The sequence below is a fragment of the Aquimarina macrocephali JAMB N27 genome, assembly GCF_000520995.1.
Lineage (GTDB): Bacteria > Bacteroidota > Bacteroidia > Flavobacteriales > Flavobacteriaceae > Aquimarina > Aquimarina macrocephali.
Window position 1 is genome coordinate 230,687 of sequence record NZ_JACA01000003.1, and the last position, 57,671, is coordinate 288,357.

Below are 57,671 nucleotides of genomic sequence, written 5' to 3' on the forward strand. Positions count from 1 at the left end.
TCTCTTTCTCTCAAGATGATCTATCATTAGGGTATTATCTTCCAAAAAATGTTACTTACAATCCTGAGATCCCTACTCCGCAAAGTGTACTTGGTTATGTACCTGGGAAATGGCATGTAACCCATGATAAGCTTGTTAGCTACATGAAAACTCTTGCCAAAGCATCATCCAGAATAACAATTGAAGATAGAGGAAAAACTTTTGAAGATCGCCCTATATTATTACTAACGATAACCTCAGAAAAAAACCACCAGAATCTTCAGGAAATACAAAAAAAACATATAGAACTCACCCAAAATGGTTCTGATGTATTAAATATAGAAAACTTACCCGCAATTGTATATCAAGGATTTTCTATTCATGGTAATGAACCTAGTGGTGCCAATGCATCGTTAGTAGCAGCATACTATCTTGCTGCTGCACAGGGAAAAGAAATAGACGACCTTTTAGACAACGTTGTTATTTTACTTGATCCCTCATTTAATCCTGATGGTTTGCAACGTTTTGCTTATTGGGCAAATACAAATAAAAGCAAAAACATTAGTACAGATCCTCAAGATCGTGAATACAGTGAAGTATGGCCTGGAGGTAGAACAAATCATTATTGGTTTGATATGAATCGCGATTGGTTGCCAGTACAATTACCAGAATCCAGAGCTCGCATCAATACTTTTCATAAATGGTATCCAAATATTCTTACCGATCATCATGAAATGGGATCTAATAGCACTTTCTTTTTTCAACCTGGAATTCAATCACGAACACATCCTTTAACTCCAAAATTAAATCAAAAACTCACTAAAAAGATTGGTAATTATCATGCCAAAGCATTAGATAATATTGGTTCGCTATATTATACCGAAGAGAATTTTGACGATTTTTATTATGGTAAAGGATCTACTTTCCCTGACATTAATGGGAGTATTGGTATTTTATTTGAGCAAGGTAGTTCTCGGGGTCATGCCCAGCAGACTGATAATGGATTACTTACTTTTCCTTTTACCATAAGAAATCAATTTACCGCAGCACTTTCTACATTAGAAGCTGCAAAATCTATGCGTAAAGAGTTATTAGAGTATAAACGAAGTTTTTACAACAACGCAAGAAAAGAATTAACTAAAAATGCTTATGTTTTTGGTAACGAAAAAGATGCAGCTTCATCTTACCATCTTGCTGAAATTCTTAAAAGACATCAAGTCAAATTATATGAACTTAAACAAGATGTAGCTATTCAAGGCAATTTTTTCAAAAAAGAATATAGCTATATTGTTCCTAAGAATCAGCGACAAAAAAGATTATTAAAAGCTATTTTTGAAAAAAGAACAACATTTCAAGATAGTCTCTTTTATGATGTTTCTGCCTGGACATTCCCTTTGGCCTTTAATTTAGATTATTCTGAAAACGCAGCTATTTCTAATATAGGTAATGAAATATCAGACCTCACATATCGAAAGACCAAGCCGGTTAGCAAAAGTAATTATGCATACTTAATACAATGGCATGAGTACTACACTCCAAAAGCTTTATATGAGATTCTAGCGAATGGATTGCGGGCCAAAGTTGGGATGAAACCTTTTTCATTAGAAAATAACGATTATGACTATGGCACAATTTTAATTCCGGTTCAGAATCAAAAATTAAATAAAGAAGAGCTACATAAATTATTACAAAAAATAGCTGCCGAGAATCATATTGATATTACTAGTGTTTCTACAGGTCTTACCAAGGGAATTGACCTTGGAAGTAATCAATTTCGTGCTTTAACACTTCCTAGAATAGGTTTGTTTACCGGTAGCGGAATCACACCTTATGACGCTGGAGAAATCTGGCATTTAATGGATCAACGTTATGATATTCCTATCACAAAATTAGAAACGGGTAGTTTTGGTAGACTTACATTATCAAAATATACACATATTGTATTACCAAATAGCTGGAGACAGTCTTTTGATAAAGAAAAAGCAGAAAAGTTAAAAACGTGGGTTCGCAATGGCGGAACACTAATTGGGTATAGAAATGCCGCCCAATTCTTTAAGAATAATGAATTCATGAAAATCGAATTTGCTACTCCAAAAAATGATGCGAAAAATATATCCTTTGAGCAAAAACAAGATTTTAATGGAGCACAAGTAATTGGTGGGGCAATTTTTGAAGCCGAAATAGATCGTTCTCATCCCATTAATTTTGGATATAAGAATGATAAGATTTCACTATTCAGAAATACAAAATTATTTATTAAACCAGATAAACAGAGTTACAACAACCCAATTCGATATACAAAAAAACCATTGCTAAGTGGATATATTAGTAAAAAGAATTTGGATTCATTATCTGGTACAGTTCCTTTTAGACATAATGATCTAGGAAAAGGAAATATAATCCTGTTTACCGATAACACCAATTTTAGAGCTTTTTGGTATGGAACCAATAAATTACTAATGAATGCTATTTTCTTTAGTGATGAAATGTAAGAAGCATGAAGCGAACTACTCATCTTGATTTTTTTCATACTGTAGCTATACTATTCAAAAAAGGTATCATATGGATTAAAAACTTTGGATTTTGGCAAATAGAAAAAAATCAAGATGAGTTCTAGTGTTTAAAATTGTGAATCACTATTGTAACTAAGGTCTGTTTTTGTAGACTTATATAGTATAATATTGTAATTTCGAAGTTCTCAAAAACAGAAAATCATGGCTCGTACTCCTTCTAATATGTTACCTCTTGGTAATATTGCACCCGATTTTACGCTTGTAGATTCTATTACCAATAATAAGTATTCTCTAAACGATATAAAAGGTGAAAAAGGAACTGTGGTTATGTTTATCTGTAATCATTGCCCTTTTGTGATTCATGTTAACGAAGAAATAGTACGTATTGCTAATGACTACCGGGTTCAGGGGTTTGGTTTTGTTGCTATTAGTAGTAATGATATTGAAAAATATCCTCAGGATGCTCCTAAAGAAATGTGGAGAACCGCTCAAAAAAACAAATATACGTTTCCATATCTATTTGATGAAACTCAGGATATCGCCAAAGTATACGATGCTGCCTGCACCCCTGATTTTTATCTATTTGACTCAGAATCAAAACTCATTTATCGAGGACAACTTGATGATTCCCGACCTGGAAACGGAATTCCAGTAAATGGTCGTGACCTGCGTCAAGCACTTGATGCAGTACTTCGTAATGCCAAAGTTTCTGAAGAACAAAAACCTAGTATAGGTTGCAATATAAAATGGAAAGAATAAATCTAATCTAGAAAAATTACTACAACTATCGTAGCTTTAAAATATGCAAGAAGTAGTTTTTAAAAAATGCTCTGCTAATGACATCAATGAGTTAATAAAAATGAGTCAACAATTCTACCCTGAGCACTATGCTCATATCTGGAAAAATAATGATCCTAGTTATTATGTAAATCTAAGTTTTAATCAAAAAGCTTTTAAAGAAGATTTTGAGACAGCCACCATTACCTATTTTTTGATTCAAAAAGCAAATAAATCTTTGGGGTTGTTAAAAATCAAAAAGCACCAGGCTATTAAGGGTTTTGATGCAGCTATAGTATTACAACTAGAGAAAATATACCTTTTAAAAGCATCTACGGGCTTAGGAATTGGCAAAAAGGGAATTGAGTTCATTAAAAACTATGCAATTAATGTCGGTAAAAAAATAGTTTGGCTAGATGTAATGAGTACTAGTCCAGCACTAAGTTTTTATAAAAAAATGGGATTTAATACGGTTTCTTTTTATGATTTGGATTATCCTGGTCTAAAAGATGAACATAGAGAAATGCAAAGAATGGTATTATCTCTTTAAATTAGAATTGGGCTATACTTTGTAAATGTGCAAAGTGATGATTACCATGCCATGCATAGATACCTATATCTTCTCCTAGTGAAATTGTAATATCTCCTTCTGGGTGTATAAACTCTTTTTTAAGATCATGAGTAGATAAACCTTTTAAGAAATACACCCATTTAGCATGTAAAGCTTGTATCAAGTCTAAAGACAAATGAATTGGCGCTGATTTGGTATCAAATAATTCAGCCCATAATTGCTGATCATACGCCTTTATCATAGGCCTATTTTCTGTTAATGCCCACTTAAATCGAATATATCCATTATGGTGACTATCGTGAATATGATGTATTACTTGCCTGGCGGTCCACCCCCCGTCGCGATACTGTGTTTCTAATTGTTTTTCACTAAAAGTGGAAACTAGATTTGATAATTTCGCAGGTAATTCTTCTACATCAGATATCCATTTTTCGATATGATCCGAAGTTATAATTTTCGGACATTCAAATTTTCCAATAGGATATCTTAAATCCATAGTTTAAAAATCATTCTACTTTAGCATAAACAAACTCTTCTTTAGAAAAAAGATCTGTCAATGTAAGCATATTATCATTTAGGTTATCGATTTTATATCTATAAATACGGTCATCCATAGGGAAAAAACAAACCAATACTCCTCCATCTTCTATTCTGGTTTTCAAACGATTTGCAAATTTACCATTGTAAAAATTAAATCGAATCGTTCCTTCAAAAATCAAATAATCATCTGTATTCTGAATAAAAAGCCATTTTCCTTGCAATGCATCATAAGTACCTCTATTATAGAATTTGTTATCCAATAGAGCTTTCATTTTATATGCATACTTGATAAATTCTTCTTCGGGCTCCATACCATCCAAAGGCTGGCCGATTTCCTTTTTTTCTAATTCTTCATCATTCCTAAAAAAATGCTTCGACTCATATTTGGTAAAAGAACTAGAATAATCCATAATTCGTTGACCACTTTCATTCTTTGTTTCCAAATATGGTCGTTGTTTGTAGTTTACATGAATAAGTTGATCATTCCAAAAGTAAAATGTAGTTACAACATCTGCTGTTCTGGTACCAACTTTTCTAACAATCTTTTTGAGACGTTCATGTTCATAATATCCGTTAAGTTCTGCGCCATGATCAGCCATCTTATCAAGAAACTCTTCTGGGTCTAAGAAAAAAGTTTCAAATTCTATATAACCATCTATCATCTCTATTTGATCATTGATGTTTACCAGAATATCCGCTTTATCTTGACCGAGAGCAAGATGAATATTACACAGAATAAAAAAAGTAATAAGTCCTTGTTTCATATCTAGGGGGTATGCAATTTGGGTTAAAATATAAATAAAAGAGGATTTAAACCTCCTAATATTCTTTTTTAACAAAATGATTTTAAAAAAACCGCAATGTTAAAAATAATAAAAAATAATGTTAAAAAAAAATACAATTCATTAAAAATAAAGCTTTTAATATAAAAAACTACTAAGGATATGATAATTTACATCTATACTATTATCACATTATTATCAAATAATAAATATGGAGAGTCTATTTTTATATACTAGATAAAAACAAGCAATAAAAAAGTCCCTTTGTTAGGGACTTTCTAAATTTTATATGTAATGAAACCAAAGTTATTTCACTTCTACCAACTCAACATCAAAAATAAGTGTTGCGTTAGGTGGAATAACTCCTCCTGCACCTCGATCTCCATATCCAAGGTATGGTGGAATCACAAATCTTGCTTTATCTCCTACTTGTAACAGCGCAATGCCTTCATCCCATCCAGGAATTACTTGTCCCACTCCTAATGGAAAGTCAATAGGCTGATTACGTTTATATGAAGAATCAAATACCGTGCCATCGGTCAAACTCCCTTTGTAATGCACAGAAACAGTCTTTTCTTTTTCTGCCTTTACTCCATCTCCATTTTGAATAATTTTATATCTCAAACCACTATCGGTTTTCTCAAATCCAGCAGCAAGTTCTTCTAATAGATCGTCAGTTTTTTTTCTGGCAGCAGCTTCTCTTTCTGCTTTAGCTCCATTAAAACTTCTAAAAGTTTCAACAGCATTAAAACTTTCGGCTTCTGTTCCTACTCTCTGGATCTCTATAGATTCGATTTCATCGCCTTGTTCTATAGTATTTACAATCTCTAACCCTTCTACTACCTTACCAAAAACAGTATGTTTTCCATCCAACCAAGATGTTTCTACATGAGTAATAAAAAACTGACTTCCGTTTGTTCCCGGGCCAGCATTAGCCATAGATAATACTCCTGGACCATCGTGCTTTAAATCTGAATGAATTTCATCATCAAATTGATATCCTGGTCCACCAGCTCCAGTTCCTTGAGGATCTCCTCCCTGAATCATAAAATCTGCAATCACTCTATGAAATTTTAATCCATCGTAATATGGTTTTCCTTGAGGGATAGCCTGATTTTCTATCGATCCTTCTGCGAGGCCAACAAAATTACCAACAGTTCCTGGTGTTTTTTTATATTCTAGATTTACCAATATACTTCCTTTTGAAGTATTGAATTTTGCGTATAATCCTTCTTGCATAACAGCGTGTTTTTTAGCTTTTTAATTTTAAGTTGCAAAGATAAGTAATTGTTAATGGTTTTAATTTAAAAACAGAACAAAGAAATATTTTTTTTACAGCTCAAAAAAGCCTTTAAAACAAGGCAATCAAACAATTAACAAATAATTAAGGGTAACATTAATCTATAAAAAGATATAAATAAGTAGACATAAAACTTGAATGTCTTTAAACAATCAAGAGAACATAAATTCTTAAAACTAAAACCATGTTAAAAACCATTTTAAAATTAAACGGGGTACAGGCAATGAGTAAAAACAAACAAAGCAAAATTCAAGGAGGTTTGGGACGTCACCGCTGCTTTTGGGATACAGACGCTATCTGCTGCGGAACTGCCAATTGGCAATGTGGAATAGGCCCACACAGCGGTGGATATTGGGTTGGGGGTATATGTAATTGTGCCTAAACTATTGATTAAATCATAAAACAAACCTATCAAAGAATGAGACTGTCTATAGCTTTTATATAGGCAGTCTTTTTATTTAAGTTTAAACAAATTGCAAACACAGGAAATTGTAGGTGGTTTATTATAATATTTTGTGTTCTTAAAAAGAAAATGCATTAAGTTTTAGAAAAACTAATGAATTAGTACGGTTCTAACAATATTCTTAGCTTAAATTTAAATGAATATTTATAATCATAATCTCCGATCATCCTGAATAACATCAATATTTTTGAACACAACAACACATTTAATAAGAATATAACATAAAAACAAGGTAACATTTTACATTATTACTACATTATATAGTAAATACATTTATTAACCATATCTGTATCCCCTATATCTATTAAAAAAAACCAAAAACGGAATATCAAGTTAATAACACGCTCTAAGTCTAAGAACAATTCGAAGTAACAAATCAATAAAAAAACCTTTTCTTTTGACGCAAAACCATATTTTTTTAAAAGAAAGTTCCAGCACCTCCAAAATACTAGTTCATATTGGGAATGAGCATATTGCAGTGGATATAAATGACATTATTAAATGTGAGGCAGATGGCAACTATAGTCTTTTTACAGCATCCAATAAATCAACTTATTTAGTTTCGAAATCTTTAAAATATTATGAAGGCTTATTATCTAAAAAAGGATTCTTTAGAGCAAATAGATCAACATTGATTAATATTAACCAAATTCACTCTATATACAAAAAAGAAGCTATCACTCTGAGCAATAAAGAAAGAATAGTTGTTTCTATACGTAATAAACCAAAGTTAATAGAATTAATAAAAAATCTCTCATAAATTAATGTAGAATAATTTTTTCACATATATAGAGCTCTTTAAGTTATTTTCTAAAACACTTGATGTCGAAAACTTAAGCCAGAATCTTAATCAAGTAACTGAAAATAAAAAGACTGCCTAAGTATTTTTAGACAGCCTCTTATCAAATGATTAATACCTTCTTACTTAATCACTTTCACTATTACAAAATAAAGTAACAGGATAGAGGTTTTATTATGCGCAAGGGTTAACAGACATACAACCTGCAGGAACTCCGGGAATACCTACACAATAAGAAAGTTCTAAAGTAGGAACAGTAGGACGAGAATCTCTACCTCCAATTATTTTTGAACTATTCAATTTAGAGATCGTTTTTTTGTTTAAATTTAAATTAGATAACTTCTTTTTTTTCATGATTAAAAATTTTAATTGTTATTAAATAAATAAGTATTCTTCATAAATATTTTCACTTGCTTTCTACTTATCAAAAATGGTATGGATCTATTTTAAGGCATCAGACATACCATGAGCTAAACTGAGATTATAGCTCTGCGTACCTATGATTTCATCTAATACCCGACAGCTTTTTAATTCCGTTTTCCTCTTTTATTGATAAGTACTGCAGGTGTTTCAATAATTCCAACAAGAAATCCATATAGAGAGATTTTATTTTTTTTTGTATTTTTTAACTGTTTCTCTAATTTATTTATACAATTCAAAATTTAGTATATAGTTAAAAAAAAGTTAATCCCTCAATGCTTTAATTTCTCAGATACAATGGATGATTTAATTTATTTCTCACAAACTAATTACACTTATATCGTATAAAACATAAAATCCTATATAAATATATGGTTAGTAGACAAAAACCAAATTAACATATTGGTGAGTGTAGTAGATTAATTGATAAGCGCTAACAAAATTAGTTTTAACGATTCATTTAAATTTTGAAATAAGTGTTTTTCAGTTAGTCTTCGAGATTTTTTATAAATAAACTGATTTGGAGTAAGGCAGTAAAAAAGGCTTTGGGTAACTCCAAAGCCTTTTTCTATATTGTATATCATATTCTAATTCGCTACATCACTAATAAACTTAATACGATATAGACGTAATTCTTCATCATCATAGTCACCATCAAATTCTTCTATTGCTGTATCTATTTTATCATTTTCGGCTTCAATAAAATACTCATGAATCTCTTCTTGCTGGTCTTCATCAAGAATTTCATCTATCCAATACCCAATATTAAGTTTAGTACCGCTATAAACAATAGCTTCCATCTCTTTTATAAAAGCAGTCATATCCATCCCTTTTGCAGCAGCTATATCATCCAAAGGTAGTTTTCGATCTACATTTTGTATAATATATAGCTTTAGACCACTATTGGCTCCTGTACTTTTAACTACAAAATCATCGGGTCGCATAATATCATTTTCTTCTACATATTCTGCAATAAGAGCTACAAATGCAGGGCCATATTTCTTAGCCTTACCTTCACCTACTCCATGAACATTTGCCAGTTCTTCGACAGTAACAGGATATTTAAGAGCCATATCATCTATAGAAGGATCCTGAAATACTACAAATGGAGGAACTCCGAGTTTTTTGGATACTGTTTTTCTTAAATTACGTAGCATTCCAACTAACTTATCATCACTACCTCCCTTAGCTCCAGACTTTGCTGCAGTTATTATAGAATCATCGGTAGTTTGATTATATATATGATCCTCGGTCATCATAAAACTTATCGGGTTGTCGATAAAATTTTTCCCCTCTGCAGTAATCCTAATCACTCCATAAGTTTCGATATCTTTACGCAAATATCCTTTTACCAACACCTGGCGTGCAAGAGCCATCCAATATTTGTCATCTCTTGCTTTACCACTTCCAAAAAAATCTTGTTGATGTGTTCTATGAGAAATGATCAAGGCATTGCTTTTACCAATAAGTGTATTAACCAGGTCTTTAGATTTATATATCTCTCCTGTTTTACTAACGACTTCAAGCAGTAACTTTACTTCATCTTTGGCTTCGTGCTTCTTCTTTGGATTACGCACATTATCATCCATATCAGCTCCATCACCTTTTACATCATCAAACTCCTCACCAAAATAATGCAATATAAATTTACGTCTGGATATAGAAGTTTCTGCAAATGCCACTATTTCTTGTAACAAAGCGTGACCTATCTCTTGTTCGGCAACAGGTTTGCCGCTCATAAACTTTTCTAGTTTTTCTATATCTTTATATGCATAATATGCCAGGCAATGTCCTTCTCCCCCATCTCGACCGGCACGTCCTGTTTCTTGATAATAACTCTCTATACTTTTGGGCATATCATGATGGATCACAAAACGCACATCTGGTTTATCGATTCCCATTCCGAAAGCAATTGTAGCTACTACTACATCTACATCTTCCATCAAAAACATATCCTGATGTTTAGCTCTGGTCTTGGCATCTAATCCTGCATGATAAGGAACAGCCTTTACTCCATTAACCTCTAATGTCTGCGCCAACTCTTCTACTCTTTTTCTACTAAGACAATATATAATACCACTTTTACCACTATTTTGTTTTACAAAACGAGTAATGTCTGCATCTACATTTTTTGTTTTCGGACGTATTTCATAAAACAGATTAGGGCGATTAAATGATGCTTTAAACGTTTTAGCATCACTCATTCCTAAATTTTTAAGAATATCTTCCTGTACTTTTGGAGTTGCAGTTGCGGTGAGCCCTATAATAGGGATATCTTCTCCTATTCTTCTAATAATATTACGTAGATTTCTATATTCGGGTCTAAAATCATGCCCCCATTCACTAATACAATGCGCTTCATCTACAGCTAAAAAAGAAACCTCCTGAGATTTTAAAAAATCTACATATTCTTCTTTAGTAAGTGATTCTGGAGCAACATATAACAACTTGGTAACCCCGCTAATTATATCTTCTTTTACCCTTTTTACCTCGGATTTATTAAGAGACGAATTAAGCACATGGGCAATACCCTCTACCGAAGAAATACTGCGAATAGCATCCACTTGATTTTTCATTAATGCGATCAGGGGTGAAACCACAATAGCGGTCCCTTTACACATTAAAGCGGGCAGTTGATAACATAGGGATTTACCCCCGCCTGTAGGCATTATTACAAATGTATTTTGTTTTTCCAAAATACAATGTATTACCTTTTCCTGTAGTCCTCTAAATTGACTAAAGCCAAAATGTTTTTTTAAAGCACTTTGCAAGTCAGTTTCATTCAAACTCATTAAATCATTTAACTTTTATATACCAATTAAATAAAGATTCACTAACACTAAATCTATTTCCCCAAATACAGACTTAGTGGATGTTTCGTTTCTAATTTTAGCATGCCAAAGATAAACAAAGCATAAATTAATACGCTTTTTTTTATCACTATTTAAAATTAATAAGGTATTGTATACCTTTGCGTAAATTAAAGATAATAAAATCTTTATTTATAACACGAAAATTTTTTAAATTTTGAATACCCAAGACACTATAATCTCATATGCCAAAAAGACTGTTGCCGAGGAAGCTCGCGCAATTGCATACCTAGAAGAGCTCATTGATAAAGAATTTTCTGATGCCGTAGAAACCATACATAACTCAAAAGGTAGAGTTATTATCACTGGTATAGGCAAAAGTGCTATTATTGCCACCAAAATTGTTGCTACAATGAATTCTACAGGTACACCTGCAGTTTTTATGCATGCTGCCGATGCCATTCATGGTGATTTAGGAAATATTCTCGAAGATGATATCGTTATTTGTATTTCTAAAAGTGGAAATACTCCAGAAATAAAAGTTCTGGTTCCGTTGATTAAAAATTTTAAAAACCCTTTAATTGGTATTACAGCTAATAAGGAGTCTTTTTTAGGTCAGGAAGCTGATTACGTATTGCATGCTTATGTAGAAAAAGAAGCATGTCCTAATAACCTAGCTCCTACTACAAGTACTACTGCACAACTAGTTATAGGAGATGCACTGGCAGTTTGCTTATTACACCTACAAGGATTTTCTAGCAGGGATTTTGCCAAATATCATCCAGGGGGTGCATTGGGAAAAAAATTATACCTTCGAGTAAGTGATATCACATCTCAAAATGAAAAACCCGAAGTATCTCCAGAATCTAATATAAATAGTGTAATTGTTGAAATGACAGAAAAAAGACTAGGAGCCACAGCAGTTACAGAAAATGGAACTATCCTTGGCATTATAACAGATGGGGATTTGCGTAGAATGTTAACAAAAGGAGCTTCTTCTTTTGAAGGCTTGATCGCTAAAGATATTATGTCTCCTAATCCCAAACGTATTGATAATGATGCCATGGCAGTCGATGCTCTTGAGAAATTAGAGGAGAGCTCAATAACTCAATTATTAGCAGAAAAAGATGGTAAATATGTGGGACTGCTACACATTCATGATTTAATGAGAGAAGGTATTTTATAATGGCTGACAACACTACTCAAAAAAACCCTCAGTCTATGTCTTTTCTAGATCATCTAGAAGAGTTACGCTGGCATTTAATTAGAGCTACTGTTGCAGTACTCATTGCCGGAATCATAGCTTTTATATCAAAAGAATTTATCTTTGACGTCTTAATTTTTGGTCCAAAAAAACCAGATTTCCCTACCTATAATGGTCTCTGTAATTTATCAAAACTTTTAGGTTTAGATGAAAGCTTATGCTTTAAAGAATTACCTTTCAGTGTACAGAGCAGAAAAGTAGCCGGTCAGTTCTCTGTTCATATCTGGACCTCTATAACAGCAGGTTTTATTATAGCATTTCCTTATGTACTGTATGAATTCTGGAAATTCATTTCTCCAGCATTGTATGATAAAGAGAAAAAGAATTCTAAAGGATTCATTATTATCTGTTCCTGTCTATTTTTTCTGGGAGTACTTTTTGGATACTACGTGATCACACCATTATCTATTAATTTCTTAGGAGGATATCAAGTGAGTAAAGAGGTTCTTAACGAATTCGATATTGACAGCTATATAGCACTGATAAGGGCTTCAGTAATTGCTTGTGGACTAATATTCGAACTTCCTATTATTATGTTTTTCCTTACTAAGGTAGGATTGGTTACTCCAGAGTTCTTAAAAAAATATAGAAAATTTGCTTTAGTAATTGTATTAATATTATCTGCCGTAATCACACCACCCGATATTGCTAGTCAGGTTATTGTTGCTATTCCGGTTTTAATATTATATGAGGTAAGTATTTTTATATCTAAAACTGTTATAAAAAAAGAAAAGAAAAAATTACAAAAACAATCTAAATGAGTGATATAGTTGACGAATTCAACAGCTACAGAGAGAAAATGAATTCTCGTATTCTGGAGGATAATAATAAAATAATCAAGAGAATCTTTAATCTGGATACCAATGCCTACATGGAAGGTGCTCTAAATGTAAAAACCAAAGAATTATTAGGGCTAGTGGCATCTATTGTGTTGCGCTGTGACGACTGTGTACGCTATCATCTTGAAACCTGTCATAAAGAAGGGTTAACAAAAGAAGAAGTAGTTGAATCCCTTAGCATTGCTACACTAGTAGGAGGCACTATTGTTATTCCTCATTTGCGTCGTGCTTATGAGTTTTGGGACGCACTTGAAGCAAAAGCTTCATAAGTTTATAGTGGTTAAAAAGAATAGTGTAAATTTACGACCTTATTTTAGCAACACCCACTATATAAAGAAGTCATTCTGATATGAAGTTAAAAGCAGATAATCTTGTAAAATCATATAAAGGTAGAAAAGTAGTAAAAGGAATTTCTCTGGAAGTTAATCAAGGAGAAATTGTTGGACTTCTAGGGCCTAATGGTGCCGGTAAAACAACTTCGTTTTATATGATTGTTGGTTTAGTAAAACCTAACGGAGGGAAAATTACATTAGAAAACACAGATATAACCAAATATCCAATGTATAAACGTGCACAAAATGGTATTGGTTATTTGGCTCAGGAAGCTTCTGTATTTAGAAAATTAAGTATTGAAGATAATATATTAAGTGTACTTCAACTTACTAAACTTTCTAAGAAAGAGCAATTACATAAAATGGAAGCACTTATCGAAGAATTTGGTTTAGGACATATCCGTAAAAACCGTGGTGATTTGCTAAGTGGTGGTGAACGTCGTCGTACAGAGATAGCACGAGCACTGGCAACAGACCCTAATTTTATACTTTTGGATGAACCTTTTGCCGGGGTAGATCCAGTAGCCGTTGAAGATATACAACGTATCGTTGCTCAATTAAAAAATAAGAACATCGGTATTCTGATTACAGATCACAATGTACAGGAGACCCTTGCAATAACAGATAGAACGTATCTGATGTTTGAAGGAAGTATCCTAAAAGCAGGTATCCCCGAAGAATTGGCCGAGGATGAAATGGTACGTAAAGTATATCTGGGACAAAATTTTGAACTTAGAAAAAAGAAGTTAGACTTCAATTAAACTAACTTATTCTTTAAGAAAACCGACATCAAAATATAAAGTAGTATCACACATGGTATTGCTATGAATTTCAAGAGTACAATCAATATAACGGTAAGTATTATAAAAATATAACGAACTTTATTTTCTGCAAATCCCCAGCTTTTAAACTTTAAAGCAAATAGAGGAATCTCTGCATTGAGCAAATAACAACTTAGCAAGGTTAAACCAATCAAAAACCATTTATTAAGGATAATCTCTAAAACCCAAGGTTCTTGCTGAAACTTAAGTATTAATGGTAAACTAATAATTAATAATGTATTTGCTGGTGTTGGCAAACCAATAAATGAATTGGTTTGGCGAGTGTCTATATTAAATTTAGCCAATCGATATGCAGAAGCCAAAGTTATCAACAAGCCAAGCAAAGACATGTAAGACATATCAAAACTCGCTAAAACCTGTTCTGCATCCCAAGAACCGGGAGTTGCATAAAAGGGTTTCCCAAAAACTTGTGATAATAATTGGTACATCACAATACCAGGGGCAACCCCACTGGTAACCATATCTGCCAAAGAATCAAGCTGTAAACCCAGCTCACTCTTAACATCTAATACTCTAGCTGCAAAACCATCAAAAAAGTCAAATCCTATACCCAACATTACAAATAATGCCGTAAACTCTAGTTGCCCCAAAACAGCAAAAATAACAGCAATACATCCACAAAAAAGATTAAGAAGCGTTATGAAGTTTGGAATTTGTCTTTTAATAAGCATGAAGTTTGATTTTGTGCAAAAATAGTAAACTATTTTCTCTAATGAACACTTAAAAATATGCTTTTTAGCCCTAAAGAGTAATTCCCCGAGGCTCTGCCTCGGGGAATTCTATAGTAAATTTAAAATTTGGAATTATCACCAAGAACCATCTACCTATAGTACATGACATACATTTCCATAAATTATACACGAATCTGGTTCATCAATTGGTGGACAAATTGCATGATGGTAACAATTAACTGGTCTTCCTCCACTAATTTGCTTTTGTTGAGTTTTGGTTAAAACTGTACCCAAGTTCAAAATGTGATTTTTCATAATATAAGTTTTAAGATTATTTTTTACGACAAACATTTTAAGACACTCATCGTTTGTGTCTATTACCAAGTATATCTATTTCGGCATAGAACTTTACATATAAGAATTGTACTATTCTATTTTTGAAGATTGCATTCACCAGATATAAGATTTTCTGTATTAATTATTTTTTGTTCCGCTTTATCTAAACTTTTCTTAAGTTTAAATTTGATTTTTCACACTCCAGTAATTAAAGTGGACCTGGATTAAGTCCGCAATTTCCATTAATACACGCATATGCGTCTTCTGGTCCAAAAAAATTTGCTGCCTCCCAGCATTGAAATGCATTTTGACATCTACCGCCACTAATCTGTTTTTGTTGAGTTTTGGTTAAAATTTTACCCAAGTTTAAAATGTGATTTTTCATGATGTAAGTTTTAAGATTATTTTTTACGACAACCGTTTTAAGACACTCATCGTTTTCTATAAGTAAAGGAAAATGATTTGCCTAAACACAACAAAAATCGTTTTGTAAAGTGCCCAGACATCTACCTCCTGGAAAAGGAGCCCCCCAAGATGTCCCACTTGCCGAATATGAACATGAACCGTCAGAATATAATTCATATTCAGAGCTACAAGGACAAGGGTTAAAATCGCCTCCATTAATCTGTTTTTGTTGGGTTTTGGTTAAAATTTTACCCAAGTTTAAAATGTGATTTTTCATGATATAGGTTTTAAGATTAATTTTTACGACAACTGTTTTAAGACACTCATCGTTTGTGTCTATGCTTTTCGAAAAGAATATTATCTATAATACAAAAGCCATAAAAAACATTTTATACTTTCATATATAGAATGAAGTAGTAATAACGGGTTGTTTTCTTTCAAACTCATAATAAAAAAAGAGTAAATCCACTATTAACAACACTATACCAAAATGGATTTCAGCCTTTGGTTTATTCTGAATTAAGTTGAGGGGTTGGGGTAACACAACGAATATAACATATCTAATTGAAAAACAGTAATTTATATTCGATTTTGATTTTTTATTACGTATTTAGAAAAACTTTAGTAAGTTCTTGAAAAAAAGCTGAGTTGCTTTTTACTAAAAAGCAACTGCAGCCAAGTTATCAATAACCTACAGTAATATGAACTTAAAACAATGATTGTTTACTTTTAAACATATAAGTTGTAGAATTAATTTTACGTTCTACCTCCCTCCAGGATCATGCATACATACATCTGTACATATTGGTCCCATAAAAATATAGCATGGGTCTCCTAGTGTGCATAAATATGGGGCTATACCTCCATTAATTGATTTTTGTTCTGCTTTACTTAAAGCTTTTCCTAAATTCAAAATTGATTTTTTCATTTTAGAATGATTTAATTTTTAACAACATTTAAGGTAATTGATATCAGAAGCCGATGATCCATATTTACAAGTTGATTCGTTCCATCCTAATTCTTCGCAAGAGGCTTCCATACCTCCACCATTAATCGTTTTTTGTTTAGCTTTATTTATAACTTTTCCTAAATTTAAAATTGATTTTTTCATAATTTAAATATTCAATATTTACATTTGTGATGAACATTTTAAGACACTCACCATATGTGTCTATTCTTCGCGAGAGAATATGTTTACATTCAAAGCTCATTTTTGAGCTTTGTTTTTTTATACTACTACTTATATTTCTTTTACAGAAGTCATTGGTTGGTATGCTTTTTCTTCTAAATCTTCTATAAAGAAAATCAAATTTGACAGGTCATAATTTTTTGGATATGATTGCCCATTTACTAATATTTATAAGATAAAATTGATCGTGTTTTTACACATCAGATATATTGCTTCTCTAATTGAAACGTGTACTTTTCTTTTCCCTAACAATCACTCGATTGTATAAAAAAAGGTATTAGCAACGGAATCAAATATAGAACAAAGGCTAGTAGAGATACAAGGAAAATAGCTCTATATTCCTGAAAATGAGGTATAAATTTATAAATTTTGACTACTACTATATTTCACAAATACTAAACCACCAAAACATAAAAAACCTAAAAGAGATATCAGAAGAGCAACGCTATATTCCTTAAAATGAAATACAAATTTTAAGTAATAAACTTATAAATATCATATTGCGTGGAATTTTATCGAACCACCAGTTTAAACACTTAAAAGACTACCTATTGCTAAACGTCACAAAAAAGAAACATTCAATTATATTATTTGTAACTAAATAAGTTTAATTTCGTTATTAATAAGGAAGCTTTTTTTATGAGAAACATCATTCTGTCTATTATTTCGGGTCTCCTGCTTGCCATTAGCTGGCCAACTTATGGTTTTCCTTTATTTTTATTCTTTGGGTTTGTCCCTCTTTTGATTGCAGAATATAACATTCGAAAAAACAAATACAGCAAAAGTCAGGTTTTTGGTCTTGCTTTTCTTACTTTTTTCATTTGGAATATGATTACCACCTGGTGGATTTATAATTCTACTCCTTTTGGTATGTGGTTTGCAGAAATTGTAAATAGCCTAGTGATGACTTTGGTGTTTTTAATCTACCATATTGTTGCTAAAAGAACCACATTTACAATTAGTAGTATATTTCTCGTTTGTTTTTGGATGTCTTTTGAATATATGCATCTACAATGGGAGTTTTCCTGGCCCTGGCTTAATCTGGGTAATGGATTTTCGAGTTTTACCTCTTGGATACAATGGTATGAATATACAGGAACTTTTGGTGGTACACTTTGGATCTGGATCATCAATATTAGCGTTTTTAAAAGTGTACTACTTTTTACAGAACACAAAGATAAAACTATTCTATACAGATCTGCCATTCGCAATGGATTGATCATTCTAATTCCAATTATAGTATCATTTATTATTCTAAAAACTTATGAAGAAGAAGGAAGTGATATCGAAGTGGTTATTCTACAGCCAAACATAAATCCATATACCGAAAAATACAACACCACAGATAATCGAATAGGTAAATTATTAGACTCGTTAACGAATACCGTTGCTACTTCAAAAACAGATTTTATTATTGCCCCAGAAACTGTTTTTGCAGATAATAACAGACTTACTAAGTTCTCTAGTTCTATTGCTAAAAAAACTGCACATCGAATACTTAACCAATACCCTAACGCAAATGTATTATCAGGGATATCATTAATTGATGTATTTAATGATCCAAGTAAAATTCGCAGGCAAACGAATACTTATAAAGAAGGTATTTATTATGATGACTATAATTCTGCATTTTTTGTTCGCCCCGATGGTACTGGTGATTTATATCACAAAAGCAAACTCGTTGTTGGTGTAGAAAATTTCCCGTACCAAAGTGTCTTAAAACCTATTTTTGGAGATGCCATGATTGATCTTGGAGGAACGGTCGCTAAAAAAACTACCCAAGAAGATCGAGAAGTATTCTTCTCTAAAGATAGTATTGGAGTAGGAACTTTAATCTGTTATGAGAGTATATATGGAGAATTTGCTACAGGGTATATTAGAAATAAGGCAAACTTTCTGGCAATTATTACCAATGATGCCTGGTGGGGCAATACTCAAGGACATAGACAACATCTATCTTATGCTAGACTAAGAGCCATCGAAACCCGAAGAAGCATTGCACGAAGCGCTAATACAGGAATTTCTGCTATTATTAACCAAACAGGAGATATCGTAGCAAAATTAGATTATGAAAAACAAGGAGCACTAAAAGGAACTCTTATCGCAAATAACAAGACCACATTTTATGTAAAAGCAGGGAATTACCTGGCTAGAGTTTCTATATTTCTTTCGATTTTTATATTCCTTTTTTCTGTGACCCGACGGAAAAGAAAAATGACAACCTGAAAATCAATACCTAAATATAATATAATACTTCTGTACTTTATAACTATGTTAGTACACATCTTTGTACCTTTGCAGCTTTATAAAAAATTGTGAATTACGTATCAGTAGAAAATATAGCTAAAGGATTTGGAGAACGTATCCTTTTTAAAAACATTTCTTTTGGAATCAACGAAGGGCAGAAAATTGGTTTTGTTGCCAAAAACGGAACTGGAAAAACCTCTCTCCTTGATATTGTTGCCGGTGATGAAGAGCCAGACGAAGGGCAAGTTGTATACCGCAAAAATCTAAAAGTAGCCTTTTTACCTCAGGAACCTAATCTGGATCCTACTCTTACTATTGAACAAACTATTTTTGCTTCAGACAATGATATTCTTCAAGTGATTAACACTTATGAAAAAGCATTGTTAAATCCTGATGATGTAGAGGGCTATCAGCTAGCATTTGAAAAAATGGATGCTATTAATGCCTGGGATTTTGAAACGCAGTATAAACAAATACTTTTTAAACTTAAACTAGACGACCTCAACAAAAAAGTAAGTGAATTATCTGGTGGGCAAAAGAAACGATTAGCTCTGGCAAATATATTATTAAGCAAGCCCAATCTATTATATCTCGATGAGCCTACCAACCATCTGGATTTAGAAATGATAGAATGGCTAGAAGAGTATTTCGCCAAAGAGAATTTTACGCTATTCATGGTAACTCATGATCGTTATTTTCTAGAAAATGTATGTAATGAGATTATAGAATTAGAAAATGGTCAACTCTATAGCTACAAAGGTAATTATGCATATTACCTGGCAAATAAAGAAGCTAGAGTTGTAAATGAGCAAATTACAACAGATAAAGCCAAGCAACTTTACAAAAAAGAATTAGACTGGATGCGTCGTCAACCAAAGGCACGTACTACCAAATCCAAATCTAGAATTGATGATTTCTTTGAAATCAAAGAACGTGCTCACAAACGTCGTAATGATCATGAAGTTCAACTCGAGATTAATATGGAGCGCATGGGGAGTAAGGTTCTCGAGCTTCATAAAGTCTCTAAACGTTTTGATAAACTTATCTTGTTAGACCAATTTGAATATGTTTTCAAAAAAGGAGAACGTATTGGTGTCATTGGTAAAAATGGAACAGGTAAATCTACTTTTCTAAACATGATTACAGGTTCGATCACTCCTGATCATGGGAAAATTGTGATAGGCGACACTATAAAATTTGGATATTATACACAAAGCGGTATAACAATCAAAGAAGGGCAAAAAGTTATCGAGGTAATTCGAGAATTTGGAGATTACATTCCTTTAAAAAAAGGACGACAAATTTCTGCACAACAATTGCTCGAACGTTTTTTGTTTGACCGCAAAAAACAATATGATTTTGTAGAAAAATTAAGTGGAGGTGAACGTAAAAGGTTATACCTATGTACCGTTTTAATTCAAAATCCTAATTTTTTGATTCTCGATGAACCAACCAATGATTTAGATATTGTAACACTTAATGTACTCGAAAATTTCTTGTTAGATTTCCCTGGATGTTTGATTGTAGTATCCCATGATCGTTATTTTATGGATAAGATCGTAGATCATTTATTCGTGTTTAGAGGCAATGGTGTTATTCAGGATTTTCCCGGTAATTATACCGATTATCGTATTTATGAAGACAGTAAAGAAGTCGAGGTAAAAACATCGGATATTACTGCAGATACAAAAGCCAAAAACACCTGGAAAAAGGATAATAAAGTTGCTCTTTCTTATAATGAGCAAAAAGAATTTAGTAAAATTGAACGAGAGCTTAAAAAATTAGAGCTGCAAAAGAAAGAAATCGAAAGTCTTTTTGCCGAAGGTAACCTAGATGAAGAAAAAATAAATACTGAATCTCAAAAACTCCAGAAAATCATTCAGCAGATTGAAGAAAACGAAATGCGGTGGTTTGAGCTTTCTGAAAAAATGGAAGAATGACATGATTAATAGTGTCGGATTTTTGATTTAGACTAAAAAATGTACTTCAAAATAAAAGCATACCTCAGATTTCTTTTTAAATCTACCAATCAACATGGTGTGCATTCACCTTTTGTATATAATTTGATCACCAGATGTTTTTATAACACAGAAAAACGAAAAGCATACCTATCTATAAAATCAGTATATAAAAAAGCAGATAAAAAAATTCCTGTTAGATATCGCACTGCTAAACTTCTAAATCGTATAGTCCCATATTTTGATCTTAAAAACGTTCTTATTTTGACAGATTTGGGTTTTATATCAGAGGTTTTATCAATAGAGAATTTGGTTTCGATTGATCATGTTATACAATCCAAGAAAGATTACGACATGATTTATCTCGATATAAACCAGTTACAATGTCAATTAAATACAGAATTATTACTATCTAAGGTTCATAACGACAGTGTTATCATACTCAATTCTATATATGAATCTGAAGCTAATGTCATTTTATGGGAAATAATAAAAAAACACCCGAAAATCACCGTAACTATTGATACTTTTCATCTTGGTTTTGTGTTTATCAGGAATGAACAAGCAAAAGAACACTTTATAATCAGAGCATAAAAAAACATAAACTAAATCACATGAGTTTTACAACTCACACAAAATTTTAAAAAAGTAATTATTGTATCATAAATATCATTATACATTATCTAAACATTCTTGAAAATATCGTTCTTCGTTTATGATATTGTAAATCTTTTGGATCATAGGGTTTTGTCTCTCCAGACAAACAAATTTCCTCAACAAACTCATCATAGCTCATTCTTTTTTCTTCTAGAAATCCAATTAGGTATTTTTCTGCAGTATCTACACCACTAGCCTCTTCAATAGCCAAAAGTTTCTTATAAAGATTATCAATTTTTTCAATTGTCTTTCTAGGCGGAGCCTTTCTTCTCGCAAAGAAAGAAGTGATCTGTCCATCATCATCTAGTTTTACATCAAAATCTGTAATTACCCAATAATACCTACCGTCTTTTGCCAGATTCTTAACCAAGGCATGTATATTTTTCTTTGCCAGCAAATGTTCCCACAACCACTTAAAAATAACTTTAGGCATATCGGGGTGACGAATCACATTATGAGGTTGACCTATTAATTCTTGTTCTTCATATCCACAAACTTGCATAAAATAATCATTCGCATATTCTATTATTCCTTTAGGATCAGTTTTACTCATGATTGTTTCTTTAGGATCTAAGACAATCTCTACATTGATGGGTTCGGGGCGTTTTAGTGCTTTCATATTTATTATTGTTAGTTAAATTCCGAGGCAAAATTAACCGTAACATGAAATGCAAAAAATGACAAAAATCATAGTATTATTAAGAGGGTTAGAGGGATTTATTTTTTAACTTACTTTTAACCACCAGCCCATACTATAGCAATACATAGAGTTGATAAAAGAACATTTTACAATTAGAGTGTAACAACTTTTTATCTGCTGCGTCATATAGTCTAAAATTGTATCTTAACAATCTGTAAAGATTACTATATGGGAAATGTTATAGAAATTAGAGGAATTATCAGAAACTTTCAATTAGGACAGGAAACTGTATATGTACTTAAGGGTATTGATCTTGATATTGCTCGTGGAGAATATCTGGCAATAATGGGCCCTTCTGGTTCTGGTAAATCTACTCTAATGAATCTTCTGGGATGTCTTGACACACCAACTGGTGGGACTTATAATCTAAACGGAAACGATGTTAGTAAAATGACCGATAATGAATTAGCTGATATTCGAAATCGCGAAATTGGTTTTGTATTTCAAACTTTTAATTTATTGCCTAGAACTACTGCATTAGATAACGTTGCATTACCCATGGTCTATGCGGGTGCTTCTAAAAAGGACAGAGCAATTAGAGCAGAAGAAGTACTCACAGATGTTGGTTTATCTGATCGAATGGATCACAAACCTAATCAACTCTCTGGAGGTCAGCGACAGCGTGTAGCTGTTGGTCGAGCCTTAGTAAATAAACCTTCGATAATATTGGCTGATGAGCCTACCGGAAATCTGGATTCCAAAACGTCATTAGAAATTATGCAGCTTTTTGATGAAATTCATGCTGCAGGAAATACGGTTATTCTTGTTACTCACGAAGAAGAAGTTGCCACGCATGCACATCGTGTTATCCGTCTTCGTGATGGGATAGTCGAAAGCGATGTAAGGAACAAATAGTTTTGATTTTTGGTTTACCATTACTGGTTAATTTGTATTTTGGGGATTCATTTTTAACCGAAATTCATGCAACCATTACATATCCTACTCCTTATTGCGGCTTATTTTGGAATTCTTCTTCTCATCTCTTATTTCACAGGTAAAAACTCAGGAAATGATGCTTTTTTTAAAGCTAATCGACAATCCCCATGGTATATCGTAGCTTTTGGAATGATTGGAGCATCATTAAGTGGTGTAACCTTTATTTCTGTACCAGGATGGATTGAAGCTTCACAATTTAGTTATATGCAAGTAGTATTAGGGTATATTTTGGGATATACTGTTATTGGTACAGTACTGCTTCCTCTTTACTACAAACTTAATTTAACTTCAATTTATACCTATCTGGATCAACGTTTTGGTAATTACTCATATAAAACCGGAGCTTCGTTTTTCTTACTATCACGAGTAGTTGGGGCAAGTTTTAGATTGTTTTTGGTTGCTAATGTTTTACAATCTATTCTTTTTGATGCTTTGGGGGTGCCTTTCTGGGTTACTGTTATCATAACTATATTATTAATCTGGCTATACACTTTTAAATCAGGAATTAAAACGATTGTATGGACCGATACTCTACAAACATTATTCATGCTTATTGCAGTAGGCGTAGCTATATATTATGTATCAGATGATTTAGGGATTCAAGGATCAAACCTACTGGGTTATGTATTAGAAAGTGATCTCTCGAAAATGTTCTTTTTTGATGATTTTAAAAGTGCTAATTATTTTTGGAAACAATTTTTATCAGGTGCATTTATTGCAATTGTTATGACGGGGTTAGATCAGGATATGATGCAAAAAAATCTTACCTGCCGAAGTTTGAAAGATGCACAAAAAAATATGTTCTGGTTTACTATTGTATTAACTATTGTAAACTTTATATTTTTAGGTCTTGGATTACTACTTACCCAATACGCATCACAAAATGGAATTGATGCTCATAAGGATCAGCTTTTTCCTGTAATTGCTACACAAAGCGGATTAGGTTTTGGTATCGCTATCTTTTTTGTACTTGGTCTTATCGCAGCGGCATATAGTAGTGCTGATAGTGCATTGACCTCATTAACCACATCATTTAGTATAGACATACTCGATATTGAAAAGAAATATAATCCAACAGATCAGGTTAAGACCAGAAAAAAGATTCATATTCTATTTTCTTTTATATTGGTATTGGTCATAATTGCTTTTAAGTATCTTATAAAAGATGAAAGTGTAATCGCCAAACTATTTGTCTTTGCAGGATACACATACGGTCCTCTATTAGGTTTATATGCATTTGGATTATTTACAAAACTAAAAGTGAAAGATAATTTAGTGCCAATTATTGCAATCTTATCTCCAATTTTATCCTATATCATTAGCGAAAATAGTGATCTATGGTTCGGTTTTAAATTTGGTTTCTTTATCCTAATTCTTAATGGGTTTTTGACCTTTTTAGGATTATTATTGTCTGCTATTTTAATATTGATTCGTAGAAAGTAACACTAGCGTACAAGCAACCTCGACTTCTATGTTTGCCGCTTTAAGTTTTTGATAAAACTCAAGGTTTTCTGTTCCAGGATTAAAAATTACTCTTCTGGGGTTTAGTCGTATGATATCATCATAATAAGGTTGTTGCCTAAGAGGATTTAAATACAAAGTAATTGTATCCATATTTTCTGCATTATGTATAGCTGTCACAATTTTTATCCCTGCAACTTCTCCTTTTTTTAATCCAACAGCTGCAACCTCATGACCATGGGTTACCAACTTATGAATAGCAAAGTTAGAATATCTATTTGTCTTTAAGGATGCTCCCAGAACTAATGTTTTTTTATCCATAAATATTATTTGAATTTAAAATAAGAAAAATAGGTTTATTAGGACACCAAATAAAGGCTTAAACGTTAAAAATAACCAGAAAAATGTTAAAAATAAACGATGAATGTAACACAAATCAAAGCACTTCGTCTTACATATAAAAGGATATGAATTTTCATAAATTTAGTTAGTTAGTTACTTTATAATAATCAAATTTTATTCATAGTTGATGGTTAGTGTTACTATTTGGTTATTATAGAAAACCGCCTCTATTATTAGAGGCGGTTTTTAATTATCTAATATTTTGTTAAAGTCAAAATAAGGTGTAACAGAATGGTTTTACCGTCGTCTTACACTTACAACACGATTAATCACAGTGTCAATTTTGAAAACAATCACGTATTTGTATTAGGCAATACAAAGTACAATGCATAACAATTATCAATCAAATAAACGTTCAGATGAAAACAATTAATCAAAGAGTTATTTTATTTTTTCTCTCATTTTGGTGTCTATTTCTAACAGCGCAACCAAGTAATGAAGCTGTAGTGGGTACCATACAAGGAAAAGTAATAGACAAAAACTTACAGCAACCCATACCCTATGCTACTGTAGCAATTCATGATGGAGCAGATAAAATTATAAGCGGAGGTATTAGTACCGATGATGGTAACTTCTTAATTTCTGATATCCCGAAAGGAAGTTATACTTTAAAAGTACAATTTATAGGATACAAAACGTATTCTCAACCTATCGAGATCTCTAGAAAAAATAAGGATATCAATGTTGGCACTGTATCATTAGAAGAAGAAGCCGAATCTCTAGACGATGTAACTATAATTGCCGAACGAACTACAATAGAACAAAAAATTGACCGTAAAGTTATAAATGTTGGAAAAGATCTTACCACAACTGGAGGTACTGCAGCAGAAATCATGAACAATATCCCCTCTGTTAATGTAGATCAGGATGGTAATATTGCTTTACGCGGAAATCAAAATGTACGTATCCTCATAGACGGTAAACCTACCAATATTGATGCTACACAATTATTGAAACAAATCCCTTCTACTTCTATTAAGAAAATAGAATTGATTACTAATCCTTCTGCTAAATATAATCCTGAAGGAATGAGTGGTATCATTAATATCGTATTACATAAGAATAGTAATATAGGTTTTAATGGTAATCTCAACCTAGGGCTTAATTTTGATAAAAACGCCCGTTTCAATAGTTCTATAGATTTAAATTACAGAACAGGAAAAGTGAACTTTTATGGTAATTATGGTAACAATATTACCAAACGACAAAATGCAGGAGGTGTATTTAGACAAGATCAAAATTATCAAACAGATTTTAAATTCATAGATAATAATAAGTCTCACCTATTCAAAATAGGCTTAGATTATTTTATTGATGACCATAATACCATCTCTGTATATACTAATCAAAACTTGTTTGACGGACTTACAGATGGAACTACAGATATTACTTTTTTCAATAATGATCAGAATAATTTATCCCAAAAACTATTAAGTGATAGTGATAATCAAGGTTCTACATATAATTTTGATTATAAACATGATTTTAAAAAAGAAGGACATAATATTGAATTAGAAGTTGATTATAATGTTTTTGAAAGTGATAGTGATGATCGTTTTAATTTTGTTGGAGGAGACGGATCGTTCACAAATTATAACGACCTTATTAATAATGAGCGAATAAACACCACAATAAACCTCGATTATGTAAACCCATTATCAGAAAAAACTAAATTAGAATTAGGATATGAAACTCGTTTAAGAAGAACAGACAATGACTATCGTTCTACACTTTTCGCAAATTCAAAATATAATTATGACCGAAACATACATTCTTTTTATGGTACATATGGTCAAAATTTTGAAAAATGGGCATATCAGCTAGGTGCACGTCTCGAAAACTATGAAGTTGAAGCTGTTTTTGATGGAGAAAAAATATTTGAAGATGATATCTTTACTGTATACCCTTCTGGTTTTATTAGTTATACTCCGGGAGAGAAAAACAGCTATCAATTAAGTTATAGTCGACGAATTGATCGACCTGGATTAAATCAGGTAAACCCCATACGTGAATGGAGTACACCAAGAATAGTTTCTATTGGAAACCCTGAGTTGAATCCTCAATTTACTAATTCTATAGAAGCTAATTACACACGAAAATTAGGAAAAGGATCAATAACCGGAGGAGTATTTTACCGAATTATCAATGATGAAATAAGTCAGGCACTTATAGAAAATCCAGATGTTGAGGAAGGCCAGATACTAACATTCAAAAATTTTGATAATAATTCTTCTTATGGAGTTGAGATATCTAGCAACTATAAAGCTACAAAATGGTGGAGTTTTAATGCTAGCTTTGATCTGTATTCGCAAACGCAAAAAGGTGTGGTCGATAATATCAATAGAGAAGTAGATGCAGTAGTTTACAATTTTAGACTCAATAATAGTTTCAAAGCGACAAAAAACTTGACTTTTCAGGTATTTGGATTTTATAGAGGAGAACAGGAAGGCATATTATTTAAAACCAAACCATTCTATTTCGTAAATACTGGAGCTCGTTATAATTTCTTAAAAGGTAAAGGTACCTTTAGTATTAACTTTAACGATATTTTTAACACAATGCGTTTCAGATTTTCTGCAAACAATCCATATCCGCAAAACGGAGAGTTTCAAGGTGAAACACAAACTGTTTTCCTAGGTCTATCCTACCGATTCGGAGGTGGAAAAAACAGAAAAGCTTCAAGAAAACGAAGAGATAACAATGAAAAATCTGGCGGAGGAATACTATAATTAGGTTTTCTTTAAAAAAAATGTTAATATCATAACTAATAACTCAGATATTTGTTAAATTTAATACGGTTTTCTTAAAAACCTTATTAAAGTTAAATAAATGCAAAAAAATAACAAATTCTGTAACACTTTACAATTTACAACGTTTAATATAGTATAGTCATGGTTATGATTTATTTGAATTAGCCTTTAAAAAATTAATAACCGAGTTATTAGATAAAAAAACGCGAAGCTTAATTGCTTCGCGTTTTTCATTTTTTTACTTTACTAGGTTACCATCTAATAATAGCACTACCCCAGGTAAACCCGCTTCCAAAGGCCGCTAAGACTACTAAATCTCCTTCTTTAATTTTACCTTGCTCCCAAGCTTCTGTCAATGCAATAGGAATAGATGCAGCTGTAGTATTACCATATTTCTGAATATTATTATAGACCTGATCATCAGATAATTTAAATTGTCGTTGCACAAATTGAGAAATTCTCAGGTTTGCTTGATGTGGTATTAACATATTTATATCTGTAGCCGATAAATTATTGGCCTGTAATCCTTCATTAATTACTTCAGAAAAACGTACTACTGCATTTTTGAACACAAATTGACCGTTCATATATGGATAGTAAGGAATATTTTCTTGAGGGTTCTCTGAAATAATTTCTGGCACCCAATGTTCTGTACTAGGACCTTCTAGAGATAGTTCTTTGGCATGTGCACCTTCACTATGCAAATGTGTAGACAAAATCCCTCTACCCTCTTCTTCACTTCTCGTTAATACAGCGGCTCCTGCTCCATCGCCAAAAATTACAGAAACTCCTCTTCCTCGAGTTGTCATATCCAAACCACCGCTATGGTTTTCACTTCCAATTACCAATACATTTTTATACATACCTGTCTTGATGAACTGATCTGCTACCGATATAGCATATACAAACCCGCTACATTGATTACGAACATCCAATGCCGGAATAGTTCTCATGTTCATCATTTCCTGAACTCTTACTCCACCTCCAGGAAAATACATATCAGGACTAAGAGTTGCAAAAATGATAAGTTCTATATCATCTGTAGTAAGTTTAGCTCTTTCTAAAGCAATTTTAGCAGCTTTAACCCCCATAATAGAAGTACTATTACCATCTCCCTTTTTGATGTGACGTCTTTCTTTTATACCGGTACGTTCCTGAATCCATTCATCATTCGTATCCATCACCTTAGATAGATCATCATTAGTTACGACATTTTCGGGGACATAAGACCCTAAACCTGATATTTTTGAAGTATACATGTTGTTAATTTATTGTGTGTGTTGTGAGTTATTTTATACTTAACTAAAAGTTATCACACAATATATGTATTCTTAACATTTTGATAAAAGAAACCCTAATCATATTATATGCACGCATAATAAAAAAATCTTAAACAACTGTATTGCAAACCCCTAAGCTAATCCAAAATACAGACTCTCCATATTTTCAACTTAATATCTCGAATAGGGAATAGAAAAACACGCCAAAAACGTCTATAAAAAAGAGACTACTAATTAAAATTAGTAGTCCCCATTCCCCAATCTTCCTAAAACTAGAGTTTTAGAAATTTCTTTATCACTACCTCATTATCATCACGTACCTTAATGGTATACATTCCTGATGGAAAGGAGGTAAATGAAATTGTATTTTTAATCGACAAATTTTTGTTCCCTACAATTAAATGCCCTTTTAGGTCGAAAACTTCACAACTAGCATTAGGTATTTCAGTTTTACAATCAATATAAACCTCCCCTTTTAAGGGATTTGGATAAACCGAAAATGAACTACCTCTAGAACTATTTATTTCAGTAATAATATCCTGCATCGACTTTATTTCTTTTCTATTGTCAAAATCAAAAAGATTTCTATTCAACTATTATATGGACAAATATATAGATATTCATCTCCTCAAAACATACGTAGCCCCACGTAATTAGGCAACAATAGCAAGTACATTAAAGTTAGAGTAGTAATTGTTTATTTTTCTGAGACCAGATAAGCAAAGCATTTGGTTTTTGCTCAAGAGTAAGTTTTCGGATTATATTTGCTCTATGTTTTTCGACTGTTCTCACAGAAATACTCAAAAGATCTGCAATCTCTGTGCTTGTCATCTCTTCTGCAATGCGTTTTAGGATTTTAACTTCGGAAGGAGTCAGTTTTTCTATGTCCGGATTACGCTCTGAAACATTCGTAAAACGTTTGTATATTTTTTCGCTAAAATATGGCTCTCCTCTACTAACGCTTGCTATACACGCTTCAATCTCTGTTAAAGCAAATTCTTTTAACAGGTAGCCATGAATATTATATTTTACGGCATCTTCAAAAAACTTCTTTTCTTTATGAAGAGTAATCAAAATGATTTTGGTATCGATATGATGTCTCTTACAATTTTTAGCGATATCTATACCGGTTAGATTAGGCATTTCGATATCTAAAATAGCGATATCCGGTTTATCTTTAATGATTGCATTATATGCAGAAAGCCCATCAGAATGAGTATTTATGATGTTATATTTTCGTTCTTTCAAAAATTCCTCTAGCCCTCTTAATAATAAAGGGTGATCATCTGCAATAAGTATATTAGGTTTAAGCATGTTTCGGAATATTAAATATCAGCGTAGTCCCCCGATCAATTTCAGACAGTATATTGAAAGTAGCTTTCAAAAATTTTGAACGCTCATTTAATGTTTTAAGACCTATTTTAGAAATTGATATTTTTTCTTTAGAAACATCAAATCCCCTACCATTATCTTTAATAATTATTTCAACATCATTTTCTTTATTAATCACTTTAATTTCTGCAGATCTTGCTTTAGAATGTTTAATAATATTATTAAAACTTTCTTGCACCAATCTATAGATATTAACTTCTTTTTCTTGATCAAACACTTGGTCAATATTATCTATTTCTGCCGAAACAAAAATATCATAATTTTCATCGATCATCTCCACACTACTTTGTATGGTTACCGTAAGACCTAGTTCTTCTAACTTAAATGGATGTAGACTTCTTGATATTGCACGTACTTCATCAATTACACCATCTACCACAGTAGCTGTCTTTGTATCTTTATTCTGTAAAATTCTATTCTTAATGAGTAACAAACTTTGACCAACACTATCATGAAGATCTTTAGATATACGTTTACCAACGCGCTCCTGAGTTTGTAAAAGTTCTTGTAAAAATGATTGTTGTAGTTTTTTATTTCGAATCAGAAATATTCTATTTCTATATAAATAGATCAATAAAAACAAAAGACTTAGACCTATACCGCCAAATATCAATAGGTTTTTCTTTGCTTTATCCTTTGCTTCAAGCATCTCAATATTAGCTTTCTGAATTGCAATTTTACTATCTCTTTTTTCGGCCTCATAGAGCGTTTGATAATAAATAACACTATTAGATCTGGTTAAATTATAGATAGAATCCTTCAATAATTGATACCTATCCAAATGGATTATAGCCTCTGGTAGTTTATTTAGATTTTTATTTGCTTCATAAAGTTCTTTTTCTAAATGTACCTGACCACGAATGTCATTCGAATTCTTAAAAATCTTGATCTCTTCTTCAAAAATTGGAATTGCTTCTTTATACTTACCCTCTGCAACTTTATATCTGCTTAGTGCTTTTAAATAAAATATTCTATCATACGGGCTATTTATCAAATCAGTAGAAAGCTCGAGAGTATCCAAATACTTTTTGGCAATATCGGGCTTGCCTTGCTTAGAATAAAACTCTGAAGCATATGCCCTTAATCTAAACATATTGGCATAACGTCCCTTCTCTTTTCTCAACAATTTAAGTGCAGTAAGATAGGCTTCCTCTTCTTTTTTGTATTCTTTTTTCTTTACAAAATCACGAGCATCATTTACGCTTAACTCAGATAATGCTTGAAAATCTTTATTTTTTTGGCTATTCAATAATACCCTAATCTTCTGTCTTTCTTCAAAAGACTTTTCCAAAAGATAAAGCTGACTAAAAATTCCGGATACTGCCAATCCGCTATATGCTATATAAGCAGTGTCCTTCATTTTAGTGTATAATAGATTAGCTTCCTGAAATTTTAAAATTGCTTTAGAAAGTTTACCTAATCGCTCATATGTTTGGCCATTAAAATAAATTGCATCAGCCTCAAAAATAGAATCTTTGGTCTGATGATATATTTTCTCTGCATTAGAATAATCTACAATTGCTTTTTCTAAATTATCAATTTGATAATTCGCTCCTGCTCTCTTAATATAAAGATGCCCCAGATTAATTCTTTTTTTAATTTTGAGGCTATCTTTAATACTATTATTTACAATAACCAATGCAGAATCTGGTTTACCAACTACTTGAAGATAGTGAAACGTAAGTCGCGAAGTCTTAAAAGCTGCCAGATCAAAACTATCCAACTGTTTAGCCAAATCGATATATTGGAGTGTATATTTCGGATAGTTTTGTTTATAAAACTCAAAATCCGAATTCCTCCTTTCGTTTAATACACTCGATAGCGAATCTAATAAATAAAGCTTTTCTTCTTTATTTGTTACATTTTCTACTTTATCAATTAATTCTAAAACAGTCTCTTTCTGCTGCGAAAAAGCATAAAAATGAAATGCAGCAACAACAATAAATATGTATATTTTGCTTCTTAACATTCTAGGGATTCTAATTGTGAAGATACATATAATTGTATTTTCAAATTGCATGATAGCTCTCTATTTTTTTGTATCAAAACCTCTTTCTTATTCAGAATTTAAAAAAACAATAGATAGGCACATACCAAATCTCTTTCAAAACATCTCATTAAAGCCTAAAAATCAACAACATAGAATAATATCAAAATCCCTATTGTATTCCAAAAAAATGATTTCAATTCCTTGATTTACCAAATTTACTACACCAGAAAATCCCTACAAAACCTTAATCAAATGCTGCCATAAAACAGTAATAATTCGATCAGTTGTTTTTACTTCGCTTTATATATCAAGAAACATCATACCTGATATAAGTAGATTTTACTATACACTTAATTTCATCATTATTTATAGCTTTTCGCTTAAAACGATAAGAATCTAAAACGAGAAAGATGCGCCAACCACAGCGCATCTTTCTAACAACCTAACCAATAAATAAACAAACCAAGCCAGTCGGGTGACTGACTATAGTACTCTTCAAAATCTCTACTTTTAAATCAAGTAACAGATCATGTTTTCAAAAAATATATGATTGATATATTTTTAAATATTTTATTCTTCAGTCTTTTTTTTAAACTAATCATCCTGATGGCGATAGTAAAAACCATCGCCAAATCAGAATTTATATTGTTTATAACTCAAGGGTATTTATTCTCATAGCAAAGTTTCTCCCTTCTAAATTGGCTATGTATATCCGACCAATACTCATAGCACTTATATATTGAGTTGTAAACAAATTATATACTTCAAAAAACTTATTTATATCCTTAGTCCATTGTGTCAACAAATCATTACAATAGATATAAAAAAAACTTACTTCAATGCCAGTTTGGCAGATACATACTATTGGTATTTTTTTTGAATACATCACACCATAAGATGACAATTAAACTAAAAACAATATAAAATGGCAACAGGAAGTATTAATGTATCTGTAGAGAACATTTTTCCATTAATTAAAAAATTCTTGTATTCTGATCATGAGATTTTTTTACGAGAACTTATTTCGAATGCAACAGATGCAACTTTAAAGCTAAAACATTTAACAAGTATTGGTGAAGTTAAAGTAGAATATGGCAACCCTCTTATCGAGATTAAAGTCGATAAAGACAAAAAGCAACTACATATTATCGATCAGGGAATTGGTATGACTGCAGAAGAAGTTGAGAAATATATTAATCAAGTAGCTTTTTCTGGTGCTGAAGAATTTCTAGAAAAATATAAGGATAGTGCTAAAGATTCTGGAATAATAGGACACTTTGGTCTTGGGTTCTATTCGGCCTTTATGGTGGCAGACAAAGTAGAAATTATTACAAAATCCTATAAAGATGAGCCCGCAGCACATTGGATTTGTGATGGATCTCCAACCTATAGTATAGAGGAACATGATAAAACAGAAAGAGGAACAGAAATCATTCTACATATTGGCGAAGATGATACCGAGTTTCTTGAAGATGGTAGAATAAATGAATTATTGGTGAAATACAATAAATTCATGCCAGTATCTATAAAATTTGGTACTAAAACAGAAACGTTACCAAAACCAGAGGATGCTAAAGAAGAAGATCCTGCACCAACTCAAGAAGTTGATAACATTATCAATAATCCTAATCCTGCATGGACAAAACAACCTGCTGATCTAAAAGATGAGGATTATAAAGGCTTCTACCGCGAATTGTATCCTATGCAATTTGAAGAGCCTCTTTTTAATATCCACCTTAATGTAGATTATCCTTTTAACCTAACCGGGATTCTGTATTTCCCAAAACTGGGTCAGGATATGAATATGCAAAAGGATAAAATCCAATTATATCAAAATCAAGTATTTGTTACTGATAATGTAGAAGGTATTGTTCCAGAATTCCTTACCATGCTTCGTGGTGTGATTGATTCTCCCGATATCCCTCTTAATGTATCCCGATCTTATTTACAAGCTGATGGTAATGTAAAGAAAATATCAAGTTACATTACTCGTAAAGTAGCCGATAAACTAAGCTCTATGTTTAAAAACAATAGAGAAGATTTGGAGCAAAAATGGAATGATATTAAAATTGTGATCGAATACGGAATGCTTTCTGAAGAAAAATTCTTCGAAAAAGCTGACAAATTTGCATTATATCCAACAGTGGATGGTTCTTTCTTTACGTTTGAAGAATTACAAGAAAAAATTAAAGATTCTCAAACTGACAAAGATGGTAAGCTCGTTCTTCTTTATGCTTCTAATAAAGATGAACAACACTCGTACATCTCTGCTGCAAAAGATAAAGGATATGAAGTACTCCTTTTAGACTCTCCTATTGTTTCTCATTTGATCCAAAAATTGGAAACTAGTAAAGAAAATATTTCTTTTGCACGTGTAGATGGAGATCACATTGACAATCTTATCAAAAAAGATGAAGAAACTATCTCTAAGCTATCAGATGAAGAGAAAGAAACTCTTAAAACTGATCTTGAAAAAGTAGTTCCAAAAGAGACATATACTGTACAATTAGAAGCAATGGATAGCAATGCCTCTCCATTCATGATTACTCAACCAGAATTTATGCGTCGTATGAAAGAGATGCAACAAACTGGTGGTGGAGGAATGAACATGTTTGGTAATATGCCAGAAATGTATAATTTGATTATTAATACAAATCATGAACTTATTGGGCAAATTGCTGCTACCAAAACAGATAAGAAAAAAGAACGCTTAATAAAACAATCTCTGGATTTGGCCAGACTCTCTCAAAACCTATTAAAAGGAGAAGAATTAACAGATTTTATTAAACGTAGTTACGATATGATAAAGTAGTAGTTAAGACTACTAGTACATATAAATATTGGACCGCTTCATTGTTAAACACATTGAAGCGGTTTTTTATTTTTGTTTATAACATTTAGTTCAATCCTCAATCAATTTTATAGTAAGCTTGCCATATCGCTGGGCAGAGTCGTTAGCTCCTATTGCATAAGTATACTTCCCCGGAGCCAATTTAGCTTCTCCTACATAATCAATAGGTTGGATTGTAAATATCTGTCCATTGATTTTTAACTCTACAAATGCATATCTGTATGCAAAATCAAAACCTCCATACTTCGTGGTCTTACTGGCAGAAATACTTCCATAATTGTTTTCTCCTCCATTAGTATTTACCAGAATACCCGAATAATTATATTGACTTGTATTCTTTATTCTAATTTGAACCGCACCTGTAGTTCTGATTTGTACTTCATCAGAAGTTGAAGAATCGTCATCCTGTGAGCAATTAAATAACAAAAACTGAAACCCAGTTATAGTAATAACCAAAATAATTCTTCTCACATCCATAACATAATCAGTTGATTTTCTACCTAATAGATATATCATTTTACTATAAGCTGCGTGCATCAATGAGCTTTAACGTCGATTCTTCATTTTTTTTCAGATTTTAAGCAGTTTATATTTTATTACCTTTGTGATATATAAAAGTATAGCAGCGGTTTCATGTTTATAGCATCAAAAAATGAGAACTAAAAATTACATTTTAATCATTTTACTATTTTTTTATGCAACCATACATAGTCAAGATGGTGTTTCGGGATATGTGCATATTGAAGATCCAGAAAAATGGGAGCAAAAAGTTTATTTAAGTCAAATTCAACTCGAAGAAAACACGAATACCTATAATACAACAGCCATTGCATCGACTCTCTTAACAGAGGATGGTTTCTTTGCTTTTAATAAAAATTTATTTACTTCAAAAGATCATATTTATAAGGTGCAACTTAACCCTATATCTGGCGAAGAGAAAAATAAAATTTCAAACAAAATAAAGAATTTTCAACTATTTATACTATCTAAAAAAGATACTGTTCACTTTACTAAAGGAGAAAGAATGTTTGGGGAGTATACCACAAATAATACAGCAGATTTAGAATGGCAAAAATTAAAAAAATTTGAAGCTAAATATGAAAATCTAACCGATGATTTTGATCCTAAACAATACCTCATAGAGACCAAAGGGTATGTAAAAGATTCTCTGCAGATACTTTTGGTGAAACTTATTGGTATTAAAAAACTAGATGACCAGAATCTATTAGAAAAAGATGCTAAAGCCAATCCTGAATATTACCTGAGCTTTCTAGAAGAATTGAAATCCAGCGAACTTGACCCCTCTACCTATGCTTATCTTGAAAATAAGCTCAACTTTATTACTCAAGAAATCGTTAATCATAAATACAAAGTAAGTTTATGGGTTAATGGTGCAGCTTCTTTGGTTATTATTTTATTAATCGGGTTTATTCTAAAATCTAGAAGAACCATAAAAGTCCTCGCTCCTATTCCTTTAAGTAAGCAAGAAAAAGCGGTAAAAAACCTTATCATATCAGGAAAAAGTAATAAAGAAATTGCAAATGAATTATTTATCAGCTTAAGTACCGTAAAAACACATATCACCAATATTTACAGTAAGTTAAACATCTCTAGTAGACAAGATTTATTACTCAAAAAATAAAATCATACCGGTACTAGCACCTTATTCAGCTTGGTATAATTACTCTTTTTCTCGATTTCAATAGTTATTTGTTTCAAAAAACAATGAAGCGAATTATATATTTCTCATTCCTGTTACTCTCTTATATTGGATATGGGCAATCAGAATATTCATTATCCGGAGCCGTTTTAGATCAAAATAATACCCCGGTAGAAGCTGGAGATGTCATTCTTTATGACAAAAATTCAAATCTTGTAAAATATACTTTTATAAAAAATGGGAAATTTATTTTTGACAGATTAAAAGCTAATGAATATACTTTATCTATAATTGCGATAGGATATACAGAAAAATCAGAAGTAATTCTACTAGACAGTAACAAAACCATTACTATTGAACTCAAAGAAAACACAGTTATATTAGACGAAGTAACCGTTAAAACTATTAAAAACAATATAATAGTGGGAAATGGTAATTTGAAAATAAATATTGAAAACTCTGTTTTAGAGTCATTACCATCAACAGTAGATATATTATCTAAGCTTCCAGGAATTCAAATCAGCCCCAATCGAGAATCTATTTCTGTTGTAGGAAGAGGGGCTCCTCTAATTTATATAGATAACCAAAAGGCTGACTTAGATCAACTTAAATCGTTATCTGTAGAAAACATAAAAGATATAGAACTTATCGATAATCCATCTGCAAAATATGAAGCAGAAGGAAGAAGCCTCATCCTAATCACTAGAAAACATAATTCTGTAGATGGTTACAAGATTCAATTATCAGAAATTATTTCTTTTAAAAAGCGATTTAATAATTATTTAGGAATACACTCAAACTATAAAAACAATAAATTAGAATTACGAGGTAATTTTAATTACAATCAACTTGGTCCATGGGAAGGTGTAGACTCCAGACTTAACGTTTTAGATCAAGGTATTAAATCTCAATATCAAGTAAGAGCAACCGGTCCCAGGCCACAATTTATCACTGGAGGTGGTTTCTTTTATCAACTCGACAAAAATGATTATATCTCGGGACAAGTAAATCTGAGAGCTCAAACTGACAAGTTTCCAATCAAAACAAATACACTTCTGCAAGATCAATTTAAAGAAGACCATATTATCAGTGAAGGACAAAATGATGAGAATAGAAATTTTTTAAGTAGTAATATAAATTTCAATAAAAAAATCACTCGTACCTCGAATTTGTTTTTTGGGCTTCAGTATTCAAATTATATCAGACACCTTAAAAGTCATATTTTTAATAATATAAATGAAACCGGGTTAGAATTATCACAAAACAGAAATCAGAAATACGAAATTAGTGTCTTTGCCAGTAAAATTGACATTGACAAAAACTTTAATGATCATATAAAATTAGAAGTTGGTGGTAGTCTTTCTAATGCCAATGGTCTTGCATTTTCAGATTTCGAATTCATAAATCCTATAGACAAAAAGGTTTCAAAATACGATTACCGAGAATCTATTTATGCATCTTATGTACAGCTATCAGGAAATCTAAACAAAATAGAATATTCTACTGGCATAAGATCCGAAACAAATATTATAAAAGGTGGTTTTAGAAATGCCAGTGAACTATTAGTAGATAGAAAACAAACACGTCTTTTTCCTAAAATAAGGATAAATATCCCCATAGATAGTACCAAAAGTATTGCTTTAAATTATGGTACAATTATAAATCGACCTAATTATCTTAATGCCAGTTCTATTAGTACATTTATCAATCCATTTGTAGAATTTTCAAGAAATGTTAACTTAAAATCTACTACAATTGAAGAAATATCAACTACTCTTCAATACAAAAAATACACTTGTAACATCAGCTATTATGAGGAAAATGATCCCGTTTTTTATAACGTAGCATATGATAGTATTGAAAACAGAGTTATATCTTCTCCTCAAAACTTTGAAAAGGAATCCGGATATCAAATCCGATTTACTAACACTGCTACTTATAGGTTTTGGAATACTACAAATTCACTAACAGTAGTTCACAATAGAATTAAAAATCCAACAGCAGTTATTAGAGAAAGTAAACCATATCTCTATTATTATTCAAATAATGAATTTAAACTTGCCTCAAAAACTACTCTTGGACTAAATTTTTGGGGATTCACCGAACGAAACCAAGGTGTTTTTAAAAGAAATGCGCTTTTTATTATGAGTGCTTCCTTTTCAAAAACATATTTTAAAAATTTACAAATTGCTGTAAATTTTAATGACATTTTTAAGAACATGACTTATAAAGACAAGTATACTTCTAATAATATTGATGTTCAGAATACTTTTTATGTAGATGGAAACGAAATTTCATTTTCTATCAAATACGCTTTCGGTAAAGTCAAAAAGCTATCCTTCAAAAATAAAGATGTAGATGATAACCTGGATCGAATACGGTAATAAATCACTGATTTCTTATTCGTTATCGTACAACTTTTATAGTGTAGATACATGAATAAACCACTTTTTTTGTATAAAAACAGTAAAAATCTTTTTTTAGTTAGGATTCCTTACTATATTTGCATTGCAATTTTGCATAACCTTAAAATATATACAAATGAGTAAATCAATTTTTTATCATGCTGGATGCCCAGTATGCATTAGTGCAGAACATGATATTGTTAATCTAATCGGATCAGACAATGTAGAGATTGTTCATTTAGGAGAAGATCGTTCTCAAATCAAGAATGCCGAAACGGCAGGAGTTCAATCTGTTCCTGCGCTACTAACATCTAATGGGAATGTGCTACATATCAACTTTGGGGCTTCTATGGCAGATGTAAAAGGGTAATTTTTTTAATCTGAATAGTTAGGATTCCTAATTACTTAGATCAACTCTAAAATGAGTCAATTATTGATAATTATTGGCTCATTTTAACTAACAATACAACACAAAAAGATGAAAAACACAATTATAACTATAGTATTCATGGTACTTAGCAGTACTCTAACTGCCTGCGATGAATGTAAAAAATATAATAATGATGATTTACAGATAGTAAAAGCTTCTGTTATACATAATACCGATATTAATAGTACCATTTGGGAAATTAATGTCAAAGGAAACGCAGGAAAAACAACTCCGGTTCCAGCAGGACAATTACATGGCGCTCCTGTATTGGGTTATGTTTTTCCTACTACTCTAAAACCAACCGATGTAGGGTTTAATGATACTCAGGGTATTGTAGCATTGGCTTTAACGTCTCACCCCGACTTTGATGATACCCCACTATGGGATGAGAACAATGATTTTATCTATGATAACGACGGAATTATATGGCATCCACATTGGGTAGTTCTTCATAAAGATGACCGGGTTGATGGTGGATTATCTGTAAAGCAATTCAAAAAAACAGATACATCTGTAAAATTACCTCCCACTAATCCAGGAATGCCAATGTATATGGATTCTCCAGGATTTCAGGTCATTACCAATAAGACCAGCATTAAAGTAGTAATACCAGATTATAGAATAAACAACAAAACCGATTTTAAGTTCGATGCTGTTTCTGCCTATATGCAGGTAAATACCGAAATAAAAGATAAACCTATGCTTGGTGTTTATAAGGTATATAGTGTTTTAAGCAACGATTTATCTCTTCCATATACTGTACAATTAAAATAATATTATAATGACAAAAATAGCCGTTTGGGATACTTACGTACAACGAGATGATGGGGTCATAATGCATTTTGACATACTCGTCCCCGATTCTATAACAGATCAGAATATTGTGTTTAAATTCGGAGAAAACTATCTAGAAACTAAACCTTTTAAAACAGAGAAAATTACCACTAATGAATGTAAACTCTGTCATATCGAACAAGCGACTCTAGAAATGAGTAATGATATCGAAACCAAAGGATATTCGATTATCGAAATGGAAAATTGCTAAAAACGACAAATAAATAATTAGGATTACTAACTTTGCTTAAGAGAAGGTGGTACTTTCTCTTAAGCATTTTATATGAGCAAGAGCATTTTTGACATATCATTTCAACATAAAGATATCAATAGCAAAATTGTAATTGGCCTGGAGCGTATTTCTGAGGTCTTTAGAACTTTGTTATGGGAACATGCAAAAACTGTAGGTTTAAGTCCTATACAGATACAGATTATAATTTTTATAGCATATCATAAAGAAGATTTATGTACAGTTAGCCATCTTGCAAAAGAATTTAATGTAACTAAACCTACGATTAGTGATGCTGTTAAAGCATTAGAAAAAAAAGAAATCATCTTCAAAAATAAGACTTCGACAGATAATAGAAGTTATTATATAAGCTTAACTCCAAAAGGTCAAAAAAATGTCTCTGAGGCTGAAAATTTTGCAGACCCCATTAAAAAACAACTTTTAAGTTTTAATACAGAGGAACAAGAGTCTTTGTTAAAGACCATAAACATCTTAATTTACCAACTAAACAGATCAGGAATATTATCTGTACAAAGAACTTGTTATGCTTGTAAGTTCTATAAAAAAAATAAAAACAATCATTATTGTAATTTTATACAAACAGAGCTTAAAGATGTAGATATTAGATTAGATTGCGCTGACTTTGAAGAAAAACCATAAAAAAAACCTCCTAAATCAAGTTTCAGGAGGTTTTTATGTACAATTAGAGAATCTAATTTATCCTTTTACAGGTTTTGTTGTTTTTTTATTATTTAAATGTTTTGCATAAAATCCCATCATAGCTTTATACATCTCTATAGAGTTTTCTTCTTTACCAAAACCATGACCTTCATCATATTTTACCATATAAGGTACATCAAACCCCTTATCTCTTAAAGCTTTAACGATCTGATCTGATTCATCTATATTTACTCTGGGGTCATTTGCTCCTTGCACTACAAATAGTGGTTTTTTAATTTTATCTATTTGATATACAGGAGACACTTCTTCCATGATAGCTTTTTCTTCGGCCACATCTTCATCATACCATATTTCTTTTATGATCTTTAAATAAGGTTTCCAATAAGGAGGAATGGTTTTCATAAAAGTAAACAAATTAGAAACTCCAACGTAATCTACACCACAAGTATACAAATCAGGAGTTTTAGTTAGTCCTCTCAACACAGCATATCCGCCATGACTCCCTCCATAGATAGCTACTTTATCTTTATTTACCCAACCTTGATCGATTACATACTTTAATCCATCCTCTACATCGTCCATGGCTTTTCTTCCAATTTCTTTAAATCCTGACTCTAAGAACTCTCTTCCGTAACCCCCAGATATTCTAAAATTCACTTGCAAAGTTGCATATCCTCTACTAGCAAACAATTGAGCTTCTGGATTAAATCCCCATGAATCACGAATACCTTGTGGTCCGCCATGTGGATTTACAATCAATGGAACTTTCTTTCCTTGTAATGCTTCTTTTGGTAAAGTGATATATCCATTTATAGTTAAGCCATCTCTACTTGTAAAAGTAATTGGACGCATTTCGGCCATATCTTTTTCCTTCAACTGTGGCATTAAGTTGTATAACAACTTAAATTCGCCAGTCTTGGTGTCGTAAGAATAATATACTCCATATAATTTATCACTTTGTAAGAAAATTAAATATTTATCTTCTTCATCCGTTTTATCTGCAATAGAGTATTGATGATCTGGAAACTTCGTTGTAATTTTTGCGTGTAATTTCTTATAATAATCACTGACGGGTACAATTATACTCTTTTCTCCCTCATAAGAAAAGTAGTCTAACTCATACCCTCTTTTTTTTGACACCGAAAGGCTAGACACATCATATTCATCGTTCGAGAAAATTTTCTTAATCACTTTATCTGCCTTAAGATCGTATAAATAAATTTGAGATTTATCAGATTTCAGATTAGAAACCACATATGCATCATGAGGATTATCTGTAGCATAATCAAATCTCAGAATAGAAAATGTATCTTTCCAATTTAACTGTTTAATGATTTCATATTTTCCTTCTTCCTTGGCATAATATAAATCAAAGTTTACTCCATCTCTTATTTTGGCATATCCTTTAAGGTTACCATCTTTATCAAAACTATATCCTGCAATTGGATTTGCGGCATCTTCATTTTTGAATAATTGTTTAATCTCACCAGTAACTATATTGATTTTATAAGGCTCAAAAATTTGTTTGTTATTCTTGTTCATAGAAATGATCATATGATCTTCATCTTCTTTTAAACCTTCAAGAATATTTACCTGAACACCTTCAAAAGGAGTTAATTCTTTTTGATCTGATCCATCAATATTTGCAGCAAAGAGATGATAATCTTCATTTCCTCCTTTATCCATTACATAAACCAAACGGTTATTATTTGCCCAACCATACCCTCGAATCAATTCTTCTTTTTCTTCAATAACACGAGTAACTTTGTTTGTGGCAATTTCTTTTACATATACATGATTCTTTTTATTATCATCTTTTTCTCTATAAGAAAGATATTTCCCGTTGGGAGAAAAGCGAAAAGTTCTGGCTTTAGGTTTGGCAAAATAATCTTCAACTGAATATTTATAATCCCCTTTATCCAAATTACTTAATTCTACAAGAGCAGAATCTGTAGTAACCAATTCTGGGTTACCTGGTATAGTTTTTTCTGATTTTTCCATTTCTAGTGGTAGTTCCATTCCGCCTTGATAAAAAGTTCCTGTAAGTTTTTTTGCATCGACAGTTGCTACATATTTAACTCCTGCTTGTTTTAATGCTAAAGTTAATTGATTGTTTTCAAAAAGTGCTGTATCCATAGGGATTCCTGTTGCTCCTTGAGATGGGCTATCCATTGTTGCTGCTAATGCCTCATTCGTTTTTTCTATATGAAATGCTAAAGGAATTTCTGCCCCCTGAACCGATAATTTCCCTTTCCAAGTTCCTGTAACTTCTTGTCCATACGACTGAGTAAAAGACATGCACAGTAACACGATAAAGGTGGTCCATACTTTTAATGATTTTGTTTTCATTATGTGTTAGATTTTATTGATTAATTAAGAGTGTTTGTAAATAGTAAGTAACCTAATTCTACTTTTTGTTACATCATTCATCATAAATTAGTCAAGTAGTTATTCATTTTTTCTGTAACCATTAATGTATTAGAGCGTCATATGGATAAATCAATCAAAACAAGTATTATGATAACTACAAAACATAGACCAGGGATTATATTTTTGTTACTACTATTATGCATTGCTATACCACTAACTTCTTTTTCACAAAGTCTCGAAGAAAAATTTGATACTCTTCTACAAGAAAGATATAAACCAGATGGACCAGGAGCTACTGTTTTGGTAGCCAAACAGGGAAAAATCATTTACCATAAAGCTTTTGGGCTTGCTAATATAGAACTCCAAGTTCCTATGAAACCCAATAACGTTTTCGAAATAGGTTCTATCACAAAACAGTTTACTTCTGTTGCTATCCTAATGCTTATGGAACAGGGTAAGCTTACCATCCAAGATGAAATTACCAAATTCATCCCAGACTATCCTACACATGGAAAAAAAATAACAATACATCACCTCTTAAATCATACTTCGGGGATTAAGAGCTATACCTCTATGAATTTATCAGAGATAGCTGCAAAAGATATGACTCCTACCGAGTTGATTAATTATTTTAAAAACGAACCTATGGATTTTGATCCTGGTGAGAAATGGCTATATAATAACTCTGGATATATTATCCTGGGTTTTATAATCGAAAAAATTTCGGGGCAATCTTATGAAGATTTTGTAGAGCAAAATATTTTTACTCCTTTAGCGATGAATAATTCATATTACGGCAGTAAAAGAGAGGTAATCAAAAACAGAGCTTCGGGATATCAAACTCGAGAAGGATATGTTAATTCTGCATACCTAAGCATGACATTACCCTATGCCGCTGGTTCATTGATGAGTACCGTAGAAGATCTACATAAATGGCAAAATGCAGTTAACACCAATGTCTTGGTTAAAGCAGAGACAATTAAAAAAGCATTTCAGAACACAACTCTAAACAACGGAAAACCTACTTATTATGGATATGGATGGAGTGTGAACGAGATCAAAGGAATACCCACAATTGAACATGGTGGAGGAATCTTTGGATATACATCTTATCAGATTTATATTCCCGAAGAAGATGTGCATGCAGCAATATTAACCAACTGCAACTGCAATAGTCCTACAGATATTACAATTCGTATTGCGGCAATAGCAATAGACAAACCATATGGTAAAGAGAAAATAGCAGATGTTTCTGCCTCAGCATTAAAAAAATTAACTGGTGTATATGAATTCGAAGATGGTGCGGTAAGAAGTATTAGCTTAAAGGATGGTCAATTATACAGTCAAAGAGATGCTGGTAAAAAGTTTAAAATTTTTCCTAAAACAGAAAACACATTTTTCTTTGAGGATAGTTTTTCTGAAATCTTGTTTAATACAGATGGTAAAAAACCAGAAGCTATTTTTAAAAACAGAGCTAAAGAATCTAAAGGTTTCAAAACAAACGCACCTATCCCTGCAGACAAAAAGGCAATTACTGTATCAGAAAACATACTTAGCCAATATGTAGGTGTTTACCAGATTAAAGAAGGATTTAACCTTGCAATATCTTTAGAAAACGGACAGCTAATTTCACAAGCAACGGGTCAAAAAAGCTTTAAAATATACCCAGAAAGCGAAACTGTATTTTTTGTAAAAGAATTCTCTGCTTCTCTGGAGTTTATAAAAGAAAATAATAAGGTTGTTAGAGCTGTCCTTGAACAAGGAGGCAAAAAAACTCCTGCCAAACGTATGGATTAGTTTTATATAAAGTTAGCATATCTTCTGTTACATTTTTCATAAAAACTGTTTTTTGAAGTATTGGTTTTAGTAATTTTAATACTTGTAACACAAATTATTATTTATGAAAAACCTATGGATTTTTATTATGGCTATTATCATTTCAAGCTGTGGCAACAATAAAAAGCAAGAAAATCAAACTACAGATGCTACAGATAACAAAACTGAAAAGATTCCAGTAGAACCAGGTGGTGGTATGGGGGATGGTGCTGTATCCATTATGGATCATCATATTAAAAACATTGAGAAAGCGCATAAAAAAGCTGACTTCCTAAAACATAAAGCAGTAAGCTTTAGCATTGCTATTTCCTTTGGCGGTAAATTACGTCTGGATGGTAAAATTACCATGTTAACCAATTCAACAAAAATTAGAATCGACAAAAAAGACGAGAGTAAATTGATCTATACTGGCGAAAAAGTTTTTTTGTATCCAGAAGATGCAAACGATAAAGGAGCTCGTTTCGATATCTTTACCTGGACTTATTTCTTCGGAATGCCATATAAGCTAAATGATCCTGGCAGCAAATTAGAGCTTGAAAATATGAGAGCTTTAAACGAAGTAGAATATCAAACAGCTAGGCTTACTTTTGAAAAAAATATTGGTGATTCACCCGATGATTGGTATATTATTTATACAGATCCCAAAGACCACACCTTACAAGCGACGGTCTATATTGTTACATTTGGAAGCAAAGGCGATATTACTAAGGCAGAAGATGATCCACATATTATACAATATCAGGATTTTAAAACTGTAGAAGGAATCCCATTTGCTACTAAGTGGAAGTTTTATGGTTGGACCGAAGAAAAAGGAATAACCAATGAATTGGGAGAAGCGATTATTACAGATATTACTTTTCTAGAAGACGAAGGTTCTATTTTTGAGACTCCCGATAATGCTAAAGAGATAAAGTTTTAATATAGCTTGAATATTAAAAATTCCTCCAGAACAAGTTCTGGAGGAATTTACTTTTATACTACTCTTTTATAAAAATGCAGTTTAATTTTTTGCTACATCATTAAGATGTGGCACATCTTGAGTACTTGATGATTTTGATGAACTACATTGTCCTATTCGAGTCCAACTACTAGAAGTTCTTTCATACAAATATCCTCTATATGTTACACGATCTCCTACCTGGTAATTTTGCGAACTAGACCAAGGAGCCACTCCATCACAAATATCATTTCCGCCACCACCAGGGTACATCGTTTTTATTCCAGCGATATCTCCGCTAGAAAGCCCATTCCTTTGTGCATTATATGTAGATCCATTTTTTTTCACAATAGTAGGTTGCCCATTTGCAGAAAAAGCATAAGAACCGTATAACATGATCGAATTAAAATCTAACGAATTAGTATACTCATCACCATCATATCCTTGTTGAGAATACGTCTTAAAATTGAAGTCTCTATTAGCTTGTATATTCTGAAAATTGATTGTGATATACTGATCTCTGTCTTTTCTGCTTTGCTCATGCCATAACCCAACAGCATGACCTATTTCATGAATTGTATTCCCTGTAGAGCATCCATTTGCCAGATTGATATTTTGTCTTCTTCCTGTGCGACCTACAGAAGATGAACAACCACCACCTGTTCTAAAATAGATATAAGCAGTCTGGTTTGTTCTTTTTACAAATTTAAGACTGGTATTTGCTTCCCAATGCGCAATCGCATTAGTTACCCTTGCTTGATTTGGTAAACTACTTTGTATTTCATAATACACTGTATTGTTTGGCCACCTACTCCCGGTACGCCCTGTACTTTTACCATTTTTTGATGATATCATATCATCAGGAATAACATGCATATCACCCCCCATAATAAATTCACCATTAATTTTTTCGACTTCAACAGATTGCCCATTGAGTTGAATAGTGACGACTTCTCCTTTTTGACCAGGATAAGCTTGTTCCTGTAAGAGTCTTTTTTCGACTGTTGTCTGGTTTTCTAATTGTTCGTGAGAATTGTCCTGATCATTCTCGCATGACGTGAAAGTTGTGCACGCAGCGAATGCTAAAGCACCTAGTAAGGTGCTCTTAAAAACTGTTTTCATAATTAATATTTTTAAGTTTGTGTTATAAGTTTAACTATGATTTTCTCGTTTTTATTGTTCTGTAATAAATAATAATTATAAGTAATTAAATCTACATAAAGAACTGATGTTTATCAACTTCCAAAACATCTTACATATAAAATGACAGGTTTTTTTTGTATCTTTAAAAGACACAAGTTTTGTTCTAAAATTTATTCTCATGACACCACTCTTCAAAAAATTACAATTACCGTTCTCACTAGATGAGATATTGATTCTTAATGAACCCGAAGGGTTTTGTGAAGACCTTGATTGCCTTAAAGGTGTAAATGTTAAAGAATCCTTGATTCAGGTATCAGAAGTTGATTTTGCCGTTATATTTGTTACCGAAAAGAAGCAAATAGAAAATCGTATAGAAACCGTATATCCAAAACTAGTAGGAGATGCAATACTTTGGTTTGCATACCCCAAAAAAAGTTCTAAAAAATATACTTCAGAAATTAATAGAGATTACGGTTGGGGAGTTCTTGGAGATTATAACCTCGAGGTCGTAAATCAAGTTTCTATTAATACCGATTGGAATGCTCTTCGTTTTAGAAAGATAAGTTTTATTAGAATGATGGGTGGCAACAAAAATCATGCACTAAGCAAAGCTGGAAAAGAGAAAACTACTGAGATTTAATGAGTTGGCATTTATATATTTTATCATTCATTTTTGGTATTGCAGGAGTTTTTCATCTAATCCGTCCTAAGGCATTCATGAGAATAATGCCATTGTATATTCCTTACCATAAGCTATTGGTATATTTAAGCGGTATTGCAGAAATTTTTGTAAGTCTTGGTCTGTTATTTACCCCAACCAGAACATTTTCTGCATGGAGTATAATTTTTATGCTTATTCTATTTTTCCCGGTTCATATACATATGCTTGTACATGAAAAAGCTAGTTTAAATTTTCCGAAATTTGTTTTAGTTACTAGATTATTACTCCAATTCGGTTTGATCTATTGGACATATCTTTACCTTTAATTTTTTTGTTCACTTCAAAATGTTATCTATACTTCATCAAAAAAACCCTTACATTACTGTAAGGGCGCTTTTAACATCAAACAAAATTAACTTATGAAAAAAACCTCTCTGCAAAGAGGCAGCTATTTTTTATATCTTATGATATGACTTGGTATGAATCTTCATCATAGTTTATAGAGTTCATGTCATAATTATCTTTCTTTAATAGTACTATAGCAATACCACAAAAAACAAGATGAGCAAATGCAAAAAGTAGGCAATCTGCATCAACTAAAAACAAAGTGAAAAAAGTAAATAGTATGATGACAGTGATTAAAGCTTTTCTGATGAAAATCCCTAAAATCAAGAACATTCCTATTACAAATTCCTCAAAAGGTACTAATGGAGCAAGGGTTTCTATAAATGCTATATTAAATACTGTAACATTACCAAAATATATATCTAGCCTTTCTAAAAACTCAGAATACCTAATTACATTATAAGTACCGCTCAACACCAGCAATACTCCAAATACCACTCTAGTGAGATGATATAAATAAATTCTAATTTTCATGATAGATTTGTGTGTAATTTTGAGCGGCAAATTTAAATCTTACCATGATTCTGATTCTTGTATAATTTTGTATATAACTTGTATAAAAATCGATGTAATCGATTAATTATCAACACAATCAAATGTATTTAACCAAAAATACTTGTGCAAAAGAATTCCTGTTTTATTGATTTTATTTTTGTAACTTTAAAATGTTAAAGAATTGTTTATGAACCGTTATACCTTGAATGAGACTTTTGTAGTACATCAATATGCTATTGATGAATGGGAAGCGGAACCTCATAATCATAATTATTTTGAAATAATTTTTATTGAAAAAGGAAATGGGTATCACACCATTAATGATATACGTTTTCCTTATAAAGAAAACAATATCTTTTTACTTGCACCAGAAGATACTCATCACTTCGAAATTGAAAAACGCACTAATTTTACTTATTTCAAGTTCACAGAACTTTTATTTTCTAGTAAAGTCAATCTTCCTGACAGGAAATATTGGCTACAACGTATTGAGCAATTATTACACCAACCCAATATTATACCAGGAGATGTAATTTCTCATGAAGAAGATCGAAGTATTATTTGGGATATTCATAATGTTGTCTTAGAAGAATTTAAAAATGAGAAAGTATATTATCAAGAAATCATTTCTAATGCGATAAGTACTATCCTAAGTATAATAGTTCGTAATATCTCTGAAAAATATAATTCACATCAAAAAAAGATGCTTGTTTCTCACAATAAAATAGATTCGATCTTGAGTCATATTAGACAACATGTTTATGACAATGATCTGACCAAGATTAATTTTTTGGCAAATAAATTTAATATGTCTCAGAGTTCAATTAGCACATATTTTAAGAGAAAAACGGGAGAATCTATACATCAGTACGTTACAAAGTACAAAATGAAATTGGTAGAGTATCGCTTACAACACACCGAATTTACTATTGCAGAAATTGCATATCAATTGGGATATACAGATGAGAGTCACCTCACCAAAACTTTTAAAAAGCATTTTTCGATGTCTCCCAAACAATACCGTAACGAGATTTCTATTAGTTAATAGTAGTATTATCCAAAAATTTCATTTAATATTTTGGCCAGTCGTATTCCTCCTTTTTGCAATTGAGAGCGTACTATAGGAAAATAATCATACATATATTTATAGCCAAGTTTTTCACCTACATTTGCTGATCCATAAACCTGTTGTGCAAGCTTTTGAGATTCGTGTATCCAGTCTACTACACCACCGTTTTGAATCGTTTTAACCTCATCATTAGATAAATTTGTCTTGTTTATAGATAACTCTGTATAACTCATCCCATAATAATCTATCATATCACTATCCCAAACTCTATGCAAATTAGATCCATCTCTAAACCAACGTACTTGGATATCATTTCCTCCTTTATCCTCTCCCCTTCCTACATGAAGTGGTTGATGTAAATCACCAACAAAATGCACTAGCATTTTAAGATGAAATATAATATCTTCTTTAGATGATTTTTCATCTTTTAATACCGATACACATGTATTTATTCCTTTTACCAAGTCACCATATTCACTAGGTTTTTCTTCTCCATATTTCTTATCAAATGGAAAATTAACATAATGCCAAGGGCTATAACTTCTATATTTTTCGTCACTTTTAATTTCATCAGCAAATGTTGAAATCAAGGCAAGACTCTGACCGTTAAGAAGTTTTGCTATATTACGCTTTGCTTTCTTAGTTAGATATGAATCTGCGATCTGACCTGTAGCTCTATGTCCCGTTTTTCCCCAATCATAATCTGCAGAAAATCCAGATAAAGAAATTATGAATAAAACAAGTAGCAATTTATATTGAAGTTTCATTTATATATATTTTGAAGCAAAGATAAAAAAGGGTATGTTAGTGATTCGTTAAAAATGATTAATTGCGCATAAATAATATTAAAAATAACAAATAGTAATTGTCTCAAATCAAAATATGCTTTCAGATTTGTCGTTTTAGCTGTTTATGTATGTAGTGTTTACTTATCAAACACAATTCAATTCATATTAAACATTTAGCCAATATCAATTTGATTATTATTCATTTTTTATTTGCTATACAAAAAAACCCTACGCTACTATGAAGAGTAAACTTTATTTATTTATGATCTTGATTTCTGCATTAAATTTTGCTCAAAAAAAAGAATTTAACTCTGCAGTGGTTAAAATCAATAGATATATAGAGGGTTCTCTGGTAACGCCTTATTCTGAAGATAATGTTCCTTTAGTTATTTTTATAATGGATGCAGGAGCGATTAATAGAGATGGCAATGATAGAATGTCTAAAAATGATACTTTTAAGCAGCTATCCTACGAACTTGCAAAAGAAGGTATTGCAACCTATCGTTATGACAAAAGGCTTTTTAAGATGGATGGTTTAGGGATTAAGGAACATGAAATTTCTTTAGATCACTATATTGAAGATGCGATATCAATAATAGATTATTTCAATAAAAACGAAAAATACAAAAAAGTCATTATTGCTGGTCATGGTCAAGGTTCTCTAGTTGGTATGATTGCTGCCAAAGGGAGAGCAGATGGTTTTATTTCTATTACAGGAAATGCCGTATCAATAGATCGGGTAATTATAGAACAAATTGCGAAGCAAGCTCCTGGTTTGGATAAAAGTGCTTCTGTTGCTTTTAAACAATTAAAAGAAAATGGTAGAGCTACCGATTATGATCCAGCACTAGAATCTATTTTTAGATATAATTTACAACCATTTATGAGTTCCTGGGTAAAATATAACCCTTCTGAGGAAATTTTAAAATTAGAAATGCCAGTTCTTATAATTTACGGTGATAAAGATATCCAGGTAGAATTGGTACAAGCAGAAAAATTTAAAGAGATTATACCACAAGCCGAATATCTATTTGTTATGGATATGAATCATATTTTAAAAGAAATTAAAGGAGGTCGACTAGAAAATCACAAATCATATAATGAACCCCATAGAAAAATAATGCCAGAAGTTCTGACCGGGATTACTAACTTTGTGAATCAATAGTTTATTTAAAAAATTATATAACCCTAATCCAAAACACCTAATGCCACATCGCATTATATTCTCTGATATTGATGGAACGCTGTTAAATTCTGAAAGAGAGCTTTCTGAACTTACGATTTCAGAAATTAGAAGAGTTAAGAACACTATACCTGTAGTTTTAATATCTTCCAGAATGCCAGATGCTATGAATCATTTGCAGGAAGAGTTAGATATAAAAGACCAACCTATGATATGTTATAATGGAGGGTTAATTTTGATAGATCAAAAACCTGTTCATTCTACTTTTATACCTCCTGATATTATAGAAGAATTAAATAATTTTAATAAAGATCAAAAATTTCATATAAGTTTATATCACAATAATGATTGGTTTGTTCCCGAGATGGATTTTTGGGCAAATCGAGAAGCAAGTAACACCAAAGTAAATCCGGTGGTAAAACCAACTCAACATGTGATACAAGAATGGAAAGCCGATAACAAAGGAGCCCATAAGATTATGTGTATGGGTGAAGAATCCTATATAGATCAAGCTTATGCTTTTTTAGAAGATAGTTTCAAAGACACTCTTCATTTATACCGTTCTAAACCAACATATATAGAGATTGCCCATAAAAGTATTTCAAAGTTAACAGCTATAGAAATTCTGCTTGACTCTTATTTTAAAATTCCAATTTCTGAAGCAGTTGCATTTGGAGATAATTATAATGATATTGCAATGCTCCAAGCAGTAGGAACTGGTGTAGCTGTAGCAAATGCAAAACCAGAAACGTTACAAGTAGCAAATGTTATTACGCTTTCAGGAAAAGAAAACGGAGTAGCAACGTATATTCAAAAAAACATTTTATAACTGTGCAAAGAACGATTCATACCATAAAAAACCTAGTATTTGCATTTGCTATATTTAATCTAGCTACTGGTTGCAAAACCACACAACAACCGGTTACATCTAAAAACGTATCTACTATACGCGCTTCTATTGATCTTGTTAATGTAACAGATGATAAAGTTAAGGTAGAAATCCAAATCGATAACTTAAGCCTGGATACAATAAGTTACTACTTACCAAAAATTGTACCTGGTACTTATCAAAATAACAACTTTGGAAAATATATTGATGATCTTAAAGCATTTGATCACGAGGGTAATTCTATTTATGTTCAAAAAGATGGTGACAATCGTTGGAAAATAACCAATGCCAAACAATTAGATAAAATTACATATTGGGTAAATGACACTTTTGATTCTGAAAGTTCTCACGATGTTTTCTCCCCAACAGGGTCTAATATTATAAAAGATAAAAATTACATTCTAAATCTATACGCGTTTGTAGGTTATTTTGGTGGGATGGAAGAAAATAAATACAAATTATTTATTAAACATCCTTCTTTTCTGGAAGCTTCGGCTTCTATCGAGGAAATACTTTTTGACAACGCAACAAATACTTCTAAAAACGATATCGATTACTTTTCATTTAAAAGATATGCCGATGTAGTAGATAATCCAATTATGTACTCTAGTCCGGATAAAGCAAGCTTTAAAGTCAATGACATAGAAGTACTTCTAAGTGTTTATTCTAAAAACAAAACTCACAAAGCAGCAAGAATAATGCCTCAGATGGAACGCATGATTAGAGCGCAAAAGGATTTTCTGGGTGATATTAATTCTACAAAAAAATATAGCATATTACTTTACCTTTCTTCTGCAAAATCGGATGACGCACATGGTTTTGGAGCCTTAGAGCATAATACCTCTACGGTAGTGGTATTGCCAGAATCACTATCTCATGAAAAACTTAATGAAGCACTTATCGATGTTGTTTCTCATGAGTTTTTTCATATTGTAACACCACTAACCATCCATTCTAAAGAAATTCACAATTTTGATTATAACAGTCCAAAAATGTCTGAGCATTTGTGGTTATACGAAGGTACTACAGAGTATTTCTCAATGCTATTTCAAATTACACAAGGACTTATCACTAAAGATGAATTTTTTGAACGAATCGTTGGTAAGATTGAAGCCTCTTCCTCGTTTGATGATTCTATAGCTTTTACAACTATGAGTAAAAACATTTTGGTTGATCCTTATCGTAATAGCTACAGAAATGTTTATGAAAAAGGAGCATTAATCTCTATGTGTCTGGATATTATAATGCGCGAAAAAAGTGACGGAGTTTATGGATTACTTGATCTTATCAAAAACTTATCGGTTCGATATGGTATTGATGTCCCTTTTGATGATAAAGAACTTATTAATGCAATAGAAGAAGATTCATATCCAGAGGTGAGTGCATTTTTACAAACACATGTTATGAACAACACTCCTATTGATTATGAATTTTACCTTAATAAAGCCGGAGTACTTTATGGAATAAAGAATGCGCCTTCTTCTTATTTTATTTTTAAACAAGACCCTTTTGTAACAGGTTCTGAAGCTACCAAAGAAGTTATTTTTACATCAGACATCCCATTTAATAGCTTTCTAAAAGAACTTGGAATTTTAGAAGGAGATGTTTTACTAAGTATTAACAAAAAAGAATATAATCTTAATAATATATATGATCTGTTTGGTGATTCTAATAAATGGAAAATAGGAGATGAAATTACATTTAGAATTAAGCGTAATAACGAGATTATGACGCTCAAATCCAATGTAACCAAGCCTACTATAGAGAAAATAATTTTAGAACAAGATCCAAAGATTTCAGAACAACAAAAGATGTTATTAAAAAAATGGATTAATGACTAGAAACTTCTATTTTAATATCATTTTTGGCTTCTTCAAATTAAATGTATTTTGCGAGGTATCTTTTTTAAAACTAAATAATTAATAATGGAGAACGTTCCTTTTTTTACAGATGACACAATAGTTTTTGGGATTTTAATGCTTTGTTTAGGGTTTGTTTTTTATACATCTTCTATTCGTAATAACTTCTGGAAAACCTTCTATAAATTTGTTCCTGCATTACTACTTTGTTATTTATTACCTGCAATATTCAACTCGTTAGGAATCATTTCTCCAGAATGGAAAGAACTAGATGCAGAAGGGGTATTAGTAAAGAAATCTTCTAATGTATACTATGTTGCCAGTAGATTTTTACTTCCTGCTTCTTTGGTATTAATGACATTAAGCATCGATCTCAAAAGTATTTTTAATTTAGGTCCAAAGGCGTTAATTATGTTTTTAACAGGAACTCTTGGTGTCATTATTGGTGGTCCTATTGCAATCCTACTTATTTCTCTTGTTTCACCAGAAACTGTTGGCGGAGCTGGATTTGATGCTATTTGGAGAGGTTTATCTACGTTAGCGGGTAGTTGGATTGGCGGAGGAGCAAATCAAGCTGCTATGCTAGAAATTTATCAATATAACCCCGAGAAATATGGGGGAATGGTATTGGTAGATATTGTTGTTGCCAATATATGGATGGCCATATTATTATTGGGTATTGGTAAGAGTGATAAAATCGATCGTTGGTTGAAAGCTGATAATAGCGCTATCGAAGCCTTAAAACAAAAAGTATCCAGTTATGCAGAAAGCATAACCCGAACCCCTTCTCTATCGGATTATATCATTATGCTTTCTATTGCATTCACCGTAGTAGGGATTGCACATTGGGGAGCAGCAGGGATTTCTAGTCTATTATCTGATAATTTTGAAATCTTTAACGATAAGAGTTCTGCCTTATCATCGTTTACTTCTAAGTTTTTCTGGATGATTACCATTGCTACTGCAATTGGAATTCTGTTATCATATACCAAAGTCAAGCAATATGAAGGAGCTGGAGCTAGTAAGTTAGGAAGTGTTTTTATCTATATTCTGGTAGCTACCATAGGGATGAAAATGGATATCGGTAAGATTTTTGAAAACCCGGGACTTATCGCCATCGGACTTGTTTGGATGGCCATACATGTTTTGCTTCTTATAGGAGTCGCAAAATTGATCAAAGCTCCCTACTTTTTTCTTGCCGTAGGCAGTAAAGCTAATATCGGAGGAGCAGCATCTGCACCAGTAGTTGCAGCAGCATTTCATCCTTCACTGGCAACAGTAGGTGTGCTTCTTGCCGTTTTTGGATATGTTGTAGGAACATATGGAGCCCTTTTATGTACTATTCTTATGCAAATAGCTTCTGGAAGCTAATAAAAAAAAGAGAGCACGTTTTTAACCATTAGATTCTATTTTTTTGTTTCATTTAAAATAAAACTCGCATCTTTGTGGCCCTACTAAAAAACAAAAATCAGTACATGAAGTATTTTTCTATTCTATTATTTTTAACTGTATTATTAACAAATTGCAGTTCACCTACTAAGAAAGGGAATGTAACAGTAATAGGTAACATCAAAGGATTAAAAAAAGGAAAAGTATACTTACAAAGAATACAGGATACTCTATTGGTGAATGTGGATTCTGTAAGTATTGATGGTAATTCTGAATTTGTACTTACATCTGAGGTTAAAGAACCTGAAATTCATTACCTATACCTTGACAAAAACGACGGAAAACAATATAATGATCGTATCGATTTTTTTGTAGAACCAGGAGAAATTACTATAACCACTAATTTACTTGATTTTGAAAATGATGTAAAAATAAAGGGTGGAAAAAATCAAGAGAAGTATACTGAATACAAAAAAATGCTTAAACGATTCAATGAAAGAAATCTTAGAATCATTAAAGAAGATTTTGAAGCCAGTAAGCAAAAAGATGACGAAAAACTCATTGAAAATGATAAAGCGTACAAAAATTTAATGCGCCAAAAATATCTATATACTATTAATTTTGCTGTAACAAATAGAAAGCTAGAAGTCGCTCCTTATATCACACTTAATGAAGTTTTTGATGCTAACATAAAATTTTTGGATACCGTTGCCAGATCTTTAAGTCCTAAAGTAAAAAAATCTTTATACGGAAAACAATTGATTAAGTATATTGATGATCGCAAAGCCAAAGAAGCAGAAGCAAAGGCTAACGCTAATATTGAAGAGTAACTACCTAACGTCTCATTGATTTTCAAAATATCTTAAAAGTGTCTTTTGATTCCTAAAACCATAAGTTTTCGGTACAAGAACTACTAAGCAAATTCTTGTCTAAATTCTATAAAAAATTTGAA

General features: G+C 31.8%; 53 protein-coding genes (1 of these 53 cut by a window edge). 31 read left to right on the forward strand and 22 right to left on the reverse strand.

All coding sequences use genetic code 11. From position 1 onward, the window contains the following. The 3 genes from Z054_RS0104055 to Z054_RS0104070 all read left to right on the forward strand — a co-directional run. On the forward strand, nucleotides 1-2,471 hold the 3' portion of the coding sequence (locus tag Z054_RS0104055) for a M14 family zinc carboxypeptidase (protein WP_024768817.1). The gene continues 43 nt to the left of window position 1, outside the view; only the last 2,471 of its 2,514 coding nucleotides appear in the window; its start codon lies off the left edge, out of view; its stop codon occupies nucleotides 2,469-2,471. Between the two features lie 222 nt (nucleotides 2,472-2,693). Then, on the forward strand, nucleotides 2,694-3,251 hold the full coding sequence (locus Z054_RS0104065) for a thioredoxin family protein (RefSeq protein ID WP_024768818.1): 558 nt from the start codon (nucleotides 2,694-2,696) through the stop codon (nucleotides 3,249-3,251). Nucleotides 3,252-3,294: 43 nt separating this feature from the next. Further along, nucleotides 3,295-3,819, forward strand: coding sequence for a GNAT family N-acetyltransferase (locus Z054_RS0104070; RefSeq protein ID WP_024768819.1), 525 nt, complete (start codon nucleotides 3,295-3,297; stop codon nucleotides 3,817-3,819). A 1-nt stretch (nucleotide 3,820) separates the two neighbouring features. Here Z054_RS0104070 and Z054_RS0104075 read toward each other — a convergent pair whose 3' ends face one another. The 3 genes from Z054_RS0104075 to Z054_RS0104085 form a co-directional block, all read right to left on the reverse strand. After that, nucleotides 3,821-4,336, reverse strand: a complete 516-nt coding sequence (locus Z054_RS0104075; RefSeq protein WP_024768820.1) for a YfiT family bacillithiol transferase — start codon at nucleotides 4,334-4,336, stop codon at nucleotides 3,821-3,823. A 10-nt stretch (nucleotides 4,337-4,346) separates the two neighbouring features. Beyond that, complete coding sequence (locus Z054_RS0104080) at nucleotides 4,347-5,144, reverse strand: hypothetical protein (RefSeq protein ID WP_024768821.1); 798 nt, start codon at nucleotides 5,142-5,144, stop codon at nucleotides 4,347-4,349. Between the two features lie 324 nt (nucleotides 5,145-5,468). Then, nucleotides 5,469-6,401, reverse strand: coding sequence for a peptidylprolyl isomerase (locus Z054_RS0104085; RefSeq protein ID WP_024768822.1), 933 nt, complete (start codon nucleotides 6,399-6,401; stop codon nucleotides 5,469-5,471). Nucleotides 6,402-7,322: 921 nt separating this feature from the next. Here Z054_RS0104085 and Z054_RS0104095 point away from each other — a divergent pair. After that, nucleotides 7,323-7,685, forward strand: a complete 363-nt coding sequence (locus tag Z054_RS0104095) for a LytR/AlgR family response regulator transcription factor (RefSeq protein WP_024768824.1) — start codon at nucleotides 7,323-7,325, stop codon at nucleotides 7,683-7,685. 213 nt (nucleotides 7,686-7,898) lie between these two features. On the opposite strand, the gene Z054_RS0104100 is transcribed toward Z054_RS0104095, so the two are convergent. Continuing rightward, a complete protein-coding gene (locus Z054_RS0104100) occupies nucleotides 7,899-8,078 on the reverse strand; it encodes a class I lanthipeptide (protein WP_024768825.1) in 180 nt (59 codons plus the stop codon). A 653-nt stretch (nucleotides 8,079-8,731) separates the two neighbouring features. Continuing rightward, nucleotides 8,732-10,936 carry a RecQ family ATP-dependent DNA helicase gene (locus Z054_RS0104110; RefSeq protein ID WP_024768826.1) on the reverse strand — a complete coding sequence of 735 codons (2,205 nt, stop codon included), beginning with the start codon at nucleotides 10,934-10,936 and terminating at the stop codon, nucleotides 8,732-8,734. A gap of 235 nt (nucleotides 10,937-11,171) precedes the next feature. On the opposite strand from Z054_RS0104110, the gene Z054_RS0104115 reads away from it, so the two are divergent. The 4 genes from Z054_RS0104115 (at nucleotide 11,172) to lptB (ending at nucleotide 14,150) form a co-directional block, all read left to right on the forward strand. Continuing rightward, nucleotides 11,172-12,140 (forward strand): KpsF/GutQ family sugar-phosphate isomerase, encoded by a 969-nt coding sequence (locus Z054_RS0104115; RefSeq protein ID WP_024768827.1) that lies wholly within the window; start codon nucleotides 11,172-11,174, stop codon nucleotides 12,138-12,140. Nucleotides 12,141-12,175: 35 nt separating this feature from the next. Then, nucleotides 12,176-12,979: a twin-arginine translocase subunit TatC gene (gene tatC / locus Z054_RS0104120; RefSeq protein WP_394331053.1), complete on the forward strand. Its 804-nt coding sequence runs from the start codon at nucleotides 12,176-12,178 to the stop codon at nucleotides 12,977-12,979. After that, nucleotides 12,976-13,326: a carboxymuconolactone decarboxylase family protein gene (locus tag Z054_RS0104125; RefSeq protein ID WP_024768829.1), complete on the forward strand. Its 351-nt coding sequence runs from the start codon at nucleotides 12,976-12,978 to the stop codon at nucleotides 13,324-13,326. The genes tatC and Z054_RS0104125 overlap by 4 nt, the downstream gene beginning before the upstream one ends. A gap of 80 nt (nucleotides 13,327-13,406) precedes the next feature. Continuing rightward, the gene (gene lptB, locus Z054_RS0104130; RefSeq protein ID WP_024768830.1) at nucleotides 13,407-14,150 is read left to right on the forward strand and encodes an LPS export ABC transporter ATP-binding protein; all 744 of its coding nucleotides are present in this window, start codon (nucleotides 13,407-13,409) and stop codon (nucleotides 14,148-14,150) included. Here lptB and Z054_RS0104135 read toward each other — a convergent pair. The 6 genes from Z054_RS0104135 to Z054_RS31560 all read right to left on the reverse strand — a co-directional run bounded on the left by Z054_RS0104135 (nucleotide 14,147) and on the right by Z054_RS31560 (nucleotide 16,754). Further along, the gene (locus Z054_RS0104135) at nucleotides 14,147-14,902 is read right to left on the reverse strand and encodes a CDP-alcohol phosphatidyltransferase family protein (RefSeq protein WP_024768831.1); all 756 of its coding nucleotides are present in this window, start codon (nucleotides 14,900-14,902) and stop codon (nucleotides 14,147-14,149) included. The two genes, lptB and Z054_RS0104135, sit on opposite strands and share 4 nt — an antisense overlap. Nucleotides 14,903-15,055: 153 nt before the next feature. Further along, nucleotides 15,056-15,217, reverse strand: coding sequence for a hypothetical protein (locus Z054_RS31545; RefSeq protein ID WP_159025746.1), 162 nt, complete (start codon nucleotides 15,215-15,217; stop codon nucleotides 15,056-15,058). Between the two features lie 229 nt (nucleotides 15,218-15,446). Beyond that, nucleotides 15,447-15,623 carry a hypothetical protein gene (locus Z054_RS31550; protein WP_158237218.1) on the reverse strand — a complete coding sequence of 59 codons (177 nt, stop codon included), beginning with the start codon at nucleotides 15,621-15,623 and terminating at the stop codon, nucleotides 15,447-15,449. Nucleotides 15,624-15,704: 81 nt separating this feature from the next. Continuing rightward, nucleotides 15,705-15,920: a hypothetical protein gene (locus Z054_RS0104145; RefSeq protein WP_024768832.1), complete on the reverse strand. Its 216-nt coding sequence runs from the start codon at nucleotides 15,918-15,920 to the stop codon at nucleotides 15,705-15,707. A 486-nt stretch (nucleotides 15,921-16,406) separates the two neighbouring features. Then, nucleotides 16,407-16,571, reverse strand: coding sequence for a hypothetical protein (locus Z054_RS31555; RefSeq protein WP_159025748.1), 165 nt, complete (start codon nucleotides 16,569-16,571; stop codon nucleotides 16,407-16,409). An 18-nt stretch (nucleotides 16,572-16,589) separates the two neighbouring features. Further along, nucleotides 16,590-16,754: a hypothetical protein gene (locus tag Z054_RS31560; RefSeq protein WP_159025749.1), complete on the reverse strand. Its 165-nt coding sequence runs from the start codon at nucleotides 16,752-16,754 to the stop codon at nucleotides 16,590-16,592. Between the two features lie 717 nt (nucleotides 16,755-17,471). Between Z054_RS31560 and lnt the strand changes: the two genes are divergently transcribed. From lnt to Z054_RS0104170, 3 genes are all read left to right on the forward strand, one after another. Beyond that, nucleotides 17,472-19,058: an apolipoprotein N-acyltransferase gene (lnt, locus tag Z054_RS0104160; RefSeq protein ID WP_024768833.1), complete on the forward strand. Its 1,587-nt coding sequence runs from the start codon at nucleotides 17,472-17,474 to the stop codon at nucleotides 19,056-19,058. Between the two features lie 89 nt (nucleotides 19,059-19,147). After that, entirely contained in the window at nucleotides 19,148-21,019 is a 1,872-nt protein-coding gene (locus Z054_RS0104165; RefSeq protein ID WP_024768834.1) for an ABC-F family ATP-binding cassette domain-containing protein, read from the forward strand. A gap of 39 nt (nucleotides 21,020-21,058) precedes the next feature. Next, entirely contained in the window at nucleotides 21,059-21,631 is a 573-nt protein-coding gene (locus tag Z054_RS0104170) for a hypothetical protein (protein ID WP_024768835.1), read from the forward strand. A gap of 85 nt (nucleotides 21,632-21,716) precedes the next feature. Here the strand turns inward: Z054_RS0104170 and Z054_RS0104175 are convergent, their stop codons facing one another. Continuing rightward, entirely contained in the window at nucleotides 21,717-22,313 is a 597-nt protein-coding gene (locus Z054_RS0104175; RefSeq protein ID WP_051473665.1) for a PAS domain-containing protein, read from the reverse strand. 249 nt (nucleotides 22,314-22,562) lie between these two features. Between Z054_RS0104175 and Z054_RS0104180 the strand changes: the two genes are divergently transcribed. Next, entirely contained in the window at nucleotides 22,563-23,249 is a 687-nt protein-coding gene (locus tag Z054_RS0104180; protein ID WP_024768837.1) for an ABC transporter ATP-binding protein, read from the forward strand. Nucleotides 23,250-23,315: 66 nt separating this feature from the next. Further along, on the forward strand, nucleotides 23,316-24,773 hold the full coding sequence (locus tag Z054_RS0104185) for a sodium:solute symporter (protein ID WP_024768838.1): 1,458 nt from the start codon (nucleotides 23,316-23,318) through the stop codon (nucleotides 24,771-24,773). On the opposite strand, the gene Z054_RS0104190 is transcribed toward Z054_RS0104185, so the two are convergent. Continuing rightward, nucleotides 24,750-25,112, reverse strand: a complete 363-nt coding sequence (locus Z054_RS0104190) for a CoA-binding protein (RefSeq protein WP_024768839.1) — start codon at nucleotides 25,110-25,112, stop codon at nucleotides 24,750-24,752. The two genes, Z054_RS0104185 and Z054_RS0104190, sit on opposite strands and share 24 nt — an antisense overlap. A 440-nt stretch (nucleotides 25,113-25,552) precedes the next feature. Between Z054_RS0104190 and Z054_RS0104195 the strand changes: the two genes are divergently transcribed. Next, complete coding sequence (locus Z054_RS0104195) at nucleotides 25,553-27,922, forward strand: TonB-dependent receptor domain-containing protein (RefSeq protein ID WP_035090529.1); 2,370 nt, start codon at nucleotides 25,553-25,555, stop codon at nucleotides 27,920-27,922. Nucleotides 27,923-28,194: 272 nt separating this feature from the next. Here Z054_RS0104195 and Z054_RS0104200 read toward each other — a convergent pair whose 3' ends face one another. The 4 genes from Z054_RS0104200 to Z054_RS0104215 form a co-directional block, all read right to left on the reverse strand. Beyond that, nucleotides 28,195-29,202: a 3-oxoacyl-ACP synthase III family protein gene (locus tag Z054_RS0104200; protein WP_024768841.1), complete on the reverse strand. Its 1,008-nt coding sequence runs from the start codon at nucleotides 29,200-29,202 to the stop codon at nucleotides 28,195-28,197. 293 nt (nucleotides 29,203-29,495) lie between these two features. Then, nucleotides 29,496-29,816 (reverse strand): T9SS type A sorting domain-containing protein, encoded by a 321-nt coding sequence (locus tag Z054_RS0104205; protein ID WP_152538463.1) that lies wholly within the window; start codon nucleotides 29,814-29,816, stop codon nucleotides 29,496-29,498. A gap of 88 nt (nucleotides 29,817-29,904) precedes the next feature. Further along, a complete protein-coding gene (locus Z054_RS0104210; protein ID WP_024768843.1) occupies nucleotides 29,905-30,537 on the reverse strand; it encodes a response regulator in 633 nt (210 codons plus the stop codon). After that, nucleotides 30,530-32,584, reverse strand: a complete 2,055-nt coding sequence (locus Z054_RS0104215) for a tetratricopeptide repeat-containing sensor histidine kinase (protein WP_161635241.1) — start codon at nucleotides 32,582-32,584, stop codon at nucleotides 30,530-30,532. The genes Z054_RS0104210 and Z054_RS0104215 overlap by 8 nt, the downstream gene beginning before the upstream one ends. Before the next feature lie 946 nt (nucleotides 32,585-33,530). On the opposite strand from Z054_RS0104215, the gene htpG reads away from it, so the two are divergent. Then, on the forward strand, nucleotides 33,531-35,417 hold the full coding sequence (htpG, locus tag Z054_RS0104225; RefSeq protein ID WP_024768846.1) for a molecular chaperone HtpG: 1,887 nt from the start codon (nucleotides 33,531-33,533) through the stop codon (nucleotides 35,415-35,417). Nucleotides 35,418-35,507: 90 nt separating this feature from the next. Here the strand turns inward: htpG and Z054_RS0104230 are convergent, their stop codons facing one another. Beyond that, entirely contained in the window at nucleotides 35,508-35,972 is a 465-nt protein-coding gene (locus tag Z054_RS0104230; RefSeq protein WP_024768847.1) for a hypothetical protein, read from the reverse strand. Between the two features lie 136 nt (nucleotides 35,973-36,108). Between Z054_RS0104230 and Z054_RS32620 the strand changes: the two genes are divergently transcribed. From Z054_RS32620 to Z054_RS0104260, 6 genes are all read left to right on the forward strand, one after another. Next, on the forward strand, nucleotides 36,109-37,098 hold the full coding sequence (locus Z054_RS32620; protein WP_024768848.1) for a response regulator transcription factor: 990 nt from the start codon (nucleotides 36,109-36,111) through the stop codon (nucleotides 37,096-37,098). A gap of 83 nt (nucleotides 37,099-37,181) precedes the next feature. Beyond that, nucleotides 37,182-39,500: an outer membrane beta-barrel family protein gene (locus Z054_RS0104240; RefSeq protein WP_024768849.1), complete on the forward strand. Its 2,319-nt coding sequence runs from the start codon at nucleotides 37,182-37,184 to the stop codon at nucleotides 39,498-39,500. Nucleotides 39,501-39,657: 157 nt separating this feature from the next. Then, nucleotides 39,658-39,891: a thioredoxin gene (locus tag Z054_RS0104245; RefSeq protein ID WP_024768850.1), complete on the forward strand. Its 234-nt coding sequence runs from the start codon at nucleotides 39,658-39,660 to the stop codon at nucleotides 39,889-39,891. A gap of 108 nt (nucleotides 39,892-39,999) precedes the next feature. Next, complete coding sequence (locus Z054_RS0104250) at nucleotides 40,000-40,725, forward strand: LexA family transcriptional regulator (protein ID WP_024768851.1); 726 nt, start codon at nucleotides 40,000-40,002, stop codon at nucleotides 40,723-40,725. A 7-nt stretch (nucleotides 40,726-40,732) separates the two neighbouring features. Further along, a complete protein-coding gene (locus Z054_RS0104255; RefSeq protein ID WP_024768852.1) occupies nucleotides 40,733-40,996 on the forward strand; it encodes a DUF2024 family protein in 264 nt (87 codons plus the stop codon). Nucleotides 40,997-41,068: 72 nt separating this feature from the next. Next, complete coding sequence (locus Z054_RS0104260; RefSeq protein WP_024768853.1) at nucleotides 41,069-41,674, forward strand: MarR family winged helix-turn-helix transcriptional regulator; 606 nt, start codon at nucleotides 41,069-41,071, stop codon at nucleotides 41,672-41,674. Between the two features lie 57 nt (nucleotides 41,675-41,731). On the opposite strand, the gene Z054_RS0104265 is transcribed toward Z054_RS0104260, so the two are convergent. Continuing rightward, a complete protein-coding gene (locus Z054_RS0104265) occupies nucleotides 41,732-44,044 on the reverse strand; it encodes a S9 family peptidase (RefSeq protein WP_084050095.1) in 2,313 nt (770 codons plus the stop codon). 168 nt (nucleotides 44,045-44,212) lie between these two features. Here Z054_RS0104265 and Z054_RS0104270 point away from each other — a divergent pair, with 168 nt between their 5' ends. Both Z054_RS0104270 and Z054_RS0104275 read left to right on the forward strand, forming a co-directional pair. Further along, nucleotides 44,213-45,862, forward strand: coding sequence for a serine hydrolase (locus Z054_RS0104270; RefSeq protein ID WP_035090628.1), 1,650 nt, complete (start codon nucleotides 44,213-44,215; stop codon nucleotides 45,860-45,862). 103 nt (nucleotides 45,863-45,965) lie between these two features. Then, nucleotides 45,966-46,820, forward strand: a complete 855-nt coding sequence (locus Z054_RS0104275; RefSeq protein WP_024768856.1) for a DUF6503 family protein — start codon at nucleotides 45,966-45,968, stop codon at nucleotides 46,818-46,820. Nucleotides 46,821-46,901: 81 nt separating this feature from the next. Here Z054_RS0104275 and Z054_RS0104280 read toward each other — a convergent pair whose 3' ends face one another. Further along, the gene (locus tag Z054_RS0104280; protein ID WP_024768857.1) at nucleotides 46,902-47,960 is read right to left on the reverse strand and encodes a M12 family metallopeptidase; all 1,059 of its coding nucleotides are present in this window, start codon (nucleotides 47,958-47,960) and stop codon (nucleotides 46,902-46,904) included. Between the two features lie 199 nt (nucleotides 47,961-48,159). On the opposite strand from Z054_RS0104280, the gene Z054_RS0104285 reads away from it, so the two are divergent. Beyond that, entirely contained in the window at nucleotides 48,160-48,621 is a 462-nt protein-coding gene (locus Z054_RS0104285; RefSeq protein ID WP_024768858.1) for a hypothetical protein, read from the forward strand. Beyond that, nucleotides 48,621-48,968, forward strand: a complete 348-nt coding sequence (locus tag Z054_RS0104290) for a DoxX family protein (RefSeq protein ID WP_024768859.1) — start codon at nucleotides 48,621-48,623, stop codon at nucleotides 48,966-48,968. The genes Z054_RS0104285 and Z054_RS0104290 overlap by 1 nt, the downstream gene beginning before the upstream one ends. Before the next feature lie 136 nt (nucleotides 48,969-49,104). Here Z054_RS0104290 and Z054_RS0104295 read toward each other — a convergent pair whose 3' ends face one another. Continuing rightward, a complete protein-coding gene (locus tag Z054_RS0104295; protein WP_024768860.1) occupies nucleotides 49,105-49,521 on the reverse strand; it encodes a MauE/DoxX family redox-associated membrane protein in 417 nt (138 codons plus the stop codon). A 208-nt stretch (nucleotides 49,522-49,729) separates the two neighbouring features. On the opposite strand from Z054_RS0104295, the gene Z054_RS0104300 reads away from it, so the two are divergent. Next, on the forward strand, nucleotides 49,730-50,587 hold the full coding sequence (locus Z054_RS0104300) for a helix-turn-helix domain-containing protein (protein ID WP_024768861.1): 858 nt from the start codon (nucleotides 49,730-49,732) through the stop codon (nucleotides 50,585-50,587). An 8-nt stretch (nucleotides 50,588-50,595) separates the two neighbouring features. On the opposite strand, the gene Z054_RS0104305 is transcribed toward Z054_RS0104300, so the two are convergent. Next, nucleotides 50,596-51,378, reverse strand: a complete 783-nt coding sequence (locus Z054_RS0104305; RefSeq protein ID WP_024768862.1) for a S1/P1 nuclease — start codon at nucleotides 51,376-51,378, stop codon at nucleotides 50,596-50,598. Nucleotides 51,379-51,637: 259 nt separating this feature from the next. Here Z054_RS0104305 and Z054_RS0104310 point away from each other — a divergent pair, with 259 nt between their 5' ends. The 5 genes from Z054_RS0104310 (at nucleotide 51,638) to Z054_RS0104330 (ending at nucleotide 57,549) form a co-directional block, all read left to right on the forward strand. Then, nucleotides 51,638-52,564, forward strand: a complete 927-nt coding sequence (locus Z054_RS0104310; protein ID WP_024768863.1) for an alpha/beta hydrolase — start codon at nucleotides 51,638-51,640, stop codon at nucleotides 52,562-52,564. A gap of 40 nt (nucleotides 52,565-52,604) precedes the next feature. After that, the gene (locus Z054_RS0104315; protein WP_024768864.1) at nucleotides 52,605-53,411 is read left to right on the forward strand and encodes a Cof-type HAD-IIB family hydrolase; all 807 of its coding nucleotides are present in this window, start codon (nucleotides 52,605-52,607) and stop codon (nucleotides 53,409-53,411) included. Between the two features lie 2 nt (nucleotides 53,412-53,413). Then, nucleotides 53,414-55,312 (forward strand): M61 family metallopeptidase, encoded by a 1,899-nt coding sequence (locus Z054_RS0104320; protein ID WP_152538464.1) that lies wholly within the window; start codon nucleotides 53,414-53,416, stop codon nucleotides 55,310-55,312. 84 nt (nucleotides 55,313-55,396) lie between these two features. Then, nucleotides 55,397-56,701, forward strand: coding sequence for a DUF819 family protein (locus Z054_RS0104325; protein WP_024768866.1), 1,305 nt, complete (start codon nucleotides 55,397-55,399; stop codon nucleotides 56,699-56,701). 104 nt (nucleotides 56,702-56,805) lie between these two features. Continuing rightward, on the forward strand, nucleotides 56,806-57,549 hold the full coding sequence (locus Z054_RS0104330; protein ID WP_024768867.1) for a DUF4369 domain-containing protein: 744 nt from the start codon (nucleotides 56,806-56,808) through the stop codon (nucleotides 57,547-57,549). Nucleotides 57,550-57,671 lie beyond the last annotated feature (122 nt).

Excerpts from the sequence above, each read along its gene's own strand:
- Z054_RS0104065 (WP_024768818.1), top strand. The coding sequence starts at position 2,694 with ATGGCTCGTACTCCTTCTAATATGTTACCTCTTGGTAATATTGCACCC.
- Z054_RS0104070 (WP_024768819.1), top strand. The coding sequence starts at position 3,295 with ATGCAAGAAGTAGTTTTTAAAAAATGCTCTGCTAATGACATCAATGAG.
- Z054_RS0104075 (WP_024768820.1), bottom strand. The coding sequence starts at position 4,336 with ATGGATTTAAGATATCCTATTGGAAAATTTGAATGTCCGAAAATTATA.
- Z054_RS0104080 (WP_024768821.1), bottom strand. The coding sequence starts at position 5,144 with ATGAAACAAGGACTTATTACTTTTTTTATTCTGTGTAATATTCATCTT.
- Z054_RS0104085 (WP_024768822.1), bottom strand. The coding sequence starts at position 6,401 with ATGCAAGAAGGATTATACGCAAAATTCAATACTTCAAAAGGAAGTATA.
- Z054_RS0104100 (WP_024768825.1), bottom strand. The coding sequence starts at position 8,078 with ATGAAAAAAAAGAAGTTATCTAATTTAAATTTAAACAAAAAAACGATC.
- Z054_RS0104110 (WP_024768826.1), bottom strand. The coding sequence starts at position 10,936 with ATGAGTTTGAATGAAACTGACTTGCAAAGTGCTTTAAAAAAACATTTT.
- tatC (WP_394331053.1), top strand. The coding sequence starts at position 12,176 with ATGTCTTTTCTAGATCATCTAGAAGAGTTACGCTGGCATTTAATTAGA.
- Z054_RS0104125 (WP_024768829.1), top strand. The coding sequence starts at position 12,976 with ATGAGTGATATAGTTGACGAATTCAACAGCTACAGAGAGAAAATGAAT.
- lptB (WP_024768830.1), top strand. The coding sequence starts at position 13,407 with ATGAAGTTAAAAGCAGATAATCTTGTAAAATCATATAAAGGTAGAAAA.
- Z054_RS0104135 (WP_024768831.1), bottom strand. The coding sequence starts at position 14,902 with ATGCTTATTAAAAGACAAATTCCAAACTTCATAACGCTTCTTAATCTT.
- Z054_RS31545 (WP_159025746.1), bottom strand. The coding sequence starts at position 15,217 with ATGAAAAATCACATTTTGAACTTGGGTACAGTTTTAACCAAAACTCAA.
- Z054_RS31550 (WP_158237218.1), bottom strand. The coding sequence starts at position 15,623 with ATGAAAAATCACATTTTAAACTTGGGTAAAATTTTAACCAAAACTCAA.
- Z054_RS0104145 (WP_024768832.1), bottom strand. The coding sequence starts at position 15,920 with ATGAAAAATCACATTTTAAACTTGGGTAAAATTTTAACCAAAACCCAA.
- Z054_RS31555 (WP_159025748.1), bottom strand. The coding sequence starts at position 16,571 with ATGAAAAAATCAATTTTGAATTTAGGAAAAGCTTTAAGTAAAGCAGAA.
- Z054_RS31560 (WP_159025749.1), bottom strand. The coding sequence starts at position 16,754 with ATGAAAAAATCAATTTTAAATTTAGGAAAAGTTATAAATAAAGCTAAA.
- lnt (WP_024768833.1), top strand. The coding sequence starts at position 17,472 with ATGAGAAACATCATTCTGTCTATTATTTCGGGTCTCCTGCTTGCCATT.
- Z054_RS0104170 (WP_024768835.1), top strand. The coding sequence starts at position 21,059 with ATGTACTTCAAAATAAAAGCATACCTCAGATTTCTTTTTAAATCTACC.
- Z054_RS0104175 (WP_051473665.1), bottom strand. The coding sequence starts at position 22,313 with ATGAAAGCACTAAAACGCCCCGAACCCATCAATGTAGAGATTGTCTTA.
- Z054_RS0104180 (WP_024768837.1), top strand. The coding sequence starts at position 22,563 with ATGGGAAATGTTATAGAAATTAGAGGAATTATCAGAAACTTTCAATTA.
- Z054_RS0104185 (WP_024768838.1), top strand. The coding sequence starts at position 23,316 with ATGCAACCATTACATATCCTACTCCTTATTGCGGCTTATTTTGGAATT.
- Z054_RS0104190 (WP_024768839.1), bottom strand. The coding sequence starts at position 25,112 with ATGGATAAAAAAACATTAGTTCTGGGAGCATCCTTAAAGACAAATAGA.
- Z054_RS0104195 (WP_035090529.1), top strand. The coding sequence starts at position 25,553 with ATGAAAACAATTAATCAAAGAGTTATTTTATTTTTTCTCTCATTTTGG.
- Z054_RS0104200 (WP_024768841.1), bottom strand. The coding sequence starts at position 29,202 with ATGTATACTTCAAAAATATCAGGTTTAGGGTCTTATGTCCCCGAAAAT.
- Z054_RS0104210 (WP_024768843.1), bottom strand. The coding sequence starts at position 30,537 with ATGCTTAAACCTAATATACTTATTGCAGATGATCACCCTTTATTATTA.
- Z054_RS0104215 (WP_161635241.1), bottom strand. The coding sequence starts at position 32,584 with ATGTTAAGAAGCAAAATATACATATTTATTGTTGTTGCTGCATTTCAT.
- htpG (WP_024768846.1), top strand. The coding sequence starts at position 33,531 with ATGGCAACAGGAAGTATTAATGTATCTGTAGAGAACATTTTTCCATTA.
- Z054_RS0104230 (WP_024768847.1), bottom strand. The coding sequence starts at position 35,972 with ATGATATATCTATTAGGTAGAAAATCAACTGATTATGTTATGGATGTG.
- Z054_RS32620 (WP_024768848.1), top strand. The coding sequence starts at position 36,109 with ATGAGAACTAAAAATTACATTTTAATCATTTTACTATTTTTTTATGCA.
- Z054_RS0104240 (WP_024768849.1), top strand. The coding sequence starts at position 37,182 with ATGAAGCGAATTATATATTTCTCATTCCTGTTACTCTCTTATATTGGA.
- Z054_RS0104245 (WP_024768850.1), top strand. The coding sequence starts at position 39,658 with ATGAGTAAATCAATTTTTTATCATGCTGGATGCCCAGTATGCATTAGT.
- Z054_RS0104250 (WP_024768851.1), top strand. The coding sequence starts at position 40,000 with ATGAAAAACACAATTATAACTATAGTATTCATGGTACTTAGCAGTACT.
- Z054_RS0104255 (WP_024768852.1), top strand. The coding sequence starts at position 40,733 with ATGACAAAAATAGCCGTTTGGGATACTTACGTACAACGAGATGATGGG.
- Z054_RS0104260 (WP_024768853.1), top strand. The coding sequence starts at position 41,069 with ATGAGCAAGAGCATTTTTGACATATCATTTCAACATAAAGATATCAAT.
- Z054_RS0104265 (WP_084050095.1), bottom strand. The coding sequence starts at position 44,044 with ATGAAAACAAAATCATTAAAAGTATGGACCACCTTTATCGTGTTACTG.
- Z054_RS0104270 (WP_035090628.1), top strand. The coding sequence starts at position 44,213 with ATGATAACTACAAAACATAGACCAGGGATTATATTTTTGTTACTACTA.
- Z054_RS0104275 (WP_024768856.1), top strand. The coding sequence starts at position 45,966 with ATGAAAAACCTATGGATTTTTATTATGGCTATTATCATTTCAAGCTGT.
- Z054_RS0104280 (WP_024768857.1), bottom strand. The coding sequence starts at position 47,960 with ATGAAAACAGTTTTTAAGAGCACCTTACTAGGTGCTTTAGCATTCGCT.
- Z054_RS0104285 (WP_024768858.1), top strand. The coding sequence starts at position 48,160 with ATGACACCACTCTTCAAAAAATTACAATTACCGTTCTCACTAGATGAG.
- Z054_RS0104290 (WP_024768859.1), top strand. The coding sequence starts at position 48,621 with ATGAGTTGGCATTTATATATTTTATCATTCATTTTTGGTATTGCAGGA.
- Z054_RS0104295 (WP_024768860.1), bottom strand. The coding sequence starts at position 49,521 with ATGAAAATTAGAATTTATTTATATCATCTCACTAGAGTGGTATTTGGA.
- Z054_RS0104300 (WP_024768861.1), top strand. The coding sequence starts at position 49,730 with ATGAACCGTTATACCTTGAATGAGACTTTTGTAGTACATCAATATGCT.
- Z054_RS0104305 (WP_024768862.1), bottom strand. The coding sequence starts at position 51,378 with ATGAAACTTCAATATAAATTGCTACTTGTTTTATTCATAATTTCTTTA.
- Z054_RS0104310 (WP_024768863.1), top strand. The coding sequence starts at position 51,638 with ATGAAGAGTAAACTTTATTTATTTATGATCTTGATTTCTGCATTAAAT.
- Z054_RS0104315 (WP_024768864.1), top strand. The coding sequence starts at position 52,605 with ATGCCACATCGCATTATATTCTCTGATATTGATGGAACGCTGTTAAAT.
- Z054_RS0104325 (WP_024768866.1), top strand. The coding sequence starts at position 55,397 with ATGGAGAACGTTCCTTTTTTTACAGATGACACAATAGTTTTTGGGATT.
- Z054_RS0104330 (WP_024768867.1), top strand. The coding sequence starts at position 56,806 with ATGAAGTATTTTTCTATTCTATTATTTTTAACTGTATTATTAACAAAT.